We start from the raw sequence: 53,549 nt of genomic DNA on the forward strand, positions 1-53,549 counted from the left end.
CGACGTCGCCGACCTCAAGCGGCGGATCGCCGCCACCGGCGTGCCGGTGTCCGAGCTGGTCTCCACCGCCTGGGCGGCCGCCTCCTCCTACCGTTCCAGCGACAAGCGCGGCGGCGCCAACGGCGGCCGCATCCGGCTCCAGCCGCAGGCCGGCTGGGAGGTCAACGAGCCCGACCGGCTGGCCTCCGTGCTGCGCGCCCTGGAAGGCGTGCAGCAGGAGTTCAACGCACAGGCGGGCGACAAGCAGGTCTCGATCGCGGACCTGGTGGTGCTGGCCGGCGGCGTCGGCATCGAGCAGGCCGCCAAGGCGGCCGGGGTGGCCGTCGAGGTGCCGTTCGCGCCCGGCCGGGTGGACGCGCCGCAGGAGCTGACCGACACCGAGTCCTTCGCCGCGATGGAGCCCAAGGCGGACGGCTTCCGCAACTGGGTCGGCAAGGGCAACCGGCTGCCGGCCGAGTACCTGCTGCTCGACAAGGCCAACCTGCTGGGCCTCAGCGCGCCCGAACTGACCGTGCTGGTCGGCGGCCTGCGCGTGCTGGGCGCCAACCACGGCGGGTCCACGCACGGGGTGCTCACCGAGGCCCCGGGCGTGCTGACGAACGACTACTTCGTCAACCTGCTGGACCTGGACACCAGTTGGAAGGCCACCTCGGAGGACGAGCACACCTTCGAGGGCCGGGACGACTCGGGCCGGGTCCGGTGGACCGGCACCCGCGCCGACCTGGTCTTCGGCTCGAACGCCGAACTGCGGGCCGTCGCCGAGGTGTACGCGAGCGACGACGCCAAGGAGAGGTTCGTCGAGGACTTCGTCGCGGCCTGGGTCAAGGTCATGAACGCGGACCGCTTCGACCTCGTCTGATCCGCACCCGCGGATGACGCGGCGGGAGCCCGGGGCCGGCCCCAGGGCTCCCGCCGCGTGTCACCGGCCCGCGGCCGGGTCGGCTACCGACCCGACGCTGACCAGCCCGGTCTCGTACGCCGCGACCACCACCTGGGCCCGGTCCCGCAGGCCCAGCTTGCCGAGGATCCGGGCCACGTGCGTCTTCACCGTCGCCTCGGACAGCCGCAGCCGGGCGGCGAGTTCGGCGTTGCTGAGGCCGCGGGCGAGCAGTGCCATCACCTCCAGCTCGCGCGGGGTGAGGGTGCCCAGCTCCCGGTGCGGGGCGACGGCGGCGGCCGGATCGTCCGGGCGGGCGAAGCGCTCGACCAGCCGACGGGTGATCGCGGGGGCGAGCAGCGCGTCCCCGGTGCGGACCAGCCGGACGGCGGCGGCCAGGTGCTCCGGGGTGACGTCCTTCAGCAGGAAGCCGCTGGCGCCGGCGGCCATCGCCGCGTAGACGTAGTGGTCGAGGTCGAAGGTGGTCAGCATGATGATCCGCGGCGGCTCCTGCACGCGGTCCGCCAGGATCCGGCGGGCGGCCTCCAGCCCGTCCAGGCCGGGCATCCGGATGTCCATCAGCACCACGTCCGGCCTGCTGCGCCGGACGGCGGCGACGGCCTGCTCGCCGTCCTCGGCCTCCGCCACCACCTCGATGCCCTCCGACTCCAGGATCAGCCGGAACCCGGTGCGGACCAGGGCCTGGTCGTCGGCGACCACCACCCGCAGCGGCTGCTCGCTCATGAACTCTCCAGGGGGATCAGGGCCGTGACGCGGTAACCGCCGCGCGGCCGGGGGCCGGTGTGCAGGGTGCCGCCGTAGACGGCGAGGCGTTCGCGCAGGCCGAGCAGGCCGCGTCCGTTGCCGGTCGCGGCGGCGCCGGTGGGGCGGCCACCGGTGTCGGTGACCTCCACCCGCAGCTGCCCGGGGGCGTACTCGACGGTGACCGCGGCGTCCGCGCCGCCCGCGTGCTTGACGGTGTTGGTGAGCGCCTCCTGGACGACCCGGTAGGCGGCCAGCTCGACCCCGGGCGGGACGGGCCGGCGCTCGCCGCGGACGCTCAGTTCGACCGGCAGCCCGGCCTGACGGACGCCCTGGACCAGCGCGTCCAGACGGCCGAGGCCCGGCTGCGGACTGAGGTCGGCCTCGGCGGCCGGGGCGTCGCCGGTCTCCGAGTCGATGGTCAACAGGCCCATCACGTGGCGAAGTTCGGTCATCGCCGCGCGGCCGCCGGACTCCACCGCGGCCATCGCCGTACGGGCCTTGTCCGGGGCGGTGTCCAGGATCTTGCGGGCGGCCCCGGCCTGGATCGTCATCATGCTCACGTTGTGGGTGACGACATCGTGCAACTCCCGGGCGATGCGCGCCCGTTCCAGCTCGACCGCGCGCTGCAGCGCGGCCAGCTGCTCGCGCTCCAGGACGGAGAGCCGTTCGCGCCCCTCGTCCACCCGGCGGCGCCACATCCGCAGTTCGTAGGCGACCGCGAACACCGGCACCATGACCAGGACGGCGATCACCCCGTTGGGGAAGTGCGGCAGCTTGGCCGCGGCGAAGAGCACCACGAGCGCGACGGTCGCGGCCGGCAGGCTCAGCAGCAGGGCCGTCCCGCGGCGCCCGTAAGCGGCCGCGCTGTACGCGGCGACCATCACCGCCACGCCCGCCGAGTACGCGATGTCCTGTGACTGGTGCCGGACCAGCAGAGCGCCCGGCAGCACCGTCCACAGCACCGCCAGGGGGAAGCGGCGGCGCAGCACCAGTGGCAGCGGAACGAGCGGCACCGCCAGCAGCAGCCAGGGCAGGGTCGTCTCGTGCGGGCCGCCCGCGATGGTGGCGTAGCGCCCACTGGTGAGGGCGAGGAAGAGTGCGAGGGCCACGTCGAAGGCCCGGCCGCGCCGGGTCGGCCGGGGCGGGGGAGCCGCGCCCGGGCTGCCGCTCAGCCTTGCCGCTGCCGCGCGCAGCCGGTGCACCGTCGGATGGTTGATCACCGGGACATTGTGGGGGTCGGGAGCCCCTCGGGACAGCCCCGCGGGTGGCGGGCAGCCGGTACACCCGGCGACTACATCGGAAGGATGACGTCGGCGGCCGTCCGCCCGACGCGGTACGGAACGTGCCGCGGGCGGCGGATGCGGGAGCTGGCCGCCCGTTCGTACCTTCGTCCCCGTCACCAGGCAGGTAGCGACGAGGAGTGGGGTCATGAGCAGCGAACCGGTGATCGAACTGAGCGGGGTGAGCCGCCGCTACGAGGGTGCCCGGGCGGCGCTGGACGGGGTCACGCTGAGCGTGCGGGCGGGGGAGTCGGTGGCCGTGCTCGGCCCCTCCGGCAGCGGGAAGTCCACCTTGCTGAACCTGGTCGCGGGGCTCGACCGGCCGAGTGCCGGGACGGTCACCGTCGCCGGGGTGCGGGTGGACCGGCTCGGCGAGGCGGCCTCGGCCCGCTACCGGCGCGGCACCATCGGCATGGTGTTCCAGTTCTTCAATCTGCTGGACGACCTCTCCGTGGCCGACAACGTGGTGCTGGCCGGCGAACTGGCCGGCGTCCCGCGCGCCGAGGCCCGGCGCCGGGCCGGCGAGCTGCTGGAATCGCTCGGCATCGACCGGCACGCCCGCGCCCACCCGGGCCGGCTCTCCGGCGGCGAGCGCCAACGCGTCGCGGTGGCGCGGGCGTTGATGAACCGGCCGACGCTGCTGCTGGCGGACGAACCGACCGGTGCGCTGGACTCCGCCTCCGGCGAGGACGTCAAGGAGCTGTTCCGCGAACTGCACGAGGACGGGCAGACCGTCCTGATCGTCACCCACGACCTGACGCTGGCCGAGGACTGCGCCACCCGCACGGTCCGGATGCGGGACGGCCGGGTCGAGGCGGACTCGGCGGTGGCGGCATGACCGCGCTCGGGAGGGTGGTGCGGGCAGGGGTGCGCAGGCGTCGGACGCAGACCGTCGCGGTCGGACTCGCTGCGCTGGTGGCCACCACCTGCTCCGTCCTCGGCGGCTCGCTGCTGGTCGCCTCCCAGGACCCCTTCGACCGGGCCTTCGACGGCCAGCGCGGCGCCCACCTCACCGCGCGCTTCGACGGCACCCGGGCGGGCGCCGACCAGCTCGCCGCCACTGCGCACGCCCCCGGGGTGACGGCCGCCGCGGGCCCCTTCCGCACCGTCATCGTCGACCCCGAGCCCGGCCCCGGGGCGAACGTCCCGGTCGGGGCGGCGATGGAACCGATGTCGGTGGCCGGCCGCGCCGATCCCGCTGGAGGAGTCGACAACGTCGAGCTGCTGCGCGGTAGTTGGCCGAACGGGCCGGGCGAGGTGGTGCTGGCCACCGCGTACGGCAGCCCGGTCAGCGAGATCGGCGAAACGCTGCGCCTGCCCGCCCTGCCGGGCGCGCCGACACTCACCGTCGTCGGCTTCGCCCGGTCCGTCAGCCGCACCGCCGACGCCTGGGTGACGCCCGACGCCCTGACCGCGCTGACGGCGCCCGGCAGCACCCCCGGCTACGAGATGCTCTACCGGTTCGCCGACGCCGGCAGCACCGCCGCGATGGACACCGACCGGGCCGCCGTCGCGGCCACCGCCCCCGCCGGGTCGCTCACCGGCGCCCAGTCCTGGCTCACCGCCAAGCAGGGCTCGGACCGCAACACCGCGCTGTTCCTGCCCTTCATGGTCGCCTTCGGCCTGCTCGGGATGGCGATGTCGGTGCTGGTGGCGGGGAACGTGGTGGCCGGCGCGGTCGGCACCGCCACCCGGCGGATCGGCGTGCTCAAGGCGCTCGGCTGCACCCCCGCCCAGGTGGTGCGGGCGTACGTCGCCCAGGCGCTGATCCCGGCCACCGTCGGCACCCTGCTCGGGGTCGTCGCCGGCAACGCGCTGACCATCCCGGTGCTCGCCACCACCGGCTCGCTCTACGGCACCACCACCTCCGGCCTCGCCCCCTGGGTGGACGTCGCGGTGGCCGGCGGCACCCTGACCGCCGTCGCGCTGGTCGCCTGGGCGGCCGCCGCCCGGGCCGGCCGGCTGCGCACCGTGGACGCGCTCGCCGTCGGCCGTACGGCGGGCGGCAGCCGACGCGACGCGGTCGCCCGCCGAGCCGCCGCGCTGGCCGCCCGGCTGCCGCTGCCCCGGCCGCTGAGCCTGGGCCTCGCCCAGCCCTTCGGCCGCCCGGCCCGCGCGGCCGGAATGCTCGCGGCGGTGCTGTTCGGCACGGCGGCCGCCGTCTTCGCGGTGGGCATGGGCGGGACGATGAGCTGGGTGCAGGGGGCGAAGACGCGCGACGCCGGGGATCTCGTGGTGTACCCGATGCGCCCGGACGGCCCGCCCGGGGCGATGCCGGTGGCCAGGCCCGTCCCGGCCGACCGGGCCGTCGTCACCGCCGCGCTGGACGCCCAGCCGGGCACCGCCGCGTACTTCGGCGCCGGCACCGAGGACGTCACCGTCCCCGGGGTGGCGGGCAGCACCACGGTGACCGCCTTCGACGGTGACTCGTCCTGGGCGGGCTACAAGATGGTCACCGGGCGCTGGTACCGGGGCCCGGGCGAGGCCGTCGCCCCGGCCACCTTCCTCACCGAGGCCTCGGTCGGGCTCGGCGACCAGGTGACCTTCACGACCCACGGCCGGGCGGTCACCGTCCGGATCGTCGGCGAGGTCTTCGACCCGCACATGCAGACCAACGAGCTGTTCACCGACGCCGCCGGCTACCCGCCCGGAACGGCCCCGAGGCCGGACTTCTGGACCGTCAGGCTGAAGCCGGGCGCCGACCGCGCCGGGTACGCCACCGCCGTCACCGCCGCGCTCGCCCCGGCGCACATGACCGCCGACACCGGGGGGCCGCACGGCTCCAGCGACTCGATCGCCGCGCTGAACTCGCTCACCGCCACCCTGACCGTGCTGCTGCTCGTGGTCGCCGGGCTCGGGGTGTTCAACACCGTCGTCCTGGAGATCCGCGAGCGCACCCGGGACATGGGCGTCACCAAGGCGCTCGGCATGACCCCGGCGCAGACCGTGGGCGTGGTGCTCGCCTCGGTGCTCGTGGTCGGGGCCGTCGGCGGCGCGATCGGCCTGCCGGTGGGCCTGCTGCTGCACGGTGTGACGGTGCCCGCGATGGGCCACAGTGCCGGGCTGAACTTCCCGGCCTCCGCGCTGGACGTCTTCGGCACCCCGGTGCTGGTCCTGCTCGGCCTCGGCGGCGTGCTGATCGCCCTGCTCGGCGCCCTGCTCCCGGCCGTACGGGCGGCGCGGGCGCGGGCGGTGGACGCGCTGCGGGCGGAGTGACGGCGGCGGGGCCTGCGCGGGCGGGCGGGGCGGGCGCACACCCCGCCCGCCCCGCGTGGGCTCAGGAGCCCTGGTCCGTCTGCTCCTCCGCACGTTTCTCGGCCGCCCGGACCTGCTCGGTGAAGGTGTGCTCGTCGATCCGCTCGACCGACGCCCCGTGCCGGGCGGCCAGCTCGTCCGCCGGGGCCGGCGAGGCCTCCCGCACCTCCAGGGCCAGCAGCGACCCGCCATCCGGCACCCGGGGCGAGATCACGATCAGTGCGGCGCCGGCCTCGCTCGCGTAGTGCTCCTCGGCCGCGCTGCCCAGCGCCGCGCCCGCCGCGAAGCCGAGGAACGCGCCCATCGGCCCGCCCAGCAGCCCCACCAGGCCGCCCAGCAGGCCCGAGCCGACGGTCGCCACGCCCGCGCCCCGGCCGAAGGTGTCCTTCGCCTCCAGCAGGCCGTCGGCGCTGCGCTCCAGGGCCGCCGCGAACCGCAGGCCCGGCAGGCGCTGCGCCTCGTCGAAGGCCGGGCGCCAGGCCGCGGTGTCGGGGAAGGTCAGCAGGACGACGTTGTGCTGGTCGCTCATCGCACTCCGATCGGGCCGGGGCCGGTGGTGGCCGGGCTTCCATCGTGGCGCGCGGCGCAGGCGGCTGCCACCGCGGCGGTCTCAGGAGGTCTCGTCCTCAGGGCGGTTGAACACCGGTCCGAGATCCGCCGGGAGGCGCTCGACCAGCAGGGCGACGGCCTCCTCCGGGGTGGCCGCGGTGACGCGCTCGCCGGATTCGTGCCACCGGCCGACGAGGTAGCTGCCGCCTTCCTGAGGATGGGCGTTCGGGAGGCCCTGGTCGGCCCAGGGCTGCGTGGTCGACAGGCTGAAGTGCAGGTTGTAGTGGCTGGTCCAGGGAAACAGCCGGCGCAGCCGGGGTTCGGCGCGGGCGGCCCTGAGCAGGCGGACCAGGCCGTCGTTGTGGCTGCCGGGGCCGTGCTCGTGCTCCCGTGCGAGCCCCTCCCAGTTCAGGACGAGCTTTCCCAGCGGGCTTCCACCGCGGTCTCGGGCCCGATCGCCCGGGCGGCGGCCGTGTCCGGCAGGACGGGCTTGGCTGGCATGTCCATCTGATCATCGGATCGAATGTCGAGCAGTCTGCCTTACTGCCTCCCGGGAAACGGGCATCGCAGACCCCCGGTGCTCGACGGTCACCAACTCGGCGCCTCCGTGCAGGATTTGTGGCACATTGCGACGGGGGCGAACCCGATGGTCCGTCAGGCCCTGACGCGCGCCGCGCCGCGCAGCTTGCGCCAGGTGCGGCCGAGGGAGGGCGGCCCGGAGGGGCCGGCGGCGGGCGCACCGGACTCCCAGGACCGGGCCGCCTCGGCGAGGGTCTGCGGCGGAGCAGGGGCGATCGGCGGGCCGACCCGGGCGGCTCGCGCGGCGTGCAGGAGGTCCTCCGGCCGGAGCGCCTCCAGCCTCGCCCGGGCGTGGTCGAGCAGGGCGGCGCAGGCGTCGTTGATCGCGGCCTCGCCGAGCGGGCGCGCGGGCAGGCCGAGGTCTTCGGTCAACTGCCGTTCCAGGGCTCCGCGCAGGTCCTGGACGGAGAGGTCGCGGACGGTCAGCGACAGGTGGGCGGACAGGCCCCCGGCGCCGACCGCGCGGTGCGCGAAGCCGCGCGGGACGTAGAGCACACCGCCGGGTTCGAGGACGCCGTGCAGCCGCAGCGGGGAGCGTTCGTCGTCCGGGAGTTCGCCGAGCCGCCAGTCCGCCGCCGCCGGTGCGTCGTGGACGTACCAGGTCTTGCGCCCGGCGGCCTGGAGGACGAACACGTCGGCGTCGTCGCGGTGCACCGCGAGGCCCTGGCCGCCGGCCGGGGTGACGAAGAAGAAGGCCTCCACCCGCCGGTCCAGTTCCTCGGACAGCCGGGCCACCACCTCGCCGGTCGGGCGGTGCCACTGGTCGACGCAGCGCAGCAGCAGCGTCGCCCCGCGGCGCAGCAGGGCGAGCACCTTCGCGCGGTCCGCGAAGCCGTGGTGCGTCGTGCCGTTGACCACGCGCGAGGTGGTGAAGGACTCGGGCGGGATGGTGACCTTGTCGGAGCGGACCATCTCCAGGTAGGGGGTGCGCAGCAGGCCGCTGTCGAAGGCGGCGTCCAGCTCGTCGAGGTCGAACGGCGGGGCGAGGGCCTCCGGGGTGAAGAGCGCGGGCTCGCGCTGCCACTGGCGGCCGGTGAAGCTCCGGACGTCGCCGACCCAGTCGGCCAGTGTGGGCGATTCCATGGTGTGTGTCCCGTGGTGTCAGGGGTGTTCCGGGGCGTCGAGGCGTCAGGTTCCGACCTGCGCCGTGAACCGTACGGAGAGCAGGGAGCGCAGCGGAACCTGCGCCTCCTGCTGCGGGCTGCGGACGACCAGCCGGTTGTCCAGGGCGACGGTCAGCAGGCGCTCGGCCAGCGGTACGACCAGGTGCTTGGCCCAGCAGCGGGCGCCGTCGAAACCGAACGGCATGAACGCGGGCGCCTTCTCCGGGTCCGCGACGCCGTCCCAGCGCTCGGGGCGGAACTCCAGCGGGTCGGACCAGTAGTCGGGGTGTCGGTGCATCAGCAGCGGGAACAGCGCGACGTCGTCCTCGGGCCGGATCTCGGGGTGCAGTTCGGTGTACGCCGCGCCGCCGTTGCGGTACAGCATCCAGGCGGGCGGGAGCAGCCGCAGCGTCTCCCAGAGGACCGCGGTGAGGTTCGCGCGGTTCTCCGGCCGGTCCCGCTCCGGGCCCATGAGCCACAGCGCGTTGCCGGTCAGTGCGGCCACGCCGTCGCAGAGGGTGGCCGTCGCCCGCCGGTACATCGCGATGGCCTGCTTGCGCTCCACCGGGTCGTCGGCGCCGCGGATCAGCCCGGCCAGTGCGGTGCACCCGTCCTGGCCGGCGGAACCGGGCCAGCGGGTGACGGCGCGGTCGACGAGCCGGGAGAGGGTGTCGGAGCGGGTGACGCCGCGCTTCGACAGCAGGGAGACCGGCAGCGGGTCGGTGGAGAACAGCCAGCGGCGCAGGTGGGAGGTGCCGGCGTAGGGCCAGGGGCCGGCCATCCCGCGGGCCGGGGGCGGTGGCTTCCGGATGCCCGCCATGGCGTCCCGCCCCAGTGCGCGGATGGTCCTGGTCGCGCTGTCGTGGGGGATGTCGGAGCCGGCGGCGGGTTTGTAGACCGATCGCTCGCTGGAAAGAACGGGGCGTGCGGCGACGATTTCGGCCATCAGCCGGGAGTCCGCGACACCGACCTTGGTCGGGTCGATCCGGAACACCTTCTCGTCCCTGTCCAGTAGCTCCTGAATTCTCGGCGCGAACACGATGGAATGGCTGCGAGACTTTGTCGGAGCCATTTCTTCCACGGGAATCCGGTCTCCATTTCGAAATGGCGGGGAAATGTTGTCGGAGCGGCGCCGCCCGAGGAGGTCCGGGCAGGTCGCCGCGCCGGCGGGGGCGTGGCCGACCCAAGCCCCCGCCGGCGGCTGAGCACGTCAGATGACGTGCAGAATCCACGCGTGGTTCGCGAGGTCCTCGTCCTTCTTGAACTTCTTGACGAGCGCCTTGATCATCTTCATGACTACTCTCCATTCCGGGGGTTTTCGGGAGCGGCGAGAATGCCGCACCCGGGCCGTCGGGGATGTTCGACATTCCGTCGCCGGGGGCCGAACGGGTTCATCTGTCATGGACCATAACCGAAGGTTCGCCGCTCGGACACCCCGTCGGCAGAGAATTATGCGATCTCTTTGCCTTGTTAGCGGCTTATTCGGTGGTCGAATCGTTATAACCCCTGGAAATCCACGGTGGGGGCCCGGAACGGGAACGCGAAAGGGCCCCGCGATGCCGCGGGGCCCTGCTGCGCGTACGACGGGTACGGCGCGGTCGGTCAGTTGCCGGTCATGTGATCAGTTGTAGGTCGTGGTGACCGTCACGCCGTCGAAGCCCTGCTGCGCGTAGAGGCTGAAGTACACCCAGCCGGACGGCGGGTTGTTGATGGTGAGGGTCTCACCGTTGCCGCCGGTGGTGGACTTGGCCAGGTACGAGCCGGTGGTGGCCCAGGCGCCGCCGTTGTAGTACAGGTCGGCGTTGCCGGTGCCGCCGCTGGTGGTGACGGTCAGCTGCTTCACACCGGCAGGCAGGTACAGGAAGTTGTAGCTGTAGTTCCCGGTGGTGGCGGCGACGTTGTCCCGGCGGCAGTTCTTGTCGTACTGCCGGGTGTCGGCGGAGGTGCAGAGCGGGGCCTTGGGCTGCTCGGTGGGCAGCGAGCCGCAGTTGTCGGCGGCGCAGGCCTTCAGCCAGGTGGCGAAGTCGGCGTCGTACTTGGTGCCGATGGTGGTCTTCAGGATGGTGCGGGCGCCGTTCCAGTCGCCGGCGCGGTACTTGGCGAGCACCGCGTTGACGTCGTCCGGGTGCGACTGGAGCATGTAGCGGACGGCCAGGTAGCCCCAGTTGTAGGTCCGGGTGGAGTTCGAGTTCTCGTAGGTGGTGTCGAACAGGGTGCTCAGGGCGTAGGTGCCCTTGCCGGCCTGGGCGATCGCGTCGTCGTAGTGGGCGCCGCGGTAGCTGTAGGAGACGTACTCGGCGAGGCCCTCGACCCACCAGATGGTCGGGGTGGTCATGCCGGCCTCGAAGTCGCCGTACATGTCGTAGCGGCCGTCGAGGTAGTGGGTGTACTCGTGGTTGAGGTTCCAGATCTGGAACTCGGGGCGCAGCCAGGAGGCCTCGTGGGCGATGAAGCGGGCCTGGTTGCCGACCGTGGCCGGGTTGCCCTCCTCGTACATGCCGCCGTTGTCGACCTCGATCTTGTACATCTCCCAGGCGTACAGGCTGTAGTTGTAGTAGTCGTCGAAGACGACGACCTCGAGGTTGGTGTTGTTGTCGTTGGCGACCGGACCGTTGTCCTTGACGATCTTGTGGAAGAACGCGTCCTGGTTGATCAGGCTGGTGCAGGTGTCGGCGAGCTGCTGCGCGGTCATGTCCTGGGCGCGGATGCGCAGGTTGGCGTTGCAGGTGTGGTCGACGGTGAGCACCAGCGGGACGAGCTTGGCCGGCACGTCACAGGTGCCGTAGAGGGAACAGTTGCCCTCGTCCTTCTTCTCCGTGAACCAGAGCAGGTTCATGGTGAGCGGACCGGTGTTGCCGACCAGCGGGTAGCGGTTGATCAGGTCCTTGAGGATCGGCCGGCCCTGGGGGCGCAGAGCGTCGCTGGCGACCAGGTTGCCGAGCTGGATGCCGATCTTGGTCACCAGGTCGCCGCCGTTGATCAGGCTGCTGTTGCGGGTGACGAAGGACGACACGGTGGTGGCGAAGGTGGGGTCGGCCTGGAGGGCGGTGACGAACTCCGGCAGGTCGAAGCCGCGCTCGATGACCGTCTCCGTGTTGGCCACCGCGGTGGTCATCGCGGCGGGCCAGTTGCCGGTGTAGTCGTTCAGCAGCCGCTTGACGACGCCGGTGTAGCGGGCGTTCTCCTGGGCGCTGTCGATCAGGGTGACGGCCTCGGCGAGGGTGGCGCCGTTGGCGTCGCTGATGTCCCTGGTGCGCGGGGCGGCGTAGAAGGCGTCCAGCGCACCGCGGATGGCGGTCTTGAGGCTGTCGCCGTACGGGCCCACGGCGTCCGCGTTGTACCACTGGACGTAGTAGCCGGCGCGCAGGAAGAGCACCAGCTGCCCGGCCGAGGTGGAGTTGTCACCGGGGTAGGTGGCGGAGGTGTCGCGCAGGGCGTTGGCGACGGTGACCATCTGGGCCTCGTTGAAGGCACCCTTGGCGTCGTTGCCGGTGAGCTGGAACAGGGAGTTGACGCAGTCGAGCCCGGAGGCCTTGACCTGCTGGACCAGCGCGGCACCGGACTTGCCGGTGAAGGCGGAGACGTCGCAGGCGGCCGTGAGCGCCCGCGCCGACTTGGCGGCGCCGACGGTGCTGCCCGCCGTCGGGGCGGTGGCCTTGGCCTGCGGGTCCGAGACGAGCGGGCGGGCGTCCTTGGGGGTGTCGGGGGACTTGGGCACGGGGATCGTGCGCGGCGCGGCGGGCTTGCCGGCCGGCGCGGTCGCCTTGCCGGCCGACGCGGCGGCGGTGTCGGCGGCGCTCGCCTGCGGCGCGAACAGGCCGAGGGCGAGGAAGAGGGCGGCGCCGAGTGCAGGGAGTCTGCGCGCGCTGTCCTTCGCTATCCGGGAGGGACGCATCTGTGGGGGCCTCCGGGGCCGTTGTGGGTGGGGGCGGCCGCGCTGCGTGGGGCGCACGGGCCTTGCTGTGTGACATGTAAAATGGCACACAGGAGAACGTGGAGGGAAGGGCCGGGAACGGATTGCCGGTCGGCGAGACCGAAACGTTGTCAGGTCCGCACGCGTGTCAGGTCCGCGTGGGTCCCGGAACCGTATGAGCGTCAGGTCCGTACGGGCCTGGGAGCCGTACGAGTGTCAGGCCCGTGCGAGCGGCCGGGGGGTGAGCGCCGCGAACTCCAGCGGCGCCGACGGATCCACCGACAGGTCGGCCGGGGCCGGCTCCGCGCCCGCGCGGACCAGCAGGTCACCGACCGCCGCCACCATCGCGCCGTTGTCGGTGCACAGCCGTAGCGGCGGCACCCGCAGCACGATCCCGGCCGCCGCGCACCGCTGCTCGGCCAGTGCCCGCACCCGGGAGTTGGCCGCGACCCCGCCGACCACCACCAGGGTGCCGATCCCGTGGTCGACGCAGGCCCGCACCGCCTTGCGGGTCAGCACGTCCGCGATCGCCTCCTGCAGCGCGGCCGCCGCGTCCGGCACGTGCGGCTCGCGCTGCGCCTCGACCCAGCGGGCGGCGGCGGTCTTCAGGCCGGAGAAGGAGAACGCGTACGGGTCGTCCTGCGGCCCGGTCAGCGGCCGGGGCAGCCGGACGGCCGTCGGGTCGCCGTCACGTGCGGCGCGGTCGATCGCCGGGCCGCCCGGGTAGGGGAGCCCCAGGATCCGGGCGACCTTGTCGAAGCACTCGCCGGCCGCGTCGTCCAGGGTGTCGCCGAGGTGGACGATCGGGTCGCGGGCCAGGTCGCGCACCAGCAGCAGCGAGGTGTGGCCGCCGGAGACGATGAGCACCACGCAGGGGTCGGGCAGCGGCCCGCCGTCCAGGGTGGCGGCGGCGACGTGCCCGGCGAGGTGGTGCACGCCGTACAGCGGGACGCCGAGCGAGAAGGCGTACCCCTTGGCGGCGGCCACGCCCACCTGCAGGGCCCCGGCCAGCCCCGGGCCGGTGGTCACCGCGACCGCGCCGACGTCCTCCAGGGTGAGCCCGGCCCGGTCCAGGGCCTCCCGGACCGCCGGCGCCATCGCGTGCACGTGCGCCCGCGCGGCGATCTCGGGCACCACCCCGCCGTAGCGGGCGTGTTCGTCCATCGACGAGGCCACCGCCTGCCCGAGCAGCACGCCGTCGCGCACCAGGCCCACGCCGGTTTCGTCGCAGGAGGACTCGATGCCCAGCACCACCGGCGACCCTGTCACAGCCACTCACCCTTGTCGGTCATTACGCGGAACGGTGACCATTGTGCCCGACGGGGCGTGAGGAATAAGCAGGAGCCCATGCTTCGTTCTTGCAACTGATACGCAATAGTGTTGTCCCGGCACGATCACCACCGTTCAACCCGCCGAAAGGGGCCGTGTCCTGATGGGCACCTACACGCTTCCCGACCTGCCGTACGACTACTCCGCGCTGGAGCGGGCGATGTCGGCCGAGATCCTGGAGCTGCACCACTCCAAGCACCACGCCGCGTACGTCAAGGGCGCCAACGACACCCTGGACCAGCTGGCCGAGGCCCGCGACAAGGAGCAGTTCGGCGGCCTGGTCGGCCTGCAGAAGACCTTCGCCTTCCACCTGTCGGGCCACGTGCTGCACTCGCTGTTCTGGCAGAACCTCTCGCCCGAGGGCGGCGACCGCCCCGAGGGTGAGCTGGCCGACGCCATCACCGAGCACTTCGGCAGCTTCGAGGCCTTCAAGAAGCAGCTCACCAACGCCACCACCGGCGTGCAGGGCTCCGGCTGGGGCATCCTGTCCTGGGAGCCGCTCGGTCAGCGCCTGATCGTCGAGCAGGTCTACGACCACCACGGCAACGTCGGCCAGAACACCACCCCGCTGCTGGCCTTCGACGCGTGGGAGCACGCCTACTACCTCCAGTACCGCAACGTCCGCCCGGACTACGTCACCCGCCTGTGGGACGTCGTCAACTGGCAGGACGTGTCGGACCGCTTCGCGGCCGTCAAGAGCGCCTGATCAGCTGATCCGCTGATACGCGTCGCGTGACGCAGGGCCCCGGACCGGTCGGGCGGTCCGGGGCCCTTCCCTTCCCTCATCGGGGTTGTCCGTCGCGGGAGTTGACGCCGGACACAGCCGATGCACCCCGCCGCAGGCTGGACGCCACCCACCGTTCGCCTGCCGGTCGCGTGCCCTCCCTACGCTCGCTCGGACCACCACCGGTGACCGGCCGGCAACGGCCTCCCGGCCCGTCCGCTCCTGAGCGAAAGGGCGCCCGATGGCCCCGCGTCTGTCCCTCGTCGTCCCGATCCACAACGTCGAGCGCTACCTCCAGGAGTGCCTGGACTCGATCGCGGCGCAGACCTTCGGGGACTTCGAGTGCGTCATGGTCGACGACGGCTCGACCGACGACGGCCCGGCCATCGCCAAGGCGTACGCCGCCCGGGACCGGCGCTTCCGGCTGGTCCAGCAGGAGAACCAGGGCCTCGGCGCCGCCCGCAACACCGGCTTGCGCCACCTCACCCCCGGAACCGAGTACCTGGCCTTCGTCGACAGCGACGACACCCTGCCGCCGCACGCCTACCAGCTGATGATCAGCACCCTGGGTGACACCGGCTCCGACTTCGCCGCCGGCAACGCCCTGCGGCTGCGCACCACCGGCCTCAGCCCCTCGCACGCCCACCGCCGCCCGTTCCGCGAGACCCGGCTGCGCACCCACGTCAGCGAACTGCCTGCCCTGGCCACCGACCGCACCGCCTGGAACAAGGTCTACCGGCGCTCCTTCTTCGACGCGGCCGGCCTGCTGTACCCCGAGGGAATCCTGTACGAGGACGCCCCGGTCAGCGTGCCCCACCACTTCCTCGCCGAGCGGGTCGACGTACTCGCCGACCCGATCTACCACTGGCGCGTGCGAGAGGACGGCAACCTGTCCATCACCCAGAAGAAGACCGACCCGCGCGGCCTGGTCGACCGCGTCCGCTCCATGGAACTCGTCCGCGAGTGGCTGCTCGCCCGCCCCGAGCCCGCCTTCGCCGAGCACCTGCGGGCCTACGACCGCAACTGCCTGGTCGAGGAGATCCCGATGTTCTTCTGGACCGTCCCCGACGGCGACCGCGCCTACCGCGCCGCCTACCAGCAGCACGTCACCCGCCTCCTCCGGGCCATCGGCCCCGAGGCGCAGGCCGGCCTCAGCCCCCAGTTGCGCCTCAAGTACCGGCTCACCCTGGCCGACTCCATGCAGAGCTTCGTCGCCGTCCAACGCGCCCACAGCCTCGCCCGCCGCACCCGCAAGGCCATCCGTCGCTGAACACGCCGAGCCGTAGACTTCGGCCATGAACGCCGACGACGTCCGGCCGTTGCGCGTCTTGCGGGGAGGAGACCGCATGCAGGACCCTTCGGACTCGACGGGGACCGCCGAGCCTGAGGAGAACGGTCGGGGCAATACCGTCGGCTCACCTGTTGCCGACAAACCGACATCCGACTCGGACATCGACTCAACGACGGCATCGACGGTCCTGGCGGAGGTGCTCCCAGGGATTGCCGTCGTCTTCGGTGAGCCGGGAGGGCGAGCGCCGCTGGACGCGAGGACGCCGTCGAGGCACGGTACGTCGACGTCATCGCGCGCGACACTCGCGCGGAGCTCGACTCTGCTCTCGCCGAGACGACGGGCCTCGTCCACTCGCTGACGCGTGAGCTGCGAACCATCGCCGAGCTCCCCGGACGCGACACACTGTCACAGTCACTGATGGGGAAGCGGAAGGACTCGAAGGCAGCCCGCGAAATCTCCGCCCGTCTGCTGGAGGCGATCGTGCCTCTTGCCGACGCCCTCCGTCCGCCGGCCCCTCCGCTGGAGGCTCCGGGCGTCGTCTGCGCACCCGAACCGCTGGATCTCGGGCTGTACCTTCGCGTCCTGCGATGGTTCCTCGAGGACGGTGAAACCCTGCGTGTCCTCGGCTTCTCCGACCAGCTCGATGCCCTCGGCCCAATTTCCGCGATCCTCGGCGGAGCGAAGGAGAAGCTGGCGGCAGCGATGGACAAGGCTGCGGCGAAGACACTGGTAGCCGTCACGGATCGCCGCATCATCACGGCCAGGACGAACGCCTTCCTCGAGCATGGCGAGATCCGTCAGGACATCCCGGTCGACCAGGTGCGATACGTCCGAGCAGCGACAACGCAGGACAGAAGCGCGCGCTTGGCGATCGACCTCATCACGCGCGACGAGAGCATCCGCTGGCTCTTCCGTGCTGACATCGACAACACTCACGTGGACGCGCTCGCCGCCGTGCTTGCCGAGTCGATGACGATCCCGGACGTTGAACGCGATGAGCTTCAGCGGCGGCGCCACGCCCCCGTCGAGGCGGGCAGGAAGAGCGAGAGCACTGGCACGAGATCTACGGAAGCGACGGGATCCGAGGCCACGACCTGCGATGCCGAGTAGGTACTCCGCAACCGACGAAGCGCCGTGCCCCACGCAGGGGTGGGGCGCGGCGCTCGACCTTCACACTCCGGGTCAGCCGAAGAAGGCGTCCAGGATCTGCTGGGCAGCCAAGCCCGCCGGGAGGGTGCCGGCGCGGACCTGAGTCTCCAACTCGGGGGCCAGTTGCTGCACTTCGGGGTTTTCGTGGAGGCGGGCGTAGAGCTGGTCGTGGACCATGGCCCAGGTCCACTCGACCTGCTGCTCGCGGCGCTTGGCGGCCAGGGCGCCGGTGGCGTCCAGCACCTTGCGGTGCTGCTGCAACCGCTCCCACAGCACGTCCAGGCCGGCGCCGTCGCGGCCGCTGCACGTCAGAACCGGCGGCGTCCACGCCGCGTCCGGGGCCTGCAACAGCCGTAGCGCACCCGCGAGTTCGCGGGCCGCAGCGCGCGCATCGGTCTCGTGCGGGCCGTCGGCCTTGTTGACGGCGATGACGTCCGCCAGCTCCAGCACGCCCTTCTTGATGCCCTGCAACTGGTCGCCGGTCCGTGCGAGGCTGAGGAGCAGGAAGGTGTCGACCATCCCGGCCACCGCCGTCTCGGACTGCCCGACACCGACCGTCTCGATCAGCACCACGTCGTACCCGGCCGCCTCCATCACCACCATGGACTCCCGGGTGGCCTTGGCGACCCCGCCCAGCGTCCCCGAGGTCGGGGACGGCCGGACGAACGCGGCAGGGTCGACCGCCAGCCGCTCCATCCGGGTCTTGTCGCCCAGGATGGAGCCGCCCGTCCGGCTGGACGTCGGGTCGACGGCCAGGACCGCGACCCGGTGGCCCTGGCCGGTCAGCATGGTGCCGAAGGAGTCGATGAAGGTCGACTTGCCCACTCCGGGCACCCCCGTGATGCCCACCCGGACCGCTCCGCCGGCGTGCGGCAGCAGCCGCTGGAGCAGCTGCTGCGCGAGCGCGCGGTGGTCGGGCCGGGTGGACTCGACGAGGGTGACGGCGCGCGCGATCCAGGCGCGCGAGCCGTCCAACACACCCGTCACATAGCTGTCGAGGTCGATCGTCCGCGGAGGCATGCGATCAAAATCTCACAGCTCGTGGCCGAGGTCGGCCGCCAGGGACTTCAGCAGGTCGTACGCCGCGTCCGGGATGACCGTCCCCGGCGGGAAGACCGCCGCCGCGCCCGCCTCGTACAGGGCGTCGAAGTCCTGCGGCGGAATGACGCCGCCGACCACGATGGTGATGTCCTCCCGCCCCGCCGCGGCGAGTTCGGCGCGCAGCGCGGGCACCAGCGTCAGGTGCCCGGCGGCCAGCGACGAGACACCGACGATGTGCACGTCGGCCTCGACGGCCTGGCGGGCGACCTCGGCCGGGGTCTGGAACAGCGGGCCGACGTCCACCGTGAAGCCGAGGTCGGCGAAGGCGGTGGCGATGACCTTCTGGCCGCGGTCGTGGCCGTCCTGGCCCATCTTGGCGACCAGGATGCGCGGACGGCGGCCCTCGGCCTGCTCGAACCGCTCGACCAGGTCGCGGGTGCGCTGGAGGGAGGCCGACGGGCCCGCTTCGTCTCGGTACACACCGGAGATGGTACGGATCTGGCCGGAGTGGCGGCCGTACACCTTCTCCAGGGCGTCCGAGATCTCGCCGACGGTGGCCTTGGCCCGGGCCGCGTTGACGGCCAGGTGCAGCAGGTTGCCGTCCAGCGAGCCGCCGCGCTGCGGGCCGGCCTCGGCGGCCCGGGTGAGGGCGTGCAGCGCATCGCGGCACGCAGCCTCGTCGCGCTCCTCGCGCAGTCGGCGCAGCTTCTCGACCTGGCGGGCGCGCACCGAGGAGTTGTCGACCTTGAGCACGTCGATCTGCTCGTCGTTCTCCACCCGGTACTTGTTGACGCCGATCACCGGCTGGCGGCCGGAGTCGATCCGCGCCTGGGTGCGGGCGGCGGCCTCCTCGACGCGCAGCTTGGGGATGCCCGCGTCGATGGCCTTGGCCATGCCGCCGGCCGCCTCGACCTCCTGGATGTGCTCCCAGGCGCGCCGGGCCAGGTCGTGGGTCAGCTTCTCGACGTACGCGGAGCCGCCCCACGGGTCGATGACCCGGCAGGTGCCCGACTCCTGCTGGAGCAGCAGCTGGGTGTTGCGGGCGATCCGCGCGGAGAAGTCGGTGGGCAGGGCGAGCGCCTCGTCCAGGGCGTTGGTGTGCAGCGACTGGGTGTGGCCCTGGGTCGCCGCCATCGCCTCCACGCAGGTGCGGGTGACGTTGTTGAACACGTCCTGGGCGGTGAGCGACCAGCCCGAGGTCTGCGAATGGGTGCGCAGTGAAAGGGACTTGGGGTTCTTCGGGTCGAACTGCTTGACCAGCTTGGCCCACAGCAGCCGGGCCGCGCGCAGCTTGGCGACCTCCATGAAGAAGTTCATGCCGATCGCCCAGAAGAACGACAGCCGCGGCGCGAAGGCGTCCACGTCCAGCCCCACGTCCAGGCCCGCGCGCAGGTACTCCACCCCGTCGGCCAGGGTGTAGGCCAGCTCCAGGTCGGCCGTCGCACCCGCTTCCTGGATGTGGTAGCCGGAGATGGAGATCGAGTTGTACCGGGGCATCTTCTGCGAGGTGTACGCGAAGATGTCCGAGATGATCCGCATCGACGGCTGCGGCGGGTAGATGTAGGTGTTGCGGACCATGAACTCCTTGAGGATGTCGTTCTGGATGGTCCCCGCGAGCTTTTCCGGCGGTACGCCCTGCTCCTCGGCCGCGACGATGTACAGCGCGAGGACCGGCAGCACGGCGCCGTTCATGGTCATCGACACGGACATCTTGTCCAGCGGGATGCCGTCGAACAGCTGGCGCATGTCGTAGATCGAGTCGATGGCGACGCCCGCCATGCCGACGTCGCCGGTGACGCGCGGGTGGTCGCTGTCGTAGCCGCGGTGGGTCGGCAGGTCGAAGGCGACCGACAGGCCCTTCTGGCCGGCCGCGAGGTTGCGGCGGTAGAAGGCGTTGGACTCCTCGGCGGTGGAGAAGCCCGCGTACTGGCGGACGGTCCAGGGCTGGTTGACGTACATGGTCGGGTAGGGCCCGCGCAGGTACGGGGCGATGCCCGGGTAGGTCTCCAGGAAGTCCAGCCCGGCCAGGTCGGCCCCGGTGTACAGCGGCTTGACGCCGATGCCCTCGGGGGTGTCCCAGACCAGCTCGTCGACGTCCTTGCCGGTGGACCGGCGCCAGGCGGCCTGCCACTGGTCGTCGGTGACGCCTGCGGTGTCCGTGACGTCTGCGGTGTCCGTGACGCCGGCGGCGCCGCCGTCCAGCCCGATTCCGGTGAAGTCGGGGATCATCGAGCGGCTCCGATCTGGTCCAGCAGGGAGGTCAGGACGGCGACCGCGTCGCCCCCCGCGAAGATGAACTCGTCCACGCCGTCGGGTACTTCGGCGAGTCGCCCGGCCAGCAGCACCCGCTGGGCGCCAGCCGCCTTCAGGGCCTCGGCGACCGGGGCGGCGTGCTCGGCGTACAGGGCGTCGCTGGAGCAGAGGCAGGCGACGGTCGCGCCGGAGGCCCGGAACGCCTCGGCGAAGGCCGCCGGGTCGACGGACTCGGCCGGGACCGTCGCGATGCCGCCCGCCTGGAACAGGTTGGCGGCGAAGGTGGTGCGCGCGGTGTGCGCGGAGGCGGTGCCGATCGAGGCGAGGAAGAGGCTCGGACGGGCGCCGTTCGCCGCGAGGTACGCGTCCGAGCGGTCCCGCAGCGCCTCGTAGGCCTCGGCGCGGCGCACCTGCGGCAGCCCGCCGCCGGGGCCGGCCGGGGCCGGCTCGCGGACCAGCGGCTGCTCGTCCAGGTGCGGGAACTCGCTGACGCCGGTGACCGGTTCGCGCCGCTTGGCGAGCCGCACCGAGCGCTCCGCCCAGGTCGCGGCGATCCGCTCCTCGACGAGACCGGACGCCAGGGCGGCCTGCTGCCCGCCGGCCCGCTCGATCTCCTGGAACCAGGCCCAGGCGGCCCGCGCCAGTTCCTCGCTCAGCTGCTCGACGTACCAGGAGCCGCCGGCCGGGTCGATCACCCGGGCCAGGTGGGACTCCTCCAGCAGGATCGCCTGGGTGTTGCGGGCGATCCGGCGGGCGAAGGCGTCCGGCAGGCCGAGCGCGCTGTCGAAGGGCAGCACGGTGACGGCGTCGGCGCCGCCGACTCCGGCGGCCAGGCAGGCGACCGTGGTGCGCAGCATGTTCACCCACGGGTCGCGGGCGGTCATCATCACCCGGGAGGTGACGGCGTGCTGGCGCTGCGCCGAGGCGGCCGCGCCGGCCCCCGAAACCTCGGCGACCCGGGCCCAGAGGCGGCGTGCGGCACGGAACTTGGCGATGGTGAGGAACTGGTCGGCGTCCGCGGCGTAGCGGAACTCCAGCTGGCCGAGCGCGTCGTCCACCGGGAGCCCGGCGGCGGTGAGGGCGCGCAGGTAGGCGACGCCGGTGGCCAGTGAGCAGCCCAGCTCCTGGGCGGGGGAGGCGCCGGCCTCGTGGTACGGCAGGGCGTCCACGGTGAGAGCCCGCAGGCCCGGGTACCCGGTGGCGCAGCGGGCGGCCAGCGCGGTGGCCTCGGCGAGCAGCGCCTCGGTACGGGTGCTCTCACCGGTTCGGGCCTGGAGGCCCAGCGGGTCGGCGCCGAGGTTGCCGGCGGCGGCGCCGGGGGAGACCTCGCGCTCCTCGTAGAGCTTGAACAACTGCTCGGCGGCGTCGGTGAATTCGGGCCCGGCGTCGAGCGCCACGGCGGCGAGGTCCAGGTACACCCCGGCCAGCGCCTCGGGCAGGGCCTCCACCGGCAGGCCCGCGCCGCCCAGTTCCAGCCACAGCGAGCTCACGCCGTGCTCCAGGTCGGCCAGCACGGCCTCGTTGGTGCGCCGGCGGTCCGGGTCGGCATGCCGCTGGCGGACGTCCCACCCGGCCACGGCGGAGCCCTGCGGCCGGCGGCCGCGCACGAACGGCGGGAAGCCCGGGTAGCCCGGGTCCGCGGCGGTGTCCTCGGCGGTGTACAGCGGTCGGGCGCTCAGCCCGTCCTGGAGCCGGGTGGTGAGCGCCTGCTCGGCGGCGGGGCCGTCCTCGGGCTGGGCACCGGACTTGCGCAGCACTCCCTGGACGAGCTGCTGCCACTGCTCACGGTGCGCGGCCGGGAACTCGGCGGCGAGGGGGAGCCTTTCGGGCGGGACCTTCATGTGCGCAGGTTAGCGCCCGTTCGCAGGGCCGCAGGAGGGGGATCCCGTGTGACCTTTCCCTCGATTCGGCCGATTTCGAGCACTCCCCGGGAGGAGGAGTGCCACGGGCGTCGGGGCGGTGACACCCGGGGCCGGAGGAGGTGTCGTGACGGGTGGTCGGCGGGGCCGGGCGGGCGCGTCCCGGCCGTCGGCGGCGGTGGGCGGCGTCCGATCAACGCCGATGGCGCGGAACGCGATCGATGTCCCGTCATGCTGCCAAAACGTCATGATCAGGGGGATTGCGGAACCCGGCCCCTCATCTATTAAGTTACTTCGAAGAAGGTGGGCGGGGCAGCACCCCCCCGTTGCTCGCCCTGCCCGCCTTCGCCGTCCCCGGCCCCGGCCGAGCCGTCCCCCGGCCCGGTCCGGACCGTCCCCAGATTCCCCCGAAGGAGAGCGACCGCCATGGGAAAGCGTCGCAAGCCCAGCCCCCCGAGCCGGGCCCGCATGGCGGTCCTCACCACGGCCATGGCGGCCGGTGGCGCGGTCCTCGCCTCCGGCACCGCCCACGCCGAGCCCGCCCCGAGCCTCGCCTCCGTCAAGGAGCAGGTCGACCAGCTCAACGAGGACGCCGAGCAGGCGATCGAGAAGTACAACGGCTTCCAGGAGAAGCAGCAGAAGCTCCAGGGCGAGGCCAACCAGATCCAGGAGAAGGTCGCCCGCGGCCAGGAGGCGATGAACGAGCTTCGGACCCGGCTCGGCGCGGTCGCCGCCGACCAGTACCGCACCAACGGCATCGACCCGTCGGTCCAGCTGATGCTCGACTCCGACCCGTCCGCCTACCTGGAGCGCGCCGCGGTGCAGAGCCAGGTCTCCGACTCCCAGGCGAACCTGCTCAAGCAGGCCCAGGACGAGCAGCGCAAGCTGGACCAGGACCGCGCCGAGGCCACCGCCACCCTGGCCTCGCTCGACTCCGTGGGCACGCAGCTGGCGGAGCAGAAGAAGGACATCCAGACCAAGCTGGCCCAGGCCCAGGCGATGCTCAACAAGCTCAGCGCCGAGGACCGCGCCAAGATCAACGCCCAGCAGACCGCCGAGAAGGCCAAGGCCGAGGCCCAGCAGGCCGCCGCGGCGGCCGCCAAGGACCGCGCCTCCCGCGGCGCCGAGCGCCCGGACATGAACGCCCCGGTGCCGGCCGCCAGCGGCCGGGCCGCGACCATCATCGCGTTCGCCCAAGCCCAGCTCGGCAAACCCTACGGCTGGGGCATGACCGGCCCCAACAGCTTCGACTGCTCCGGCCTCACCGGCGCCGCCTACCGCGCGGCGGGCGTCAAGCTCTCCCGGATGTCCCAGGACCAGTGGAACGACGGCCCGCACGTCGACCGGGCCAACCTCCAGCCCGGCGACCTGGTCTTCTTCTACGACGACATTCACCACGTCGGCCTGTACATCGGCGACGGCAAGATGATCCACGCCCCGCGCACGGGCAAGAACATCGAGGTCCTGCCGATCTCCGCGATGCCGTACAAGGGCGCCGTTCGCCCGGCCTGACCGTACGCCTCCGGTGGCCCGCTCCCGCTTCGGCGGGGGCGGGCCACCGTCGTCGTGGGGGCGTCGGTGGAGAGCCGGTCAGAGCGCGGCGAGCCGTTGCAGCAGGTGCGCCGGGTCGGTGAGGCCGCAGGCCCGGCGGACGGCGGCGTCGTGGGCGGCGGCGAGGGCGTCGAGGCGGGTCAGCCGGGTGCGGCCCTGGCGGGAGAGGTGGGCGGTGATCCGGCGGCGGTCCTGGTCGCCCTGGCGCCGGTAGACGCAGCCGGAGTCGGCCAGCGAGTCCACCAGCCGGCTCAGGCTCGCCTGCGGGATCAGCAGGGCCTGGGCCAGCTCGCCCATCGCGTGCCCCTGGCTGTCCGCGAGGGCGCGCAGCAGGCGCCACTGGTCGACGGTGCAGTCCTCCTCGGCCAGGGCGGCGGCCAGGCCGCCGGAGATCCTGCGGTGGGCCAGCGTGACCAGTTCGACCAGCAGCGGCTCCGGGGCGGCCGGGTGGTCCGCCGAGTGGTCCGCTGGGTGGTCCGTGGACTGGTCCGCCGGCTGGACCGTGGTGTGGCCGACGGGATCGCCGGGACGGCCGTCGACCCCCGGTGCGGCACCAGTTGCGGTCATCGGACGCTCCCCTTCCGGCCTTTCCCGATATCGGCGGTACGACGATACTCGCACTGTGAGCGTCGAGGTGAGGTTGATCGATCCGCTCGATGCGCTGCACTCGGTCCGGGAGGAGGCGGCGTTTCGGGTGGGCCTCGTCGTGCCGCAGTCGGGCCCGCTCGGGCTCACCGGCCCGTCCGCACTGGACGGCGCGCTGCTCGCCGCGCACGAGGTCAACGCGGGCGGCGGCGTCCTCGGCCGCCCCCTGGAGCTGGTGCTGGTGGACGGCGGCGGCGCGCCGGACCGGGTCGCCGGCGAGGTGCGGGGGCTGCTGGACGCCGGGGCGCTGGACGCGCTCGCCGGGTGCCACACCAGCGACGTGCACCGGGCGGTCGAGACCGTTGCCGCGGGCCGCATCGCGTACGTCTTCACCCCGCCGCACGAGGGCGGCTCCCGGCTGCCCGGAGTGCTCTGCACCGGTATCGACCCGTCCCGTCAACTCGGCTCAGCAGTAGGAAAGCTGACGGCTCGCCACCATATTCGGCGCTGGGCGCTGATCGGCAACGACTACATCTGGCCGCGCTCCGTCCACCGGGCCGCCGAGCGGCTCGCGGCGCGGGCCGGCGCCCGGGTGGTGCTGGAGCGGCGGGTCCCCTTCGGCGCGGTCGAGGAGGCGCTCGAACCGCTGCTGGACGCGCTGCGCGCCGCCCGCGCGGACGCCCTGCTGCTCAGCCTGATCGGGCGCGACCTGGTGCACTTCAACCGGGCGCTGCGGCGCAGCGGACTGGACCGCAACCTGGTCCGGCTCTTCGGCGCCCTGGAGGAGAACGGCCTGCTCGCGCTCGGTGGCGACGACACCGGGACGCTGTACGCCGCGATGCCCTCCTTCGCGACACTGGCCGAGGAGCGCCGGCAGAGCCTCGCCGAGCGGCACCGGGCCCTGTGCGGCCCGTGGGCGCCGGTCCTGGACGCCTACGCGGTGGGCCTGTACGAGGGCCTGCACCTGCTCGCCGACCTGGCGGCCCGACGGGCCCTGGCCCCGGACGGCCTGCTGGCGGCCGCGGGCCGGCTGCTGCACCGCGAGTGTGCGGGCCGGGCGTCGATCCACCTCGCCCGGGCCGAGGGTCTCGGCTTCGCCGTCCTGCGCTAGCCGTCCTGCGGCAGTCCTGGCGCAACAGCCCCGGCGCAACGGCTCCTTCTCGCCAGGTGGAATGTCGGAACGAAACCCTTCCATCTGGAAATAGTTGCCTCTACAGTCTCCCCACACACCCGCAGGGTCGTCACGGAGAGAGAGCACCATGGCTGACACACCCGCGCCCCAGGGCATCGAGAGCTACGGCTACCAGCAGGAACTGCGCCGTTCGCTCGGCTTCACCGACCTGCTCGTCTACGGGCTGGTGTTCATGGTGCCGATCGCGCCGTTCGGCATCTTCGGCGGTGTCTTCCAGGGCTCCGGCGGCATGGTCGCCCTGGCCTACGTCCTCGGCATGGTGGCGATGATGTTCACCGCCCTGTCGTACGCCCAGATGTCCCGGGCCTTCCCGATGGCCGGCTCGGTCTACACCTACGCGGGCCGCGGGATCGCCGCCCCGGTCGGCTTCCTGTCCGGCTGGATGATCCTGCTCGACTACGTGCTGGTGCCCGGACTGCTGTACCTGATCGCCGGCGTCGCGATGAACTCGCTGGTGCCGTCCATCCCGGTCTGGCTCTGGCTGATCGGCTTCGTGCTGCTCAACACCGTGGTCAACTACCTCGGCATCGAGACCACCAACCGGGTCAACAAGGCGATGCTGATCGGCGAACTCGTCGTACTGGCCCTGTTCGTGGTGGTCGGCGTCATCGCCCTGGCCGACGGCAAGGGCCGGGGCTTCGACTTCACCCCGCTGTACAACTCGCACACCTTCTCGTGGAGCCTGGCCTTCGGGGCGGTCTCGATCGCGGTGCTCAGCTTCCTGGGCTTCGACGGCATCTCCACCCTCTCGGAGGAGAACCGGGACTCCGCCAAGGCCATCGGCCGGTCCATGGTCGCCGCGCTGCTGCTCGCGGGCACACTGTTCATCGTGCAGACCTGGGTCGCCTCGCTGCTGGTCGCCGACCCCGACGCGCTGATCCGGGACGGCGACCCGAACGGCACCGCCTTCTACGACGCGGCCCGCACCGCCGCCGGCGGCTGGCTCGCCACGCTGACCGCCGCCTCCACCGCCGTGGCCTGGGGCTTCGCCAACTCGCTGGTCGCCCAGGCGGCCACCTCCCGGCTGCTGTACGCGATGGCCCGCGACCGCCAGCTGCCCGCCTTCCTGGCCCGGATCCACCCCACCCGCCGGGTGCCGGTCAACGCGACCCTGCTGACCGCCGGGATCTCGCTGGTGCTCGGCCTCTACATGGCCTCGCGCGAGGACGGCATCACCCTGCTGAGCACCCTGGTCAACTTCGGTGCGCTGACCACCTTCCTGGTCCTGCACGTCGCCGTGGTCGTCCACTACCTGGTCCGCAAGCGCAGCAAGGACTACTGGCGGCACCTGATCGCCCCGGCGCTCGGCTTCGCGATCCTCGCGTACGTGGTGGTCAACGCCAACATCGCGGCCCAGCGGCTCGGCTTCGTCTGGCTGCTCGTCGGCGGGATCGTGCTCGCCGGGCTGGTGGCGACCGGGCGCAAGCCCCGACTGGCCGTCGCCGAGGCCGAGGCCGAGGCCGGGATCGGGGCCGGGTCCGCCGGCGACGCCACCGCCGCCGCCACGAACGCGGCGACCGCCACGACCACCGCGAAGGCCACCACCGTCGAGGAGAAGAAGTGAGCCTGCCCGAGATCGTCCGGCTGAACCCGACCCCGGAGGACTACGCCTACACCTTCGGCGGCCGTGCCCCGCTGGTCACCGTCCAGCCCGGCACCGTCATCGAGCTGACCACCGAGGACTGCTTCGGCGGCAAGGTGCGCGGCACCGGTGACCTGCCCAGCCAGGTGTGCGTCTTCCCCTACCTCAACCCGGTCACCGGCCCCGTCGCGGTGGCCGGCGCCGAGCCCGGGGACGTCCTCGCGGTGCACTTCGTGGAGATCACCCCGGCCCGGGAGTACGGGATCTCCAGCACCTTCCCGCACTTCGGCGCGCTGACCGCGACCCACACCACCGCGATGCTGCACCCGGCGCTGGAGGAGCGGGTCTGGGTCTACGACCTGGACGCCAAGGCGGGCACCTGCCGGTTCCGGGCCCGCACCGGCGACTTCACGGTGGAGCTGCCGCTCGACCCGATGCACGGTACGGTCGGCGTCGCCCCGGCGGCCGGCGAGGTGCTGGCCTCCATCACCCCGGGGGCGCACGGTGGCAACCTGGACACCCCCGAGATGCGGGCCGGCACCACCGCCTACTTCGGGGTCAACGTCGAGGGCGGTCTGCTCGCCATCGGCGACGGCCACGCCCGGCAGGGCGAGGGCGAGGTGTGCGGCACGGCGGTGGAGGCGGCGATGCGCACCACCGTGATCGTCGACCTGGTCAAGGGCGGCGGCCCGGCCTGGCCCCGGCTGGAGAACGACGACTTCCTGATCAGCACCGGCTCGGCCCGCCCGCTGGAGGACGCGTTCCGGATCAGCCAGCACGACCTGGTCGGCTGGACCGGCGAACTGCTCGGCCTGGACCAGCTCGACGCCTACCAGCTGGTCAGCCAGGCCGGGCTGGCACCGGCGGCGAACGTCTGCGACACCAACTACACGATGGTCGCCAAGCTGCCGAAGAACCTGCTCGGCCGGGCCCGCGCCTACGACGGTCTGCACGACCGCCTGCGCGAGACCGCCGGAGCGTACCTGCGGCACCGGTAGCAACGTCGGTCCGGGCGCGCGGGTTCAAGCGCGCGGGTCAAAGTCGCGGCAAATCTCACGGACCCCCACCCCACCCCCACCCGGGGCCCGTCGGCACCCCCACGCCGACGGGCCCACGGGGGTGTCTCAGGGGTACGGCGCGCAGACCAGCAGGTACGGGAGCAGCGGCAGCACCGACACCCCGAGCCGCCAGGTCAGCCGGCGGCGTCCGCTCCCCGGCCGGGCCAGCCGCCGCACCCGGGCGAGCACCCCGGTGGACGTCGCACCCAGCGTGGCGCCGCCCGTCGAGGCTTTCCGGGCAGAAGCGTCGCCGGTCGCCAACGCGCAGAGCGCGGAGGCCAGTTCATCCCGTGAGACCCGCTCCAGCGCCGCGTCGTCGGCCGCCATCTCCAGCAGCAGCGCCACCTCGGAGCGCCCCAGCCGGGCCAGCGGCAGCGGCCCGAGCAGCAGCGCGAAGGTGTCGGCCGGCAGCCGGAACAGGTGGTGCCGGCCGCGGATGTGCCCGTGCTCGTGCGCCACGGCCGCCGTGAGCTGCCGCTCGTCCAGCAGCCGCAGGGCCCCGCGCGACAGCACCACCCGGGAACGGCGACCGGGCAGGCAGTAGACGGTCGGGCGGGCGTGCTCCAGCACCAGCGCGCCCCAGCGCCGGTCCGGTACGGCGATCACGTCCAGCACCGCCCGGTGTCGCCGCCGGGCCCGTCCGGTGCGCAGGCCGACGGCCGTCACCAGGGTGGCCGACAGGGCTCCGCCGGCGGCGAGCAGCCACCAGTCGTGGGTGTGCGGCAGCACCGGCCCCGTCGGCTCGGCGTGCGGGAGCAGGCCGAGCAGCCCGGCCGGCGGGTGGGCGAAGGGTTCCAGCGCGTGGTGCGCGGTGAGCAGCAGGGCCACGGTGAACGAGGCCATCAGCGCGAGCCAGAGCGCCGCGCCCGCCGCCGGACGGGCCTGGAGCCGGGCGGAGCCGGCCAGCCGCCGGGGCAGCAGGACGCCGGTCACCGCAAGGTGGAGGCAGAGCAGCGCGAGCGTCACTCAGGGCCCCGGGACTTCACCTGTTCGAGCGCGGCGAGCAGGGCCGAGGCCTCGTCCCCGCTGATCCGGTCGACGAAGTGGAGCAGCGCGCCCGCCCGGTCGGGGGTGGTCTCCAGTGCCTGGTGCATCAGCTGGGCGGTGTACTCCTCGCGGGTGCAGGTCGGCTCGTACACCCAGGCGCGGCCGACCTTGTCGCGGCGCAGCCAGCCCTTGGTGTGCAGGATGTCCGCGACCGTGGTGACGGTGGTGTACGCGACCGCCCGCTCCTGCTGGAGGTCGTCCACCACCTCGCGCACCGTGGCGGGCCGGCCCCAGGACCAGAACCGGCCCATGATCTCGGCCTCGAGATCGCCGAACCCCCGTAGCACCGCCCTCTTCTCCCTCGCCGAGCCGACCACCGGCGCCCCTCGCCGGCCGGAACGCGGCCCATGCTACGGCGAGCGCCGGGCGCCCGCCCCCGGACGAAGGGGGTGGACGCCCGGCGCGGTCCGGGTGGTGCCCAGGTGGTGGTCGACGAGTGTTCATGCCGTGTCCGACGCCGACCGTGAGCACTCAGGACAGCCGCCGCCCGAGCGGGATGCGGGACCGGGTGAACAGCGCCGCGAGCAGCCCCGCGACCACCGGCAGCACCAGCACGACCAGCAGCAGCTCGCCCCAGGGCGCGGTGACCAGCGCCGGCTCGGCCCCGAATCCGCTCGCCCGGGACTTCAGCAGCCCGACCGCCGGCACGAACCCGTTGACCGCCCCGAGCAGCGCGCCCAGCAGGGCGATCAGCATGCACTGAAGGCCCGCCATGCTCCGCCGGATCCGCGGCGGCGCGCCGACCGCGGCCAGCGTGGCCTGGTCCTGCCGGGAGTCGGCGGCCGCCAGGCCGGTGGCGATCCCGGCCGCGCCGAGCACGACCAGCCCGGCGAAGCCGGTGAGGGCCAGGGTGAGCGCGTCACTCTTCGGCTGGTACCCCCGCTCCACCTCCAGCCTGGCGAAACGGTCCAGCTGGACGGTGGCCGCCTCGGCGCGCTGCTGCGCCTTGCGGTCGGGCGGGGTGGCGGGCAGCCAGACCGAGCCGGTCGGCTGGGAGGAGAGCCCGAGCCCGGGCAGCGCGGAGGGTGGCACCAGGCCCTGGGCGAAGCCGGCGGCGGCCGGGTTGTCCACCAGCACCGCGTCGACCGGGACCTCCTGCAGGTCGGGCTTGGGCGCCTCGCCCGGCTGCACCGGGGCGCCGCCGCCACCGCGCAGCATCATCACGGCCTTGCCGTCGGCGCCCACCAGGGCCCGGTCGAAGACCAGCAGTTTGCCGGCGGCCAGCGCCTGTTCGGCGGCCGGGTCGTGGACGGCGAACAGGTTGTGCAGCACGTTCGCGTCACCGGTGGCCAGGTGCGGTGGGGCGGCGAGGCCGCGCAGCCCCACCGGGCCCTTGAGCTGGACGGTGCTGGAGCAGTTCTCGCAGAAGCGGTACAGCACCTCGCCGAGGTCGCCGCGCGGGCCGAGCCCGGTCAGCTGCTTCTCCAACGAGGCGCGCTCCTCGTCGAGCCGGGGGCCGTCGACGTGGGTGATGAGCTGGACGGCGCCGTACGGGGCCTGGGGCCGGTAGTCGCGCCGGTTCTCGGCGTCGGTGCTGGTGGTGTAGACGCCGATGGCGACGGCACCGGCCACTGCGGCCATCACCGCGGCCACCGCCGGAGCGGTGCGCGAGCGGTGCCGGGCGGAGTCCCGCAGCGCCAGCCGGGGCCCGAGCGGCAGCCGGCCGGCGGCCCGGCCGATCAGCGCGACCAGCATCGGGGTGCACAGCAGCAGGCCGAGCTCGGCGGTCACCGAACCGCCGAGCACGGTGAGCGTACGGGTGTCGTAGCCGCCCACGCCCGGCTGGTCGCGCTGGATCGCGCCCGCTCCGTACATCGCGAGCACGGCGCCGAGGGCGACCAGCGCCGCGCCGCACACGGTGACCCACCGGCTGGGCCCGCGGACGGTGTCCCGGCCGGTGAGCCCGGCCGTGACACTGCGGCGGGCGGCCTGCAGCGCCGGCAGCGCGGCCGCGAGCAGCGCGGTGACCAGGCCGATCCCGGCGATCGCGATCAGGTCCAGCGGCGGCACGGCGAAGTGACCGAAGCGCACGCCGCCGATCTGCTCGATCCACGGCCGCAGCACGGCGACCACCGCGGTGCCGAGCACCACGCCGACCACCGCCCCGGTCGCGCCGAGGACAACGCCGCCGCCGAGCACCACCGCACCGACGTGGGTCCGGCTGCCGCCGGCCGCGCCGAGCAGGGCGAGTTGGCGGCGCGAGCGGCGGGCGCCGACCGCGAAGGCGGGCCCGGCGAGCAGGGCGACCTCCAGCAGCGCCATGCCGGTGACCGTGGCGACGACCACCCTGGTGTTGTCGGCGCCCGTCGGACCGCTGTAGCGGTACGAGTCGCGGTAGTAGGGGACGGCCTGCTCCGGCGGCGGGGCGAGTGCCACCGAGCGTGCGGTCAGCGTGTAGCCGTGGGCGTTGAACCGCTGGACCGTGGCCCAGTCGAGGGTGGCGCCGGACGGCAGCCGGACCAGCCAGGCGGACCGGGTGGCCGAGGGCTTCTCCGCGGCGGGCCCGCCGACGGCCGACGCGCGGCTCAGCGGGTCGATCAACTCGCCGGGCCGGGCGACGAGTTCGACCCGGCTCAGCTCGCTCGGGTGCTCGACCACGCCGGTGATGGTGTAGGTGGTGCGCTCCAGGCCCTGGACGGTGGTGGTGGCGCCGGGCTCCAGCCCGGAGCGGTCCAGGAAGGCCCGGGTGACGGCCACTTCGTGCGGGGCGCTCGGGGCGCGGCCCTCGACCAGATCGAGCCGGCCGCGCCAGATCGGGTCACCGAGGTCGGCCTCGGTGGTGAGGGCGCGGACCAGGCCCTCGGGCGAGGTCGCGCCCGTCTCCGGCCCGGGCCGGGCCGGGGTGAGCGCGCTGCCGGGCGGCAGCAGCGAACCGATCAGGGCGGTCGGGTCGGTGCTCGCCCCCTTCTGCTGTTCGGCCGTCGGCTGTTCCCCCGGGCGTGGCGGGACGGACAAGACGCCGTCCTCGGCGATCGGGGCCTGCTCGACCAGCCGGCCCGGGTCGAGCGACGTGACCAGGGCGTCAGCGCCGCCCACCACCCGCTCCACCCGCTCGGCCGGGGTCAGCTGCCCGCTGCGGTGGACCACGTCGGCGCCGGTGACGCCGAGGACGGGCAGCGCGATCATGGCGGCGATCAGCGCGCTGCGGCCCTTGGCGCGCAGTGCGTCGCGGCGGGCGATGCGCAGGGCGACCCGCCAGGCTCCGAGCCTCACGGCGCCACCTCGCCGACCCAGCCGGACCGCTGCACCGCCGCGAGGCGGGCGGAGGAGCGTCGACCGGGGGTCTCCGAGGCGACCGCGCCGTCCCGCAGGTGGACCACGCGGTCCGCCCAACTGGCGTGGGCCGCCTCGTGGGTGACCATCATCGCGGCCGCGCCGGCGTCGCAGCGGGCGCGCAGCACGGCGAGCACCGCCTCGCCGGTGGCCGAGTCGAGGGCGCCGGTGGGCTCGTCGGCGAGCACCAGCCGGCGCTCGCCGATCAGCGCCCGGGCGATCGCGACCCGCTGCTGCTGGCCGCCGGACATGTCGTCGGGGAAGCGGTCGGCGAGCTCGCCGATGCCCAGCTCCTCCAGCGCGGCCAGCGCCTCCCGGCGGGCCCGGCGTCCCGGGGCGCCGTCCAGCTCGCGCGGCAGGGCGATGTTCTCGGCGGCGGTGAGGGCCGGGATCAGGTTGTAGTCCTGGAAGACGTACCCGATCGAGCGCCGCCGCAGGTCGGCGAGCCTGCCGCGGCCGAGGCCGCCGAGCGCGACCCCCTCCACCAGCACCTCGCCGTCGGTGGGCTGGTCCAGCCCTCCGGCCAGGGTCAGCAGGGTGGACTTCCCGGAGCCGGACGGGCCCATGACGGCGACGAACTCGCCGGGGTGGACGGTCAGGTCGATGCCGCGCAGGGCGTGCACCTCGGCGGCGCCCCGCCCGTGCACGCGGGTGACGCCGGCCAGGCGCAGGACGGGCGCGGGCCGGGTCGGATCGGTGTGGGACACACTTCCCCCTCGTGAGCTGCTCAACTGCATATGTCGGTGAACTATATATGCCGGAGGACGTGGCGCGGGGCGGGACGGTTCCCGGATGGGAGTGATCGGATTCGGTCAAACTTCTACAAAGCTGTCGAGGATGCGGTGGAAACCCGGCCCGGGTCGTTCGGGGTCGGTCTATGCTCGGGAAGGCCTCCCTTGACGGTGGCTCCGGGCGGCTCCGGGCCGCCGGCGCCCGGCCATGGCGCGAGGCGCCTCGCCCGACGCGCGGTCAGGTCCGCGTGCGCCGGCCCGCAGGGCTGGTGCGGCCGCCCTGCGCGCCTACCCGCCGGGCGCGACGGCGGTGGTCATCATCGAGGTCGTCCCGATCGCGCGCCGAACCGCCGACCGCGTGTCACCGCCCGTACGGACGGGCGGTGGGCCGCGGCTCGCCACCCGTCCGTACCCTCCTCCCGCGAAGGAGGTGCCGTCGTGCACACCCTGACCACCGCCGACTTCCTGGTCCGGCTCGCCACCGGTGTCGCCTGCGGCGCGCTGATCGGCGTCGAACGCCAGTGGCGGGCCCGGATGGCCGGCCTGCGCACCAACGCCCTGGTCGCCGCCGGCGCCACCCTGTTCGTGCTGTACAGCGAGGCCGTCGGCGACGTCAGCAGCCCCACCCGGGTCGCCTCGTACGTCGTCTCCGGCATCGGCTTCCTCGGCGGTGGCGTCATCCTGCGCGACGGCGCCGGCATCCGCGGCCTCAACACCGCGGCCACGCTGTGGTGTTCGGCCGCCGTCGGAGTGCTGGCCGCCTCCGGCAAACTGGAGCTCGCCGTCCTCGGCACGCTCGCCGTGCTCGCCGTCCACCTGGTGCTGCGCCCGGCCGGCCGGCTGCTCGACCGGGCCCCGCATTCCGGCAGCGACCCGGACTCCACCGGCCGCGCCACCGTCCACCTGGAGTGCGACCGCAAGTCCGAGACCCACATCCGGGCCCTGCTGCTCCAGGCCCTCGCGGCCTCCGGTCTCGCCCCGACCGGCCTGCGCGCCCGCCGCACCGACAGCGGGGACGCCACCAGCCTGCGGGCCACCGTCGCGATCACCGGCCAGGTCGCCCCGGCGCTCGAACAGGTCGTCACCCGGCTGTCGTTGGAGCCCGGCGTGCGTGATCTGCACTGGCACCTGGAAGACGAGCCGGAGGAGCCCGGGAACCCGGCGCTCGCCTGAGGGAGTGGAACGGAAGGCCCGCCACCACCCGAACCGTCCCCCGAACCGTCTGGAGGCCCGATGCCGACCCCCGATCCCGAGCACGGGCCGCTGGTGCCGATGCTGCTGGTGCTGACCGTGGTCACCGGAGTGGTGGACGCGGTCAGCTACCTGGAACTCGGCCACGTCTTCGTCGCCAACATGACCGGCAACGTGGTGTTCCTCGGCTTCGCCCTGGCCGGTGCGGCCAACCTCTCCGCCACCGCCTCGCTGACCGCTCTCGCCGCCTTCGTGCTCGGCGCCCTGGCCGGCGGCCACCTCGCCCGCCGGCTGCCCGGCCACCGCGGGCACCTGCTGACCGCCGCCGTCGCCGTCCAGTCGGTGCTGGTCGCGGCGGCCACCGTGCTGGCGGCGGTGGCCGGCCACACCTCCGACCCGGCCCGCTACACCCTGATCGGGCTGCTCGGTTTCGCCATGGGCGGTCAGAACGCGGTGGTCCGTGCCCTGAAGGTGCCCGACCTCACCACCACCGTGCTCACCATGACCATCACGGCCCTCGCCGCCGACCGCGCCGGCCCCCGCCGCCTCGCCTCCGCGGTCTGGATGTTCGCCGGAGCCCTGTTCGGCGCCCTCCTCGTCCTCCGTGTCGACGTTCCCGTCGCCCTCGCCCTGGCCCTCGCCCTCCTCCTCGCCGTCGCCGCCCTCACCCACCACGCCGCCAGGCGCACCCCCACCCCGGCCTGGACCCGCCCGCTCTGACCGGGCCACGCCGGCCCCGGAGCCGCCGCCCGCCAGGACGGTTCTCCTGCCGACCCGTCGCCCGTCTCCGATCGGCCCGCGTCAGCGCGCGGCCCAGCCGCGGTCATGCCGCTGCCCTGCCGGTGCGCTACCGTCCCGGCAGGCCCGCGGATCGTCTTGAAAGGACGGGTGAGGTGTATGGGTGCCAGCGCCTGGTCGTACGCGGTTCCCTACCAGGAGGATCTCCAGGCCGCCCTGAACGGGTTGAGGGAGAGAGTCTTCACGGAGGACGAGTACTACCGGGAGGAGGGGGTCGAATCGCTCGCGGAGCTCATGGACTCCGGCCGTCTCGCGGAGGAGGGCGCGCACTCCGTGCTCGACGTGGTCACCGTGGTCCACTGCGCCGTCGACGAGGAGGACCACGGCGACGTCCGGGTGGTGGAGGGGGCCGAGGTCGCGGAGCTGTTCGGCACCGGCCGGCCTTCGCTGGACGCCGTCCGCGCCGCCGAGGAACAGGGCGGGGGCGACATCGACTTCCCACCCTCCTTCCGGGGCTCGGGATGCTGCACGATCACCTACGGACCGGAGGGCGCTCCTGACGGCCTGTACTTCTGGGGCATCACCGGCGACTGACGGGATGCCGCCTCGGCCCGGTCAGTCCTCCCGGCGGTGGCCGGCGCGGCCGCTCCAGAGGGGTTCGAGGCGGGCCCAGTCGGCGGTCCAGGCGGTTTCGGCGCGACGGTCGAGGGTGTGGAGGCGCACGCGGAGGGCGAGGGTGAGCAGGGCCAGGAGGATGAGGAGGGCGCCCGCGCCGGTGCAGGCGGCGGAGACGGCGAGGGCCACCCGGTTGGCCGGGGGATCGGAGACGGCGCCGGCCGGGTCGACCCAGACGGGGACGCGGTTGCCGATGACGGCCGAATGCGGGGCCTGGACGGTGCCGAGGTGCTGGGTGCCGTCCGGGGCGGTCCAGGCGGCGTCGACGTCGACGCGGTCGCTGTAGCCGCCGGCGAAGCGGCTGCCGGTGGCGGCGGTGCGGTCCGGGATGTTGCGGACCACGGCGTCGACCTGGCGCAGCCGGTCGCGGTCGGCGTCGGCCCGGGCCGCGGTCGAGCGGTAGAGGAGCAGGCTGCCGCCCACGGTCAGCGCGAGGGCGAGCACCGCGCCGAGCACGGCTGACAGCCAGGCGCGGGCCCGGGAGCGGTCGAGGGGGCGGACGAGCGGCTCGTGCCGGGCACCGAGGGCCCGCCGCAGCCGCCGGCCGGTGCGCCGCGGGAGCGACGCGGGCCTGGCCGGACGGGGTGTGCTGGACACGGTGAGTGCTCCTCAGGGGCGCGGGGACACAGGGAGGTTCCGCCCCCAATGTCCACCAGGCGGCCCCCCGCGCACAAGAGTCGTGCGCGCCCGTAGGACCGCCAGGGCCGCTCGGCCCCGCGGGCGGGACGTTCGGCCCCTCGGCGGTCGCCGCCCGGTCCGGCAGGCTGGGAACCGGCGGCGTCCTCCCGGTGCTTGGGCGCGGCCGTGGCCCGGTTCGACCGTGGGGGCGCCGGGCCGAGGTACGGAGCAGGGGGTGGTCGTGGGGTCACCCCCTGCCTGTGCCGTGTCCGGCTCCTGCCCGTTCTCCGCCCCTTCTCTGCCGGGAAACTGACGTTGCCCCAGCTCGGGGCCGTATTCTGCCCGACTATACACTCGGAGTATACGCCGGGTGTATGTTTCTCTCATGAGTGTTCCTTTGACCCTGCTGGGGCTGCTGGAGCGTGAGCCGAGCCACGGCTACGACCTCAAGCGCGACTACGACGCCCTCTTCGGCCGCGGCAAGCCCCTTCCGTACGGCCAGGTCTACGCGACCCTCGGGCGGCTGGCCCGTGACGGCAAGGTGGTGGCCGGCGAGGCGGAGCCCGGCGACGGGCCCGAGCGCAAGCGGTACGTCATCACCGAGACCGGGGCGACCGAGTTCGAGACCTGGCTCCAGGAGCCGGTCGCGCCCGAGCCCAACCTCCAGTCCGTGCTGTTCACCAAGGTGGTGCTGGCCCTGATGCTGGGCCGCGACGCCGAGCACTACCTGGACACCCAGCGCGCCGCCCACCTGCGCCGGATGCGTGAACTCACCGAACTGCGCCGCACCGGCGCCCTGGTGGACTCCCTGCTCGCCGACCACGGCCTGTTCCACCTGGAGGCCGACCTGCGCTGGATCGACCTCACCGCCGCCCGGCTGGACGCGCTCGCCGCGGAGGTGAAGGCGTGACCGTGATCATCGAGGCCCGCGACGTCGCCCTCGCCTTCGGCGAGACCCCCGCCCTGCGCGGGGCCGACCTGTCCGTTCAGGCAGGCGAGGTGCTCGCCATCATGGGCCCCAGCGGCTCGGGCAAGTCGACGTTACTGCACTGCCTGGCCGGCATCCTGGTGCCCGACGCGGGCGAGGTGCTGTTCAACGGGCAGCGCCTGGACACCATGCCGGAGGCCCGGCGCAGCGCCCTGCGCCGGGACCACTTCGGCTTCGTCTTCCAGTTCGGCCAGCTGGTGCCGGAGTTGACGGCCGAGGAGAACGTCGCCCTGCCGCTGCTGCTGAACGGCGTACGGCGCGGCGCCGCGCTGGCCGAGGCCCGCCCGTGGTTCGCCCGGCTCGGCCTGGACGGCCTGGAGCGGCGCCGCTCCGGCGAGCTGTCGGGCGGTCAGGCCCAGCGGGTCGCGCTGGCCCGCGGCCTGGTGGCCCGTCCGCAGGTGCTGTTCGCCGACGAGCCGACCGGCGCGCTGGACTCGCTGACCGGCGAACAGGTGATGGAACTGATGGTCACCTCGGCCAAGGAGCAGGGCACCACCGTCATCCTGGTCACCCACGAGGCCCGGGTCGCCGCGTACGCGGACCGCGAGGCGGTCGTCCGGGACGGCCGGGCCCGCACCCTCTCCGCCGGACCGGTGGCCTCGTGATCTCCTTCTCGCTCCGGCTGGCCGTCAGCGGCGGCCGGGAGGCGGTGGCCCGGCTGGTGACGATCACGGCGGCCGTCGCGATCGGGGTCGGGCTGCTGCTCTCGACCTTCGCCGGCATCCACGCGATCGACGGGACCAACCAGCGGCAGCTCTGGATGAACACGGGGGCCAAGGACGCCACCGTGGCGGCCCCGGCGGACCCGCTCCGGTGGGCCGCCCGGATGGACTACTACCGGGGGAAGAGGGTCTTCCGGGCCGACGTCGCCGCCACCGGGGCCACCTCGCCCGTCCCGCCCGGCCTGAGCAGGCTGCCGGGACCGGGCGAGTACTACGCCTCGCCCGCCCTGGAGAAGCTGCTGCGCGACGTCCCGGCCGTCGAGCTGGGCGACCGCTTCCCGGGCCGGCTGGTCGGCTCCCTCGGGAACGACGCGCTGCCCTCCCCGGACACCCTGGCGGCGGTCGTGGGCCGTACGGAGGACGAGGTCAAGGCCCTGCCGAGGGCCACCACCGTCACGAGCATCGCCACCGTCGTGCCGGCCGACTGCGACAGCGGCTGCTTCGGCGCCGGCGTGAACGGCGACGCGCTGGTCCTGGTGCTCACCGTGGTGGCCGGGGCGCTGATCTTCCCGGTGCTGATCTTCATCGGCACCGCGACCCGGCTGTCCGCCGCCACCCGGGAGCAGCGCTACGCCGCGATGCGCCTGGTGGGGGCCACCCCGGGCCAGGTGTCGGTCATCTCGGCGGTGGAGTCCACGGTGGCCGCGGCGGCCGGCACCGTCCTCGGCTTCGGCCTGTACCTCGCCCTGAAGCCCCTGGTGGCCGACGTGCCGTTCACCGGCGAGCGCTTCTTCATCGACGATCTGGGCATCGGCCTCCCGCAGGCGGCCGGGATGGTGCTGGGCGTACCGGTGGCGGCCGCGCTCGCCGCCCGGTTCGCGCTGCGCCGGGTCGCCATCTCGCCGCTCGGGGTCAGCCGCAGGGTCACCCCGAAGCCGCCCGGCGCCTGGCGGGTGGCCCCGCTGCTGGCCGGCCTGGGCGAGCTGGGCTACTTCGTCGGAAACCCTCCGGGAACCACCAACGCGCAGTCGGCGGGCTACCTCAGCGGCTTCGTGCTGGTGATGCTCGGTCTGGTGATCGCGGGGCCGTGGATCACCATGGCGGCCTCCCGGGCCGTGGCCCGGCGGACCAGCCGTCCGGCCACGCTGATCGCGATGCGACGGCTGGGCGATGACCCGAGGACGGGCTTCCGCTCGGTCGCCGGCCTGGTGCTGGCCCTGTTCGTGACCACCGCGACGCTGGGCATCATCGGCAGCATCAACGCGAACATGAGCTCGCTCTTCGGTGTTCGGGAGGTCCTCAAGTCCGTGGTGGCCACCCCGGCGAACGGCCCGTGGAGTCCGCTGGTGGTCCCGGCGGTGCCCGAGGGCCTGGAGGCGCGGGCCCGGGCCGTCCCGGGCTTCGAGGGGATGGCACTGGTGCACGACAACCCGGCCGGGATCGGCGCGTACCAGTACGGCCGGGAGCGGATCGTGCCTCCCCTGGTGCGCTGTTCGGAACTCGCGCGGATTCCCGTGGTCGGCCACTGCGCGCCGGGGGCCGTCGTCGCGGCCGTCGACCGGGACGTGTTCCTGGACCTCCAGGCGAACACCGACAAGGAGTGGCCGACAGCGCCGGTCTCCGCCGAGGAGGTCGCCACCCTCCCGGTGCGGATGGTCTACGCGACCACCGACGGCTCCCAGTCCGCCAAGGAACAGCTGCGGACGATCTTCGACCGGGAACTCCCGCGCTACGGGACCCGGATGGCGCAGGACTGGAGCTCCGTGGCGCAGAAGAAGCTCCAGGGCTGGCAGCAGCTCGCGAACGTCGTCCTGCTGACCACCCTGCCGATCGCCGGGTGCAGCCTCGCGGTGAGCGTGGTGGCCGGGCTCTCCGACCGCCGCCGCCCGTTCGCGATGCTGCGGCTGACCGGGGCGCCGCTGCGGCTGCTGCAACGCGTGCTCGGGCTGGAGAGCGCGTTGCCGCTGCTGGTGGTGTCGGCGGTCGCGATCGGGACGGGCTTCGCCGCGGCGGCGATGTTCCTCAAGGCGCAGATGAAGGTGGACCTGGTGCCCCTGGGCGCGGAGTACTACGGGCTGACGGCCTTCGGGCTGGTCGCCTCGCTCGGGATCATCGCCTCGACGCTGCCGCTGCTGAAGCGGATCACCGGGCCGGAGGCGGCCCGCAACGGCTGATCCCCTCCGGCCCGGAGCCGGCCCCGTCGCCCGCCTCAGCGGGCGACGGGGTAGCCGTGCGTCCCGTCCGCCCGCACCACGTCCAGCCCCGGCAGCCAGCTGCCGAGCACCAGCGCGGACGGGTAGAACATCGGCTCCGGCAGCGCGTCCACCGGGAAGCGCTCCCAGCCGGCGCAGGCGTGCGGCTCGGTGACCACGGCCTCGGCCAGGCTGGGCGGGGCCAGCACGGCGGCGGTCAGCCGGGGTCGGCCGAGCTCGTGGTCGAGGTGGACGGCGAGCACCCGCATCCCCTCGGCGGGCAGCACGATGCCGGTCTCCTCGGCGAGTTCGCGGGCCGCGGTCTGCTCGAAGGACTCGCCCGGGTCGACCTTGCCGCCGGGCAGGCTCCAGGTGGGCGGCTCGCCGGCGGTGATCCGGCGGCCGATCAGCACCCGGCCGTCCCCGGTGGGCACGACGATCCCGGCGCCGAGCAGCGGTGCGGTCGGTACTGTGCTCAACTCGCCATCTCCTTCAGCTGGTTACCAGTTGGCGCGCTCGTAGTCCTTGAGGAAGCAGCCGTACAGGTCCTCGCCCGCCTCGCCGCGCACGATCGGGTCGTACACCCGGGCCGCGCCGTCGACCAGGTCGAGCGGGGCGTGGAAGCCCTCGTCGGCCAGGCGCATCTTGTCCGGGTGCGGACGCTCGTCGGTGATCCAGCCGGTGTCGACGGCCGTCATCAGGATGCCGTCGGACTGGAACATCTCCTGCGCGCTGGTGCGGGTGAGCATGTTCAGCGCGGCCTTGGCCATGTTGGTGTGGGGGTGCCCCGCACCCTTGTAGCCGCGCGAGAACACGCCCTCCATCGCGGAGACGTTGACCACGTACTTGCGGCGGGACGTGGAGGCGGCCATCGCCGGGCGCAGCCGGCTGATCAGGATGAACGGTGCGGTGGAGTTGCAGAGCTGGACCTCCAGCAGCTCCATCGGGCCGACCTCGCTGACGGTCTGCACCCAGCTGTTGGTGTCGGAGAGGTCGGGCACCAGGCCGCCGGCGTCGATCGCGGTGCCGGCCGCGATCCGGGCCGGGGTGGCGGAGCCGGTGACCAGGGCGAGCGAGGTGACGTCCTCGGCGGCGATCCGCTGCCCGTCGCCGCTCGCCTGGTGGGGGAGGGCGGGCAGGTCGACGCTGCCGCTGCCGAAGCGGCCGATCGTGGTGGCCTGCGGCAGCTCGCCGGCCGGCAGCGGCGCGGACTCGGCGTTCACCAGCTCGCGGTAGGACTCCGGCGGGCGGCGCACGGTCTGCGCGGCGTTGTTGATCAGGATGTCCAGCGGGCCGTCGGCGGCGACCTCGTCGGCCAGCGCCATCACCTGGGCCGGGTCGCGCAGGTCGATGCCGACGACCTTGAGACGGTGGATCCACTCGGCGCTGTCCGGCATCGCCTTGAAGCGGCGGATCGCGTCGTTGGGGAAGCGGGTGGTGATGGTGGTGTGGGCGCCGTCGCGCAGCAGCATCAGCGCGATGTACATCCCGATCTTGGCCCGGCCGCCGGTGAGCAGGGCGCGCTTGCCGGTGAGGTCGGCGCGGGCGTCCCGGTGGGCGCGGTTCTTGACGGCGCAGTCCTGGCAGAGGTTGTGGTAGAAGGCGTCGACCTCGACGTACCGCTGCTTGCAGGTGTAGCAGGAGCGCGGGCGCTCCAGGATGCCGGCGATCTCGGTGGTGGTGGCGGTGGTCAGGCCGAAGGCGCCGGCCGTCTCGTCGTCGATCCGGGTGGGCGCGCCGGTGGCGGTGCGGGCGGTGACCGCACGGTCGTTGGCGGTCTTGCGGGCCCGGGTCTCCTGGCGGCGGCGCTGCTTGAGGGTGCGGAATATGCCGCCGACGGCCTGGCGGACGGTGATCGCGTCCGGGTGGTCCACGTGCAGCTCGTCGAGCTCGGCGATCACCTCCAGGCAGAGCCTCAGCCGCTCGGGGTCGAGGCCGGGACCGTAGTCGACCTCCTCCTCCTCGGTGTCCTCGATCCGGCCCTGCTCGATGTCCGTCTGCCCGATGCCCACGCCTGCTGTCGCTTTCCCGTTCGCCACGCCCACGCGTGAAGCCATGCCTGTTACCGCGTGAATGCTACGGGAGCGGTCCGGACCGGGGCGAAAGCCGGACGTCGGAGGGGGTCTTTGGACGATCCTCCATGTCTACGCGCGGAGCGCTGATCGCGGTTTGTACACAGCCCCAGCAATGCCCCTCGAACTGGCATTTGCCCCCCGTCCTCACGGAGAATCGAACGCTGGGTGCCGGGCGCCCGAGTGCGCTCCGGCGGCATCGCCGCAACCGCACCCGAGGTGTATCCCCCAGCCAGAGAGCCCTTCTTCATGCGCTTCCTGAACGACCTCAAGCCCTCGTACGACCTGACGTACGACGACGTCTTCATGGTCCCCAGCCGTTCCGCCGTGGGCTCCCGGCAGGGCGTCGACCTCTCCTCGAACGACGGCACCGGCACGACCATCCCGCTGGTCGTGGCCAACATGACCGCCATCGCCGGCCGCCGGATGGCGGAGACAGTCGCCCGCCGCGGCGGCCTGGTCGCCATCCCGCAGGACATCCCCACCGAGGTCATCGCCGAGGTCGTCTCCTGGGTCAAGCAGCGCCACCTGGTCTTCGACACCCCGATCACGCTCGCCCCGGGCGCCACCGTGGCCGAGGCGCTCTCGCTGCTGCCCAAGCGCGCGCACGGCGCCCTCGTGGTGGTCGAGGACGGCAAGCCGGTCGGCGTGGTCACCGAGTCCGACTGCCAGGGCGTGGACCGCTTCACCAGCCTGGCCGACATCATGTCCCGCGAGCTGCTGCTGCTGGACGAGGGCGTCGACCCGCGCGCCGCCTTCGACAAGCTCTCCGAGGCGCACCGCAAGCTCGCCCCGGTGGTCGACGCCGAGGGCCGCCTGGTCGGCATCCTCACCCGCAAGGGCGCGCTGCGCGCCACCCTGTACACCCCGGCCGTGGACGCGGACGGCAAGCTGCGGATCGCCGCCACCGTGGGCATCAACGGCGACGTCGCGGGCAAGGCCGGGGCGCTGATCGACGCCGGGGCCGACGTGCTGGTGGTCGACACCGCGCACGGCCACCAGGAGTCCATGATCAAGGCGCTGCGCGCGGTGCGCGGCCTGGACCCGCGGATCCCGATCGTGGCCGGCAACGTGGTCTCCGCCGCCGGTGTCCGTGACCTGGTCGAGGCGGGCGCCGACATCCTCAAGGTCGGCGTCGGACCGGGCGCCATGTGCACCACCCGGATGATGACCGGTGTCGGCCGCCCGCAGTTCTCCGCCGTCCTGGAGTGCGCCGCCGAGGCCCGCCGGCTCGGCAGCCACGTCTGGGCCGACGGCGGCGTGCGCCACCCGCGCGATGTCGCCATGGCGCTGGCCGCCGGTGCCTCCAACGTGATGATCGGCTCCTGGTTCGCCGGGACCTACGAGTCCCCGGGCGACCTGCAGACCGCCGCCGACGGCCGCCAGTACAAGGAGAGCTTCGGCATGGCCTCGGCCCGCGCCGTGAGCAACCGCACCGCCCAGGACTCCACCTACGACCGGGCCCGCAAGGCGCTGTTCGAGGAGGGCATCTCGCACTCCCGGATGTTCCTGGACCCGGCCCGCCCGGGCGTGGAGGACCTGATCGACTCGATCGTGGCCGGCGTGCGCAGCTCCTGCACCTACGCGGGCGCCAACACCCTGGAGGAGTTCCACGAGAAGGCGATCGTGGGCATCCAGAGCGCGGCCGGCTACGCCGAGGGCAAGCCGCTGCACTCCAGCTGGGCCTGATCGCCCGCGCCCGTCCCGCCGTCCGGCCGGTTCCTCGCCTCGGGGAGCCGGCCGGCGGCCGTTGACGGTCCGTGGTGCAGCGTCTCGTGGTGCGGGCCGAGGGGGAGCAGCAGCGCGTGGCCGAGCAACCCGACCGAGCCGTCCAGCGCGGCGGCGAAGGCCTGCGCGGCGCCCGGCACCCGGCGCAGCTCCCACAGCGCCCGGACGGCGGACCAGGCCGCCTCGCGCGCGGCGTCCACCGACCAGGCGCCGAGCAGGTGGGCGAGCGGCTCGACCCGCGCCGGCAGGTCGGGCTCGGGCAGCAACTGCTTCCGGACGGCGGCCTCCACCTCCGCCAGTACGTCGTTGATCCGGTGGTAGTCGTCCTCGACGTCGTCCGGCTCGCGCCCGAGCCGGTGGAGGGTGTCGACGACGGCCAGCGGCAGGTCGTGCTGGATGTGGGCGTTCATCCCGGCCAGCGCGAACTGCACCGGGTGCACACCCGGGTGGGCGCGCAGCGCGAACAGCGGCCGCCAGCAGGCGGGCGGCTCCTGCCCGGCCGCGTCGGCGGCCACGGTCAGCAGGTACCGCCCGGCGAACACCACGTCCAGCTCGGCCACCGCCGGCGGATCGGCGAAGTACGGGCCGCCGAGCCGTTTCCGGACGGCCTGCGTGACGGTGAGGTAGGCGCGGTTGAACACCGCCACCCCGTCGTCCGGCGGCAGGTCCGCCTCGATCTCCCGCAGCCGGCCGACCACGCCGTCGACCGTGACCGCCGTCCTGTCCACCGTGCCGTCCGCCGCCGCACCGGGCATGGGCCGCCCTCCGATGTCGATCGTGCACCGATCGCATCAGCGTGGCAGCGCCGTCGGCGGCCCGGTGCGCGCGGCGCGCAGCCGACGCCTGTTCAGCCCAGCTCGTACTCCAGGACCACTGACACCGACGGCGCCCGCGGTGCGCCGGTCACTGCTCCCAGCGGAGCGCGAGCAGCGCCGCGTCGTCCGCCGGCCCGGCGGGGCCGACCCAGCCGTCGACGTCCGCGAGCAGGGCGTCCAGCAGGTCCGCCGGGTTCCCCGCGGGCAGACCGGGCAGACGTTCCGCCAGCGGGTAGAACCGGCCCTCGGCGTCCCGGGCCTCGGACACGCCGTCGGTGTGCAGGAGCAGCAGGTCGCCGTGCCGCGGCTCGAATCGGCTCGCCGGGTAGCCGCCCCCGGTCAGCCCGAGCAGGCCCAGCGGCGGCGCCGGGAGCGGCGGCTCCAGGTCGCTCACCCGGCCCGCGCGGCGCAGCAGCGGGTTCGGATGGCCGCAGTTCACGATCGTCACCGCCCCCGGGTCCGGTGGCACGTCCAGCAGCAGCGCGGTGGCGAACCGCCCGTCCTCCGAGCGCGCGGTGAGCGCCGCGTCCAGCCGCTCCGCCAGCCGGGTGAGGGCGGGCTCGGTCCGCGCCGCCTCCCGGAACACGCCCAGCACGTCCGCCGCCGTCTCCACCGCCGGCAGCCCGTGCCCCTGCACGTCGCCGAACAGGATCCGCACGCCGAAGCGGGTCTCGACGACGGCGTACAGGTCCCCGCCGATCCGTGCCTCGGCCGCCGCCGCCACGTACCGCACGGCCACACGCAGCCGCCCGATCCGCTCCGGCGGCGGGCGCAGCAGGGCCCGCTGCGCCGCCTCGGCCACCGTCCGGACCTGGAACAGCTCCCGTTCCCGGGCCGCCACCAGAACGACGTTGGCGGCGCTGGCGAACGTCGCGGCGAGCACCGTGATCAGCGCGGTGACGTGCACCTCGGTCGGCAGATCGGTGTTGGTGGACTCCAGCAGCCCGACCGCGAGGGCGGCGATCGCCCCGGCGATCAGCGGCACCCGGGCCGTCCGGGTGGTCGCTCCGGCCAGCACCGGCGCCACCGCGAGGATGGGGGAGAGCGTCGTGCCGGGGCCGGTCACCAGATCGGCCACGATGGCGCCGACCAGCAGCAGGAAGGAGACGCACAGCAGCCGCCGGGCGCGTCGCGGCAGGTGCAGCGGCGGCACACCGGCCGGGCCGTCGTCGGCGGTCACGCGTCCTCCAGGGCCGAGCGGCTGAGCGGGCCCACCGTCCACTCTGCTCTGCGCCCCCCGCCGGCGGCACCTCGGACGAGGACGGCTGGGCGCACCCGACTAGGCTGGGCCGCGAGATGAGACGAAAGAGCCGCCGCCCGGCCTCCCCCCTCCCGCAGCGCAACGGCGTGGACCCGGTGCACCTGCGGCTGCCGGCCGAGGGTCCCTGGCCGACCGTTCGCGCCCACCTGGTCGAGCGGCTGCCGGCCGTGGCGGCCGAGCGGATCGACGCGGCGTTGCACGGGCGGGAGATCGTCGGCGAGGACGGGCCGGTCGCACCCGACGCGCCGTTCCGGCCCGGCGCGCACCTGTGGTTCTACCGGGACCTGCCGGACGAGGTCCACGTCCCGTTCGACCTGGAGGTGCTGCACCGGGACGAGCACCTGGTCGTCGTCGACAAGCCGCACTTCCTGGCCACCACCCCGCGCGGCAGGCACGTCGTCGAGACGGCCCTCTCCCGACTGCGGCACGCCCTCGGCCTGCCCGCGCTCAGCCCCGCCCACCGGCTCGACCGGCTCACCGCCGGCCTGGCCATGTTCGTGGTCAGGCCGGAGGACCGCGGCGCCTACCAGACCCTGTTCCACGACCGGCTGGTCCGCAAGGAGTACCGGGCCGTCGCCCCCTACGACCCGGCGCTGAGCCTGCCGCGCACCGTCCGCAGCCACATCGTCAAGGAACGCGGCGTGATCGCGGCCCGCGAGGTCGACGCCCCGCCGAACAGCGAGAGCCGGATCGACCTGCTCGACCACCGCGACGGCCTCGCCCGCTACCGGCTGCGCCCGCTCACCGGACGCACCCACCAGCTGCGCCTGCACATGTGCGGGCTCGGCGTGCCGATCCTCGGTGACCCGGTCTACCCGGTGGTGCTGCCCGAACCGGCCCCGGACGACTTCCGCCGCCCGCTCCAGCTCCTTGCCTCCGCCGTCGAGTTCACCGACCCGCTGACCGGCCGCGAGTGCCGTTTCGAGAGCCGCCGCACCCTGTCCGCCTGGACCGACCCGGAGGTCTGGGCTCTCGGCGCGTCCTAGGTCCGGCGAACGACGGGGCCCCGGCCCGGCGGCCGATCCGCCGCCCGGCCCCGCGGCGCGATCGCGGGGGCATGAACGCAGCACTGCCCACCGCCCCGCACTCCTCGGGAGTCTCGCGGGCCCTGTGCACCCGCGAGACCGACTCACCACCGTGATCACAGGCAGTCGAACGCCGAGATTCCCGACAGGGTCAGGCCCGGACGGCGACGCGGTGCCCGCGGTGGTGCCGACGGTGCCGTCGCCGTCGCCGCCGACCGGTCCCGGACGCCGACGATCCGGACCGGCCGCCTCGGGCCCACGAGGCTTCCGAGGACGAGTCGCCGGAAGACTCGTCCGACTCCTGGTCGGAGCCTTCCGGCGCTGAGGCCAGCACGTCGATCCGGCCCATCTGGCCGTGCGAGGAGTGCACCATGTGGTGGCAGTGATAGACGTACTGGCCCGGGTAGTCGCCCCAGGTCATGGCGATCCGGACGGTCTCGCCCGGATGGATCGGGACGGTGTCCTTCAGCCCGGCCTCGGCCGGGCCGACCGGCTCCCCGTCGCGGTCCAGCACCCGGAACCGCACCAGATGGGTGTGGAAGGAGTGGGGGGCGTGGAAGACCCCGGCCGGCCGGCGGGTGAGGTGGTTGTGGATCGTCCAGATCTCGCTGGTGCCGACGGTGGTCCGCACATCGGTCCGGTCCGGGTCGTACTTGCGCCCGTTGATCCTGGTGTCCGGGAAGGTCGTCAGCCAGAACTCCCGGTGCACCGCCGCCTTTGGGATCGGCGGCAGGGTGGCCAGGACGTCCGGTACCCGGCTACGGTCCTCGGCCGTCCGGGTGATGTCGAAGCGCAGCACCTCGGACCGCTCGCTCTCCAGCGCGGCCGTGTTCTCCAGCACCACCGATTCGCCGACCGGGTAGCGGGCGAAGTCGACCACGATCTCGGCGCGTTCCGCGCCGTGCAGGGTCAGCTCGTCCAACTGCACCGGCCCGGCGAGCAGCCCGCCGTCGGAGGCGATCTGGGTGAACGGCTCGCCGTCGGCGAAGCGCAGCGATATGTGGCGGTTGGGCGAGACGTTGAAGACCCGCAGCCGGTACTTGCGCGCCGCCACCTCGAAGTAGGGCCGCTCCTTGCCGTTGACCAGCATGTGCGGGCACTCGTACGGGTCGGTGTAGACCAGCCTGCCGTCCGTCTCGATCCGGGCGTCCCGGATCAGCAGCGGGATGTCGAACTCGCCGTCCGGCAGCGGCAGACTGCTCTCGTGCGGGTCGCTGATCAGGTAGGCGCCGGCCAGGCCGCGGTAGACGTTCTCGGCCTCCAGCCGGTGCGCGTGGTCGTGGTACCAGAGCGAGGCGGCGACCTGTTCGTTGGGGTAGCGGTACTCGCGGCTCTCGCCGGGCTCGACGAGGTCCATCGGCAGACCGTCGTACTGCGACTGCACATGGCCGCCGTGCAGGTGGACGGCGGTGTGCACGCTCAGGTCGTTGGTCTGCTGGACCACCACCTCCCGCCCCTTGACCGCCCGGATGGTCGGACCGGGGAAACAGTCGCCGTAGGCCCAGACGGTGGTTCTCAGCCCCTTGACGATCTCCACCTCGGTCTCGGCCATCCGCAGCTGGTACAGGTCCGAGGAGTCCGTCCGCGACACCGGACTCAGCACCGGGGGCACCGGCATGGCGTGCGCGAAGGGGACGACCCGGGCGGCCCGCCCCCCGGACCCCGACCTGGCCGGCAGTGCGGCCGGCGCGGCCTGGGCCGGGCTTGGTGCGAGGCCCCATGGGAGGAGGGCCACAGGGCCGCCTATGGTGGCGGCCCTGAGGAGGTCTCGTCGGTTCAGCATCCTCGGTTTCTCCGTCCAGGACTCGGCGGTCGGTACGCCGCCAGGCAGGTGGTCGCCGGTCGTGGCTTCCGTCCGCCCCGCCCAGCGGCTGCTGCGCTCACGACGGCGCGCGGCCGGGTGTTGCGGATCGTGGCGCCCTGGCCGCGTTCCGTCACCGCCCTTCGGCTCAGTATCAGCGAGCTTCGCGCGCTCCGCATCGCGACCGCACCTGCCAGGAACCGGGACGCCCCCTCGGGAGGGCCGGCGGCCACGTGGTGCGGGGGCGGGTACCCGGTGCGTTCCTGGCTGCCAGCCGCGCTCGTCGGGCATGGCCGAGGCTTGCTACGGGCGCCGGTCAGTCAGACGGCGCCGGGGTGACATTGGTGACGGCGAGCGCGGGGCGGACCGCTCTGGCCAGGGCCACGGCATCGCCCTTGGCCCAGATGTGGGTGAAGAAGAGGCGCGGCTCGTCCGTCAGGCCGTGGTTGTGGAGTTCGACCAGCTCGAAACCGCCCCGCAGCAGCGCCGCGTGCGCGTCCTGGACCTCGGCGGCGACCATGGCGAGGTCGCCGCTGAGCGCCGCCCGCCCCCCGCCGAGCGGCTGGAAGTTGAAGGCCGAGGTCGCGCCCAGGCCGGGCGGCAGCACGTGCCCCTCCTCGATGATGGTCTCGCGGCGGACGAAGACGCAGGCATGGACGTCCTCGCTGCTCGTGCCCGTGACCCCCAGAGCGGCGTTGATGCCGGCGATGTCCAGATCGAGGGGCCGGGACGGCCGGGGCCGGTGGGGCGGTGGAGTGCCGGTGGAGTCGAGCGCGGTCCGAAGCCCGCGGGCCAGTGTCGCGGCGTCATGGCCGTGTGCGCAGATGTGAGTCCACCAGATGTCAGGAGTCTGGGCCGGCAGGTGTTTGTGGATGGCGGTCTGGGAGATCCCGTGGGCATGGAGGGCGTCGGTCAGGGCCGGGATTTCATCTGCGGTCACCGCCAGATCGCCCATCATCAGCGTGCTGCCGTTGTCGTACCGGGCGAAGGAGACGTGCGAGCCCAGCGCGAGTCCGGGGCTGACGACGACGCCGCGGCTGACCACGTGCAGGTCGTGCCGGGGGAAGGGCGTGTGATGGTAGGTCCGGCGGATGATCCTGCCCGGCCGGCCGAGAGCCCGCACGACGTCGACCCAGTCCGCCTCGGTGGTGGGCACCGGGGTGGGCAGCGGCTTGGCCGGCGGACCACTGCCGGGATCATGGGCCGCAGCCGACTGCGCGACGCTGTCCCCTCCCAGGCCGACCAGCACCGGCGCCAGCCCGGCCGCCGCCAGCAGCGGCCGGCGCGGGACAGCGGGGGGAGTACTTTTTCCGGGGGTTCCGTCTCCGGTCTTCACAGGCACACCTCCAAAGCCGTAGGCAAACACAGGAGTCGGTCCCCGCGTCGTCGCCACGGCGGCGCGCGGGCACCGACCCCCGTCCGGATCGACCGATAGGGGTATGCCGACGGCCGGACGAGCGGCCGGATGGAGGAGTGGGGGCACGGGACGGCAGCCGCCTGACGGCGCCACCCGGCACCCCGGGCGGCCGAACCCCACGACAGGCTCGACCGACCCGGCCCGGAAGGTGGGGCGCCGGACTTCGCGCGTCAGGAATCGGGCGACGCCCAGGTGCCCAGGGACATCTCGGCGGTGATGCCCGGGCCGAACCCGGCCAGCAGCCCCTGGTGGCCGGTGAGAGCCGACTTCTCGTCGAACATCCGGCCCAGGGCGTCGAGCACGACCGCGCTGGCGATGTTGCCGTACTCGGTGAGGGTGGCCCGGCTGAAGCGGAACGCCTCGGGCGGCACTTCCAGGAAGTAACTCAGGTCGTCCAGGATCCGCGGACCGCCGGCGTGGACGATGTAGAAGTCCAGCTTGCCCACGTCCCACTGGTGCTGCTCCGCCACCGCACGCAGGGCCGGGCTGAGGGGCTCCATCGTCTTCGGCACCCGCCTGTCCAGCTGGAAGTGGAATCCGGTGGAGCGGACCGCGTAGGAGATCCACTCCTCGGTGTTCGGGATGAGGTACGAGCCGTTGCGCTCCAACCGGATGCCGGTCCCGCCCTCGCCCCGGACCACGGCGGCGGCGATCCCGTCGCCGAACAGGCCGTTGGACAGCAGCGACCCCACGCCCAGGTCGGTGGGCTGGTAGCACAGCGAGCAGAACTCGCAGGCCACGATCAGCACGTTGGCGCCCGGGTAGGCCGAACAGAAGTCATGGGCGCGGTTCACCGCCGCACCGCCGGCCGCACAGCCCAGTTGGGCGATCGGCAGCTGCCGGGTCTCCGGCCGGAAGCCCAGCTTGTTGATGAGCCACGCCGTGAGCGACGGCATCATGAAACCGGTGCACGACACATAGACGATCAAGTCGATCTGCGACGGCTCCACTTGGGCCTGTTCGAGGGCCTTGACCACCACCGCCGGGACGCGGGCCCTGGACTCCGCCTCGAAGACGGCGCTCCGCTCGTCCAACCCCGGGTGCTTCAGCACCACGTCGATGGGTTGGATCAGATGCCGCTTCCGCACTCCGGTGTTCTTGATCAGGCGCAACGCCAGATCGAGCTGTGGATGGTCGGGGTGGAGCCTGCGTGCCAGTTCGAGGGTTTCCTCGTTGGTGATGACGTGCTCCGGTACAGCTATCGCCGGCTTGCACAGAACGGCCATGGGACTTCCTCCTGACGGGCGGAGTTCCCGGTGCGCCTTTGGCCGGGCGGTGAACTCATCACTCGACGGCAGCCGCCGCGAGCCGGACATGTGGAGACGGCGCGGCGGCGGGACTCACCGGGCGGGACCCAACAGCGTGGCGGACGAGCCGGCAGAGCGAGGATCGGATGCTCGCCGTGCGGGCGGTCGTGCCGGCCGCGAGTTGGTTCGAGCCGCGTCAGCCCAATCTACGGAAGGTGGGTCCAGTGCGCACGTCGGCCCGCACACTCCGAGGTGTGCGGGCCGACGTGCGCGGCGATGCCGGAAGCGAGGTGGCGGCAGGCGAGCGCCGGAGCGTGGGGGGCACCGTCACCAGGTGACCGGCAGCGCGAGCGGATAGCGCCAGATCGACGTGGCGTTCCACGCCAGCTCCGCGGCCGGCTTCGCCAGCGCGATCCTGGGGAAGCGCTCCAGCAGAGTCCCGAGCGCGACTTCGAGTTCGGTGATGGCCAGCGGTGCGCCGAGGCAGTGGTGCGCGCCCCAGCCGAAGGTCATGTGGGAGGGGCTGGTCCGCTCCAGGTCCAGCTCGTCAGGCCGGTCGAACCTGCGGCCGTCCCGGTTGGCGGTCAGGTAGGAGACATGCACGATGTCCCCCGCCGAGATCCTCACCCCGCTCAGCTCCACGTCCTCGAGGGCCACCCGGGGGATGCCGACGCCCTTGCGGAAGGGGATGAAGCGCAGCAACTCGTGGAGCACCTGGGTGAGCATCTCGGGCCGCTCGCGCAGGGTGGCGCGCACGTCGGGCCGGGTGAGGATGGTGTACGAGAGGTTGCCGAGCTCGTACGTCGTGGTGTCCTGGCCGGTGATCAGCAGGACCATGGCCATCACGGTGAGTTCCTTCTCGTCGAGGACCTCGTCGCCGTCGCGGGCCGTGGCCAGGGCGCTGATCAGGTCGTCGCCGGGGTTCCTGCGCCGTTCGGCCGTCAGCTCGGCGAAGTACGCCCGCAGGTCGGCCTTGGCCCGCACCGCGTCCGGCTTGTTGTCCAGGCCCACGTTCATCATCGTCCGGGCGTTGGCGCGCAGCTGTGCGCTGTCGGCCTCGGGGATCTCCAGGACCTCGCAGATCGTGATCAGCGGGAGCGGGTGGGCCAGGTGCTCCATGAGGTCGGCCGGGGGACCCTGGTCCCGCATGCGGTCCAGCAGCTCGTTCACCACGTGCTGGGTACGGGCCCTCATCCGCTCGATGTGGTCGGCTGTGAAGCCCTTGGACACCAGGCTGCGCAGGCGGGCGCTGGCAGGCGGGTCCATGACGTTGATCGCCTCGGCCTGGACGATCGGCTCGGGAGTCATGCGCGGAAAGTCCCGGCCGACGACGGCGTGCCGGCTGAAACGCCGGTCAGTGGTCACTGTACGCACGTCGTCGTACCCCGTGACGAGCCAAGCCTCCCCCTCGCCGTAGGGGAGGCGGATGCGGCTGACCGGTGCGTCGTTCATGAGCTGCCGGAGCGTCGGGTCGAACTCAAGGGCCTCGGCGTAGTCGAACGGGCAGTTCCGTGGGCTGGAGTCGGTGGACATGCGGACCTCCAGGTCTGGGCCGTGCAGGCGGGATGGGAAGGCGGATGGAATGGACTGAGCACCGGTACCCGATCGGTCGGCCGCACACACCGGTGGACGTGCTGGACCGCCGGTAATTCATCCGGGCTGATCAGCGGCGGGAGCGCCCGTCCCCCACGGACGGCGATCCGGCAGCGGACCATCCGGAGACCGCGGTCGCCGGGTGCGGCGTCCCCGTCCGGCCGAACCCGGCCCGGGCGAGCCCGTCCCCGCCGACCGCGGCGGCGGGGGTGAGCGCCTGACGGCCTTGGCCCTCCACGCACGATGCCGCCCTGACCGCCGAGCGCCGGTCCGCCGCAGCCCAAGAGCTGAACCTCGTCACATGCGCACCGTTGCAGTACTAGGACGTGTATTCGGTCGTGATCAATGGGTTCGGGTGAGGTCCTTGATCCAGATCATTGCGCCGCGAAGGTGAAGGCCGGCGAGGTAGCTTTCCGGGCTCTTGTCATACCGGGTCGCGATACCTCGCCAGGCCTTCAGCTTGTTGATAAGGCGCTCGACGGTGTTCCGCTCCTTGTAGAGCTCGGCGTCGTGGCTGACAGGCCGGCCGCCCCGGCTGCC

At 73.3% G+C, this 53,549-nt stretch carries 43 protein-coding genes and 1 pseudogene (1 of these 44 only partly in view); 18 read left to right on the plus strand and 26 right to left on the minus strand.

Translation table 11 applies throughout. The annotated features are described in order from the left end of the window. Nucleotides 1-859, plus strand: the final stretch of a protein-coding gene (katG, locus tag ACIRRH_RS29765) for a catalase/peroxidase HPI (RefSeq protein ID WP_403073541.1). Its footprint begins 1,358 nt before the window's first position; 859 of the gene's 2,217 nt are visible here — the last part of the coding sequence; its start codon lies off the left edge, out of view; the stop codon is at nucleotides 857-859. 60 nt (nucleotides 860-919) lie between these two features. On the opposite strand, the gene ACIRRH_RS29770 is transcribed toward katG, so the two are convergent. After that, nucleotides 920-1,621, minus strand: a complete 702-nt coding sequence (locus ACIRRH_RS29770) for a response regulator (RefSeq protein WP_403073543.1) — start codon at nucleotides 1,619-1,621, stop codon at nucleotides 920-922. Next, a complete protein-coding gene (locus ACIRRH_RS29775) occupies nucleotides 1,618-2,862 on the minus strand; it encodes a sensor histidine kinase (protein WP_403073545.1) in 1,245 nt (414 codons plus the stop codon). Before ACIRRH_RS29775 ends, ACIRRH_RS29770 begins: the two co-directional genes overlap by 4 nt. 208 nt (nucleotides 2,863-3,070) lie before the next feature. On the opposite strand from ACIRRH_RS29775, the gene ACIRRH_RS29780 reads away from it, so the two are divergent. Beyond that, the gene (locus ACIRRH_RS29780; protein WP_403073547.1) at nucleotides 3,071-3,760 is read left to right on the plus strand and encodes an ABC transporter ATP-binding protein; all 690 of its coding nucleotides are present in this window, start codon (nucleotides 3,071-3,073) and stop codon (nucleotides 3,758-3,760) included. Next, nucleotides 3,757-6,138, plus strand: coding sequence for an FtsX-like permease family protein (locus tag ACIRRH_RS29785; protein WP_403073549.1), 2,382 nt, complete (start codon nucleotides 3,757-3,759; stop codon nucleotides 6,136-6,138). The genes ACIRRH_RS29780 and ACIRRH_RS29785 overlap by 4 nt, the downstream gene beginning before the upstream one ends. A gap of 61 nt (nucleotides 6,139-6,199) precedes the next feature. On the opposite strand, the gene ACIRRH_RS29790 is transcribed toward ACIRRH_RS29785, so the two are convergent. The 6 genes from ACIRRH_RS29790 to tsaD all read right to left on the minus strand — a co-directional run bounded on the left by ACIRRH_RS29790 (nucleotide 6,200) and on the right by tsaD (nucleotide 13,590). Beyond that, nucleotides 6,200-6,706: a histidine kinase gene (locus tag ACIRRH_RS29790; protein WP_403073550.1), complete on the minus strand. Its 507-nt coding sequence runs from the start codon at nucleotides 6,704-6,706 to the stop codon at nucleotides 6,200-6,202. Between the two features lie 81 nt (nucleotides 6,707-6,787). After that, nucleotides 6,788-7,153 (minus strand): DUF6193 family natural product biosynthesis protein, encoded by a 366-nt coding sequence (locus tag ACIRRH_RS29795; protein ID WP_403073621.1) that lies wholly within the window; start codon nucleotides 7,151-7,153, stop codon nucleotides 6,788-6,790. Between the two features lie 227 nt (nucleotides 7,154-7,380). Then, nucleotides 7,381-8,388, minus strand: coding sequence for a JmjC domain-containing protein (locus ACIRRH_RS29800; protein WP_403073552.1), 1,008 nt, complete (start codon nucleotides 8,386-8,388; stop codon nucleotides 7,381-7,383). Between the two features lie 45 nt (nucleotides 8,389-8,433). Next, nucleotides 8,434-9,447: a cytochrome P450 gene (locus ACIRRH_RS29805; RefSeq protein ID WP_403073554.1), complete on the minus strand. Its 1,014-nt coding sequence runs from the start codon at nucleotides 9,445-9,447 to the stop codon at nucleotides 8,434-8,436. Between the two features lie 582 nt (nucleotides 9,448-10,029). Then, the gene (locus ACIRRH_RS29810) at nucleotides 10,030-12,303 is read right to left on the minus strand and encodes a M9 family metallopeptidase (protein ID WP_403073556.1); all 2,274 of its coding nucleotides are present in this window, start codon (nucleotides 12,301-12,303) and stop codon (nucleotides 10,030-10,032) included. A gap of 234 nt (nucleotides 12,304-12,537) precedes the next feature. Beyond that, nucleotides 12,538-13,590, minus strand: a complete 1,053-nt coding sequence (gene tsaD, locus ACIRRH_RS29815; RefSeq protein ID WP_403073558.1) for a tRNA (adenosine(37)-N6)-threonylcarbamoyltransferase complex transferase subunit TsaD — start codon at nucleotides 13,588-13,590, stop codon at nucleotides 12,538-12,540. Nucleotides 13,591-13,753: 163 nt separating this feature from the next. Here tsaD and ACIRRH_RS29820 point away from each other — a divergent pair, with 163 nt between their 5' ends. From ACIRRH_RS29820 to ACIRRH_RS29830, 3 genes are all read left to right on the plus strand, one after another. Next, complete coding sequence (locus ACIRRH_RS29820; protein WP_224280740.1) at nucleotides 13,754-14,356, plus strand: superoxide dismutase; 603 nt, start codon at nucleotides 13,754-13,756, stop codon at nucleotides 14,354-14,356. A gap of 259 nt (nucleotides 14,357-14,615) precedes the next feature. Further along, entirely contained in the window at nucleotides 14,616-15,644 is a 1,029-nt protein-coding gene (locus ACIRRH_RS29825) for a glycosyltransferase family 2 protein (protein ID WP_403073560.1), read from the plus strand. 438 nt (nucleotides 15,645-16,082) lie between these two features. Next, entirely contained in the window at nucleotides 16,083-16,775 is a 693-nt protein-coding gene (locus tag ACIRRH_RS29830) for a hypothetical protein (protein ID WP_403073562.1), read from the plus strand. 72 nt (nucleotides 16,776-16,847) lie between these two features. Here ACIRRH_RS29830 and meaB read toward each other — a convergent pair whose 3' ends face one another. From meaB to ACIRRH_RS29845, 3 genes are read right to left on the minus strand one after another with little or no spacing between them, the layout of a single operon-like run. Beyond that, complete coding sequence (gene meaB / locus ACIRRH_RS29835; RefSeq protein WP_403073564.1) at nucleotides 16,848-17,834, minus strand: methylmalonyl Co-A mutase-associated GTPase MeaB; 987 nt, start codon at nucleotides 17,832-17,834, stop codon at nucleotides 16,848-16,850. Nucleotides 17,835-17,846: 12 nt separating this feature from the next. After that, entirely contained in the window at nucleotides 17,847-20,084 is a 2,238-nt protein-coding gene (scpA, locus tag ACIRRH_RS29840; protein WP_403073566.1) for a methylmalonyl-CoA mutase, read from the minus strand. Further along, entirely contained in the window at nucleotides 20,081-21,949 is a 1,869-nt protein-coding gene (locus ACIRRH_RS29845) for a methylmalonyl-CoA mutase family protein (protein ID WP_403073568.1), read from the minus strand. Before ACIRRH_RS29845 ends, scpA begins: the two co-directional genes overlap by 4 nt. 444 nt (nucleotides 21,950-22,393) lie before the next feature. Here ACIRRH_RS29845 and ACIRRH_RS29850 point away from each other — a divergent pair, with 444 nt between their 5' ends. Continuing rightward, a complete protein-coding gene (locus tag ACIRRH_RS29850) occupies nucleotides 22,394-23,479 on the plus strand; it encodes an NlpC/P60 family protein (protein ID WP_403073570.1) in 1,086 nt (361 codons plus the stop codon). Nucleotides 23,480-23,557: 78 nt separating this feature from the next. Here the strand turns inward: ACIRRH_RS29850 and ACIRRH_RS29855 are convergent, their stop codons facing one another. Beyond that, complete coding sequence (locus tag ACIRRH_RS29855; protein ID WP_403073572.1) at nucleotides 23,558-24,085, minus strand: MarR family winged helix-turn-helix transcriptional regulator; 528 nt, start codon at nucleotides 24,083-24,085, stop codon at nucleotides 23,558-23,560. A gap of 55 nt (nucleotides 24,086-24,140) precedes the next feature. Here ACIRRH_RS29855 and ACIRRH_RS29860 point away from each other — a divergent pair, with 55 nt between their 5' ends. From ACIRRH_RS29860 to ACIRRH_RS29870, 3 genes are all read left to right on the plus strand, one after another. Continuing rightward, complete coding sequence (locus ACIRRH_RS29860) at nucleotides 24,141-25,214, plus strand: ABC transporter substrate-binding protein (protein ID WP_403073574.1); 1,074 nt, start codon at nucleotides 24,141-24,143, stop codon at nucleotides 25,212-25,214. Nucleotides 25,215-25,362: 148 nt separating this feature from the next. Further along, nucleotides 25,363-26,859 (plus strand): APC family permease, encoded by a 1,497-nt coding sequence (locus tag ACIRRH_RS29865; protein WP_403073576.1) that lies wholly within the window; start codon nucleotides 25,363-25,365, stop codon nucleotides 26,857-26,859. Then, complete coding sequence (locus ACIRRH_RS29870; RefSeq protein ID WP_403073577.1) at nucleotides 26,856-27,875, plus strand: acetamidase/formamidase family protein; 1,020 nt, start codon at nucleotides 26,856-26,858, stop codon at nucleotides 27,873-27,875. Before ACIRRH_RS29865 ends, ACIRRH_RS29870 begins: the two co-directional genes overlap by 4 nt. Before the next feature lie 126 nt (nucleotides 27,876-28,001). Here the strand turns inward: ACIRRH_RS29870 and ACIRRH_RS29875 are convergent, their stop codons facing one another. The 4 genes from ACIRRH_RS29875 to ACIRRH_RS29890 form a co-directional block, all read right to left on the minus strand. Beyond that, a complete protein-coding gene (locus ACIRRH_RS29875; protein WP_403073579.1) occupies nucleotides 28,002-28,901 on the minus strand; it encodes a M56 family metallopeptidase in 900 nt (299 codons plus the stop codon). After that, nucleotides 28,898-29,269 (minus strand): BlaI/MecI/CopY family transcriptional regulator, encoded by a 372-nt coding sequence (locus ACIRRH_RS29880; RefSeq protein WP_403073581.1) that lies wholly within the window; start codon nucleotides 29,267-29,269, stop codon nucleotides 28,898-28,900. Before ACIRRH_RS29880 ends, ACIRRH_RS29875 begins: the two co-directional genes overlap by 4 nt. 184 nt (nucleotides 29,270-29,453) lie before the next feature. Beyond that, the gene (locus tag ACIRRH_RS29885) at nucleotides 29,454-32,195 is read right to left on the minus strand and encodes an FtsX-like permease family protein (protein ID WP_403073582.1); all 2,742 of its coding nucleotides are present in this window, start codon (nucleotides 32,193-32,195) and stop codon (nucleotides 29,454-29,456) included. Further along, nucleotides 32,192-32,992: an ABC transporter ATP-binding protein gene (locus tag ACIRRH_RS29890; protein ID WP_403073584.1), complete on the minus strand. Its 801-nt coding sequence runs from the start codon at nucleotides 32,990-32,992 to the stop codon at nucleotides 32,192-32,194. Before ACIRRH_RS29890 ends, ACIRRH_RS29885 begins: the two co-directional genes overlap by 4 nt. A 432-nt stretch (nucleotides 32,993-33,424) precedes the next feature. Between ACIRRH_RS29890 and ACIRRH_RS29895 the strand changes: the two genes are divergently transcribed. The 3 genes from ACIRRH_RS29895 (at nucleotide 33,425) to ACIRRH_RS29905 (ending at nucleotide 35,509) form a co-directional block, all read left to right on the plus strand. Next, complete coding sequence (locus tag ACIRRH_RS29895) at nucleotides 33,425-34,159, plus strand: MgtC/SapB family protein (protein WP_403073585.1); 735 nt, start codon at nucleotides 33,425-33,427, stop codon at nucleotides 34,157-34,159. A 60-nt stretch (nucleotides 34,160-34,219) separates the two neighbouring features. After that, nucleotides 34,220-34,897: a YoaK family protein gene (locus tag ACIRRH_RS29900; protein WP_403073587.1), complete on the plus strand. Its 678-nt coding sequence runs from the start codon at nucleotides 34,220-34,222 to the stop codon at nucleotides 34,895-34,897. A gap of 177 nt (nucleotides 34,898-35,074) precedes the next feature. Then, nucleotides 35,075-35,509 (plus strand): hypothetical protein, encoded by a 435-nt coding sequence (locus ACIRRH_RS29905; protein WP_403073589.1) that lies wholly within the window; start codon nucleotides 35,075-35,077, stop codon nucleotides 35,507-35,509. Between the two features lie 21 nt (nucleotides 35,510-35,530). Here ACIRRH_RS29905 and ACIRRH_RS29910 read toward each other — a convergent pair whose 3' ends face one another. Continuing rightward, nucleotides 35,531-36,187, minus strand: coding sequence for a hypothetical protein (locus ACIRRH_RS29910; RefSeq protein WP_403073591.1), 657 nt, complete (start codon nucleotides 36,185-36,187; stop codon nucleotides 35,531-35,533). 406 nt (nucleotides 36,188-36,593) lie between these two features. Between ACIRRH_RS29910 and ACIRRH_RS29915 the strand changes: the two genes are divergently transcribed. Genes ACIRRH_RS29915 through ACIRRH_RS29925 form a run of 3 tightly spaced genes read left to right on the plus strand, consistent with a single transcriptional unit; the run spans nucleotide 36,594 to nucleotide 40,032 of the window. Then, the gene (locus tag ACIRRH_RS29915; protein WP_403073593.1) at nucleotides 36,594-37,118 is read left to right on the plus strand and encodes a PadR family transcriptional regulator; all 525 of its coding nucleotides are present in this window, start codon (nucleotides 36,594-36,596) and stop codon (nucleotides 37,116-37,118) included. After that, nucleotides 37,115-37,801 (plus strand): ABC transporter ATP-binding protein, encoded by a 687-nt coding sequence (locus ACIRRH_RS29920; protein ID WP_403073594.1) that lies wholly within the window; start codon nucleotides 37,115-37,117, stop codon nucleotides 37,799-37,801. The genes ACIRRH_RS29915 and ACIRRH_RS29920 overlap by 4 nt, the downstream gene beginning before the upstream one ends. Further along, nucleotides 37,798-40,032, plus strand: a complete 2,235-nt coding sequence (locus tag ACIRRH_RS29925; RefSeq protein ID WP_403073596.1) for an FtsX-like permease family protein — start codon at nucleotides 37,798-37,800, stop codon at nucleotides 40,030-40,032. Before ACIRRH_RS29920 ends, ACIRRH_RS29925 begins: the two co-directional genes overlap by 4 nt. Nucleotides 40,033-40,067: 35 nt before the next feature. On the opposite strand, the gene ACIRRH_RS29930 is transcribed toward ACIRRH_RS29925, so the two are convergent. Continuing rightward, entirely contained in the window at nucleotides 40,068-40,529 is a 462-nt protein-coding gene (locus tag ACIRRH_RS29930; RefSeq protein ID WP_403073598.1) for an NUDIX hydrolase, read from the minus strand. Between the two features lie 21 nt (nucleotides 40,530-40,550). After that, the gene (locus ACIRRH_RS29935; protein WP_403073600.1) at nucleotides 40,551-42,107 is read right to left on the minus strand and encodes an SDR family NAD(P)-dependent oxidoreductase; all 1,557 of its coding nucleotides are present in this window, start codon (nucleotides 42,105-42,107) and stop codon (nucleotides 40,551-40,553) included. Between the two features lie 264 nt (nucleotides 42,108-42,371). On the opposite strand from ACIRRH_RS29935, the gene ACIRRH_RS29940 reads away from it, so the two are divergent. Beyond that, the gene (locus tag ACIRRH_RS29940; protein WP_403073601.1) at nucleotides 42,372-43,811 is read left to right on the plus strand and encodes a GuaB1 family IMP dehydrogenase-related protein; all 1,440 of its coding nucleotides are present in this window, start codon (nucleotides 42,372-42,374) and stop codon (nucleotides 43,809-43,811) included. On the opposite strand, the gene ACIRRH_RS29945 is transcribed toward ACIRRH_RS29940, so the two are convergent. Both ACIRRH_RS29945 and ACIRRH_RS29950 read right to left on the minus strand, forming a co-directional pair. Continuing rightward, nucleotides 43,772-44,605, minus strand: coding sequence for a DUF5995 family protein (locus tag ACIRRH_RS29945; protein WP_403073603.1), 834 nt, complete (start codon nucleotides 44,603-44,605; stop codon nucleotides 43,772-43,774). The two genes, ACIRRH_RS29940 and ACIRRH_RS29945, sit on opposite strands and share 40 nt — an antisense overlap. 148 nt (nucleotides 44,606-44,753) lie before the next feature. Continuing rightward, on the minus strand, nucleotides 44,754-45,845 hold the full coding sequence (locus ACIRRH_RS29950) for a PP2C family protein-serine/threonine phosphatase (RefSeq protein WP_403073605.1): 1,092 nt from the start codon (nucleotides 45,843-45,845) through the stop codon (nucleotides 44,754-44,756). Between the two features lie 116 nt (nucleotides 45,846-45,961). On the opposite strand from ACIRRH_RS29950, the gene ACIRRH_RS29955 reads away from it, so the two are divergent. Further along, the gene (locus ACIRRH_RS29955; RefSeq protein ID WP_403073606.1) at nucleotides 45,962-46,912 is read left to right on the plus strand and encodes an RluA family pseudouridine synthase; all 951 of its coding nucleotides are present in this window, start codon (nucleotides 45,962-45,964) and stop codon (nucleotides 46,910-46,912) included. Nucleotides 46,913-47,102: 190 nt separating this feature from the next. Here ACIRRH_RS29955 and ACIRRH_RS29960 read toward each other — a convergent pair whose 3' ends face one another. The 5 genes and pseudogenes from ACIRRH_RS29960 to ACIRRH_RS29980 form a co-directional block, all read right to left on the minus strand. Continuing rightward, on the minus strand, nucleotides 47,103-48,542 hold the full coding sequence (locus ACIRRH_RS29960) for a multicopper oxidase family protein (RefSeq protein ID WP_403073608.1): 1,440 nt from the start codon (nucleotides 48,540-48,542) through the stop codon (nucleotides 47,103-47,105). A gap of 526 nt (nucleotides 48,543-49,068) precedes the next feature. Next, on the minus strand, nucleotides 49,069-50,088 hold the full coding sequence (locus ACIRRH_RS29965; RefSeq protein WP_403073609.1) for a DUF1259 domain-containing protein: 1,020 nt from the start codon (nucleotides 50,086-50,088) through the stop codon (nucleotides 49,069-49,071). A 251-nt stretch (nucleotides 50,089-50,339) separates the two neighbouring features. After that, nucleotides 50,340-51,395 carry a type III polyketide synthase gene (locus ACIRRH_RS29970; protein ID WP_403073611.1) on the minus strand — a complete coding sequence of 352 codons (1,056 nt, stop codon included), beginning with the start codon at nucleotides 51,393-51,395 and terminating at the stop codon, nucleotides 50,340-50,342. 348 nt (nucleotides 51,396-51,743) lie between these two features. Further along, nucleotides 51,744-52,949 carry a cytochrome P450 gene (locus ACIRRH_RS29975; protein WP_403073613.1) on the minus strand — a complete coding sequence of 402 codons (1,206 nt, stop codon included), beginning with the start codon at nucleotides 52,947-52,949 and terminating at the stop codon, nucleotides 51,744-51,746. 402 nt (nucleotides 52,950-53,351) lie between these two features. Continuing rightward, nucleotides 53,352-53,549 (minus strand): annotated as a pseudogene (locus ACIRRH_RS29980) (IS5/IS1182 family transposase); the annotation flags it as partial.

Source organism: Kitasatospora sp. NPDC101235 (assembly GCF_044767505.1).
Classification (GTDB): Bacteria; Actinomycetota; Actinomycetes; order Streptomycetales; family Streptomycetaceae; genus Kitasatospora.

Bases quoted from the DNA above. Each gene is read 5' to 3' on its own strand.
- ACIRRH_RS29810 (WP_403073556.1), bottom strand. From the start codon at position 12,303: ATGCGTCCCTCCCGGATAGCGAAGGACAGCGCGCGCAGACTCCCTGCA.
- ACIRRH_RS29845 (WP_403073568.1), bottom strand. From the start codon at position 21,949: ATGAAGGTCCCGCCCGAAAGGCTCCCCCTCGCCGCCGAGTTCCCGGCC.
- ACIRRH_RS29785 (WP_403073549.1), top strand. From the start codon at position 3,757: ATGACCGCGCTCGGGAGGGTGGTGCGGGCAGGGGTGCGCAGGCGTCGG.
- ACIRRH_RS29850 (WP_403073570.1), top strand. From the start codon at position 22,394: ATGGGAAAGCGTCGCAAGCCCAGCCCCCCGAGCCGGGCCCGCATGGCG.
- ACIRRH_RS29905 (WP_403073589.1), top strand. From the start codon at position 35,075: ATGGGTGCCAGCGCCTGGTCGTACGCGGTTCCCTACCAGGAGGATCTC.
- scpA (WP_403073566.1), bottom strand. From the start codon at position 20,084: ATGATCCCCGACTTCACCGGAATCGGGCTGGACGGCGGCGCCGCCGGC.
- ACIRRH_RS29890 (WP_403073584.1), bottom strand. From the start codon at position 32,992: ATGCAGTTGAGCAGCTCACGAGGGGGAAGTGTGTCCCACACCGATCCG.
- ACIRRH_RS29865 (WP_403073576.1), top strand. From the start codon at position 25,363: ATGGCTGACACACCCGCGCCCCAGGGCATCGAGAGCTACGGCTACCAG.
- ACIRRH_RS29935 (WP_403073600.1), bottom strand. From the start codon at position 42,107: ATGGCTTCACGCGTGGGCGTGGCGAACGGGAAAGCGACAGCAGGCGTG.
- meaB (WP_403073564.1), bottom strand. From the start codon at position 17,834: ATGCCTCCGCGGACGATCGACCTCGACAGCTATGTGACGGGTGTGTTG.
- ACIRRH_RS29940 (WP_403073601.1), top strand. From the start codon at position 42,372: ATGCGCTTCCTGAACGACCTCAAGCCCTCGTACGACCTGACGTACGAC.
- ACIRRH_RS29825 (WP_403073560.1), top strand. From the start codon at position 14,616: ATGGCCCCGCGTCTGTCCCTCGTCGTCCCGATCCACAACGTCGAGCGC.
- ACIRRH_RS29770 (WP_403073543.1), bottom strand. From the start codon at position 1,621: ATGAGCGAGCAGCCGCTGCGGGTGGTGGTCGCCGACGACCAGGCCCTG.
- ACIRRH_RS29900 (WP_403073587.1), top strand. From the start codon at position 34,220: ATGCCGACCCCCGATCCCGAGCACGGGCCGCTGGTGCCGATGCTGCTG.
- ACIRRH_RS29800 (WP_403073552.1), bottom strand. From the start codon at position 8,388: ATGGAATCGCCCACACTGGCCGACTGGGTCGGCGACGTCCGGAGCTTC.
- ACIRRH_RS29975 (WP_403073613.1), bottom strand. From the start codon at position 52,949: ATGTCCACCGACTCCAGCCCACGGAACTGCCCGTTCGACTACGCCGAG.
- ACIRRH_RS29945 (WP_403073603.1), bottom strand. From the start codon at position 44,605: ATGCCCGGTGCGGCGGCGGACGGCACGGTGGACAGGACGGCGGTCACG.
- ACIRRH_RS29830 (WP_403073562.1), top strand. From the start codon at position 16,083: ATGGGGAAGCGGAAGGACTCGAAGGCAGCCCGCGAAATCTCCGCCCGT.
- ACIRRH_RS29820 (WP_224280740.1), top strand. From the start codon at position 13,754: ATGGGCACCTACACGCTTCCCGACCTGCCGTACGACTACTCCGCGCTG.
- ACIRRH_RS29790 (WP_403073550.1), bottom strand. From the start codon at position 6,706: ATGAGCGACCAGCACAACGTCGTCCTGCTGACCTTCCCCGACACCGCG.
- ACIRRH_RS29970 (WP_403073611.1), bottom strand. From the start codon at position 51,395: ATGGCCGTTCTGTGCAAGCCGGCGATAGCTGTACCGGAGCACGTCATC.
- ACIRRH_RS29780 (WP_403073547.1), top strand. From the start codon at position 3,071: ATGAGCAGCGAACCGGTGATCGAACTGAGCGGGGTGAGCCGCCGCTAC.
- ACIRRH_RS29955 (WP_403073606.1), top strand. From the start codon at position 45,962: ATGAGACGAAAGAGCCGCCGCCCGGCCTCCCCCCTCCCGCAGCGCAAC.
- ACIRRH_RS29855 (WP_403073572.1), bottom strand. From the start codon at position 24,085: ATGACCGCAACTGGTGCCGCACCGGGGGTCGACGGCCGTCCCGGCGAT.
- ACIRRH_RS29915 (WP_403073593.1), top strand. From the start codon at position 36,594: ATGAGTGTTCCTTTGACCCTGCTGGGGCTGCTGGAGCGTGAGCCGAGC.